Here is a 57,365-nt window from a genome sequence, read left to right as displayed (position 1 = left end):
TGACCGGCTTTTCAACAACTCGCCGGGCCAGGCCGACAACGAGGAAGCCACGCGAACCGTCGACCACGCGACCCTTGCTGCCGCCGCGCAGATGTCTGCCTCCGCGGCCGCTGCCTCGGCTGCAGGGGCCGAATCGCCGTCGGGCCCGCCCGTTGCCGGCCAGCCACAGCAGCCGCCGGGCATGGTCCCGCCGCCGCGGCCGTCCGAAGTGACGACTCAAATGCCGCCTACGCCACCGCAATTCATGCAGAACGGCCTCATGCGCTCGCCGCAGGGCGCGCCGATGGCAGGCGCGCAGTACGAGCAGCCGCAGCACGCGCCGATGATGATGCCTCCCCCACCGCGGCACATGCAGCCGCCGCCGCAGCACTACGCCATGGATCCCCAGGCCGATATGCAGTGGACCGAGCAGCACATGCCGGATCAGACGTCGGCCGCCACCATCGGCGACCACCGCGCCATCGACGCGCTGTCGCACGTGGGTGTGCGGGCCGGGGTGAAGATGCCGTCGCAGCGTGGTTGGCGCCACGTGCTCTACCTGCTGACGCGGATCAACTTGGGCCTGTCGCCCGACGAGCTGTACGAGTTGGACCTCTACACCCGGATCCGACGTAATGCCCGCGACTCGTACCAGATCGGTGTGCTGGGGCTGAAGGGCGGCGTCGGCAAGACGGCTGTCACGGTCACTCTGGGTTCTGTCATGGCGAAAGTCCGCGGTGACCGAATCCTGGCTGTCGACGCCGATCCGGACGGCGGCAACCTGGCCGACCGGGCCGGCCGGCAGTCGGCTGCGACCATATCGGATCTGTTGTCCGACAAGGAACTTGCGCGCTACAACGACATCCGCGCGTACACCAGCATGAACGCCTCCAACCTCGAGGTGCTGTCATCGGCCGAGTACAGCGTCGCGCGCCGCGACTTCAACGAAGAGGACTGGTCGGCTGCGGTCAAGATCGTCTCGCAGTACTACAACCTGGTGCTCGCCGACTGCGGCGCCGGGTTGTTCCACCAGGCATCGCGAGCCGTGTTGTCGACCGTGTCCGGCTTGGTGATCGTCGCCAGTGCCTCGATCGACGGTGCCCGCCAGGCTGCGGTGACCATGGACTGGTTGCGCCAGAACGGATATCAGGATCTGCTGGGCCGGGCGTGTGTGGTCATCAACCACGTGACGCCGGGCAAGACCAACATCGACGTCGACGACCTGGTGCAGCAGTTCGAACGCCACGTGCCCGCCGGCCGCGTCGTCGTACTGCCGTGGGACAAACACATCGCCGCCGGTTCCGACATCCAGTTCGACCTGCTGGGCAAGACCTACCAGCGGCGCATCACCGAACTCGCCGCGGCGCTGTCCGACGACTTCGACAGGCTCGAGCGCCGGTGACCGCATCGGCCGGCCCCGCAACCGCTGCGCCCGCCGCGGCAGCTGACAATCCGACAAGGCAGTCGACCACCCGGGTCACCATCCTGACGGGTCGACGCATGACCGATCTGGTCCTGCCGGCATCGACGCCGATCGAGACCTACATCGACGAGACGGTCAACGTCCTCGCTGATCTGCTCGACGACACCCCGGCCGATGTGCTGGCCGGGTTCGACTTCAAGGCTCAGGGCGTCTGGGCGTTCGCGCGTCCGGGGTCGCCGCCGTTGAAGTCCACCGAGTCGCTCGACGACGCCGGGGTCGTCGACGGTGCCCTGCTGACCTTGGTGTCGGTGAGTCGGACCGAACGCTACCGGCCGCTGGTCGAGGACGTCATCGACGCCATGGCGGTGCTCGAAGAGTCCCCGGAGTTCGATGGCGCCGCGCTGAAACGGCTTGTCGGACTGGCCATCCCAGTCGCGACGCTCGCAGTCGCTGGTGCGTCGTTGTGGTCGTGGTCGCAGTCCGGCCACGGCTGGTGGTGGCCGGTCGCGCTCGGCCTGTTGGGCGCGCTGGTGTTGGGCGGCAGCTTCGTTGCCAAGAGCCGCTACGACAACGTCGATCTGTCCGAGAGTCTTCTCGTGGCGTCGTTGCCGCTGTTGGGTGGCGCGGCCGCTTTGGCGGTTCCGCTCCCTCGGGGCATCAACGACATGGGTGCGCCGCAGCTCGCCGGTGCGGCGGCGGTGATTCTGATCGTCGTGCTTGCGACCCGCGGCGGACCGCGAAAGCGTGCCGCGGTGGCAGCCTTCCTGGCAGTCATCGCGGCCGCGGTGACGGGCGCCGCCATCGCTTACGGATATGGCGGGGCGTCGTGGGTTCCCGCCGGTGCCATCGCGCTCGGCCTCATCGTCGTGACCAACGCGGCGAAGCTCACTGTCGCGGTGGCGCGGATCGCGCTGCCGCCGATCCCCGCGCCGGGTGAGGTGATCGCGAACGAGGAACTGCTGGATCCCGTTGCCGCGCACAGCGATGTCATCGATGAGGAGTCGGCGACATGGCGCGCGATCATCGATTCGGTGCCCGATTCCGCGGCCCGGCTGACCGAACGCAGCACGCTGGCACGACAGCTGTTGATCGGTTTCCTGAGCGCCGGTGTCACGGTGCTGACCTACGGTGCCATCGCGATCGTCGTGCAGGGACACTTCTTCGTGCATTCGCTGATCGTCGCGGGACTGGTGACGGTCGTCTGCGGCTTCCGGTCGCGGCTGTATGCCGAACGCTGGTGCGGCTGGGCACTGTTGGCGGCGACGGTGGCCATCCCGACCGGGGTGATGATCAAGTTGGTCTCGTGGGATGCCGACGGCGCCTGGCTGGTGATCGTGCTGTACGTGGCCCTTGCGCTGGTGGCGCTGATCACCGTCGGCGCGACGGACGGCGTTGGCCGCGTGTCGCCGGTGACCAAGCGGATCTTGGAGCTGACCGACGGTGCGGCGATTGCCGCGGTGATTCCGTTGCTGCTGTGGATCGCCGGTGTTTACGACAGCATCAGAAACATCCGGTTCTGACAGGGTTTGTTCGGTCGCGCGGCGGGTGACACCGCCGCGCTGTCGCCATGTTGGCGCCCGTACCGTGTCTTGAGTAGTCAATATTTAGGGAGACCACGATATGTCCGAAAATCACGAGGCCGGCCCGGCGAGTGAGCAGCCGCCGACGGCCGGTGATCTCGAGGAGAAGACCCAGTTCGTCGATCGGTCGGCGTTCCAGTCGCCGAGCGCAGCCGTTGCGGGGACGGGCGACCAGACCCAGGTCGTTCCCTCGACCGCAGCCGCCCCCGAGACGGGTGACCAGACTCAGGTCGTTCCGCCGACCGTCGCGACCCCCCAGTGGCAGCCGCCGCAGCCTCCCGTCGCGCCGAACCCTTACGGCCAGCAGGTGCCGCCCGCGGCCCCGCAGTGGCAGCCGCCGCAGCCGAGCTATCAGCCGCCGCAGCCGCAGTTCGGCCAGCCCGGAGCACCGGTGCCACCGCAGCCTGAGCAGCCGTGGAACCCCGCGGGTTCATCTATGCCGCCGCCCCCGCCCGGGTTCGGCGCTCCGACCTACGGTGCCCCCGGGTTCGGCGCTCCGGGTTTCGGTGCTCCGGTTCCGCCACCCGGATTCGGCCCGGGCGGTACCCAGCCTGGTTTCGGCGCACCCCAGCCCGGTGGATACCCCGGCCCGGGTGGACCGCAGTTCGGCGGACCGCCGGGTCCGCAGCAGACGCCCGTCGACATGGCCAAGTCGCTGCTCACCAAGGGTGATTCGTTCATCTTCCGGTTGATGACGCGCGGTGTCCGCGGTGAGCTGATCCAGCAGCCGTGGTTCCAGAACATGCGGAACAACCCGCAGGGTTCCAACCAGTTCGTGTATCTCGGCTACGGCGGAGCGGTGCTGATCGGGTTGTTCCTGAGCCTGTTCGGTGGCATCGGATCGCTCATCGCCAGTGTGGTCTGGCTCGGGTTGGCCTACTGCTTCCTGGCCCTCGGCACGAAGCTGGCAGCGCAGTTCGTGGCCTACGGGATTTGCGGTGTGGGTGCGGTGGCAAGCCTGCTGGGTCTGTTGTTCGGCATCATCGGCCTGGCGGGAGTGAGCGGCAGCCCCTACATCAGCGGTACCCTCACGGCAATGCTGATATTGGCTGTGGTGATCAACGGTGTCATCGCAGTTGTGCTGGGCTACATCGGAATTCAGGTCCACAAGGGCATTCAGAAGATCGCTACCGGTCAGTTCTGACGGCCCGACGATGAACGGTGCACCCTGACATCGGGGTGCACCGTTCGCTGTTCTGGAGCTGCCGGCAGGCCATAGTCTGGACCGAACGTCAGGGGGCACGATGACAGGCGATTTCGGATTGCGGGTGATGCGCGGAACGGCGCTGCGCCGCTCGGTGGCGGTATGCGCGGTGACGCTGCTCGCCGGCTGTGCGCCGACCGTCGCCGGCACCGCGGTGTCGCCCGTCAACGACCCCTTCCACGTCGCCGACCTCCCGGCCAAGGATGGTCCGAGTGGGTTGCGCGACAACGCGCCCGCAGCGGTCGGCAAGGTACAGAACACCAACAACAGCGACGTCGACCGACTGGCGTTGCAGGCGATCAACGACATCGCCGAGTACTGGCAACACGACTACAGCGCATCGGGTTTGAAGGGCTCGTTCAAGCCCATCGAGAAGTTCCTGTCGTACGACGCTCGCGATCGGAACAGTCCGGAGGCGTGCGAAGAGGACACCGCCGGGCTGGTGAATGCCTTCTACTGCCCCAGTGAGAAGCTGATGGCCTGGGACCGCGGCATCATGGTGCCGACCGGGCGAAAGTACTTCGGCGACGTCTCAGTCGCCGGTCTGATCGGGCATGAGTACGGCCACGCGATCCAGTACATGGCGAAGCTGGTGACCCGCAGTACGCCCGTCATCGTCCGTGAACAACAGGCCGACTGCTTTGCCGGCGCGTATCTGCACTATGTCGCGGCCGGTGATTCCAAGCGGTTCATGATGAGCACCGGCGACGGCCTCAACCATGTGCTCGCCGGACTGATCACCGTCCGGGACCCAACGCTGGGACCGCACGACGACGACATGCTCACCGACGGCCACGGCACCGCGCTGGACCGGGTCAGCGCGTTCCAGCAGGGCTTCACCGTCGGACCGCAAGCCTGCGCGGCCATCGATCTGAACGACATCAAACAGCGCCGCAAGGGCCTGCCGATGGAGCTCGAAGATGAGCCGACGGACGACGATCACCGGTCCGCCGACCTGCCCATCGACAAGGACACGATCGGCACCCTGGTCGAGTTGCTCGGGGTGATCTATTCCCCGAAGCAGCCCCCGAAGCTGACATACGGTCCGGCGAAATGCGATACCTCGCAAGGTGATTCGCCTGCTTCATACTGTCCGTCGACGAACACGATCTCGGTGAACCTGCCCGCCCTCCAACAGATCGGCACACCGGCTGACATGGCCGAGAAGACTCTGATCCAGGGTGACAACACGGCGTTCTCGATCGTCGTGTCGCGGTACATGATGGCGCTGGAGAACCAGCGTGGAGTCAAGCTGGACGACCCGACGGCCGCGTTGCGCACAGCCTGCCTGACCGCGCAGGCCCAGCGTCAGATGGCCAAGCCGCATGACCTGCCCAGTGGTGCCAGCCTGCAGTTGACCGCCGGTGACCTGGACAAGGCCGTCGCCGGGCTGCTGACCAACGGATACGTCGCCACGGCGGTCGATGGGCAGGGTGTGCCGGCCGCGTTCACCCGGATCGCGGCGTTCCGGGCCGGGCTGGCCACCGACGACGAGGGCTGCTACAAGCGCTACCAGTGAGGAGAGTGCATTCGTGAGCTCCGTCCCGCCGCTCATCGTGACGCTCGGCGGCGCCATGTTCACCTTCCCGCCCGGCAAGGAGGTCACCGTCGGCCGTGGCGAGGCCTCGGATGTCAGGATCCCGGACGCCGGCCCCGGCGCCAAGCACGTGGTGTCCCGGTTGCATCTGATCATCCGGGTGGACCCCGGTGTCGGTCAGTGGGTGGCAATCGACAAGTCTCGCAACGGGATCTTCGCCAACCGGACGCGTGTGCCGTCGGCGGTCATCAGTGACGACCTCGTGCTGGCCGTCGGAGCTCCCGACGGGCCGCAGCTCCACTTCCGTACGGCGACCCAGGTCATTCCGGTCGCCAAGTACCGGCAGCCACCGGCGCAGACGGCGCCACCGCGCCCGACGCAGCCGATTCCTCAACCGCCACGGCCGGTTCCGCAGCCGCCGCCTGCACCGCCGCGCCCGCCGGCACCCGCCCCACAACGCTCGTCGGGGCCGCCTGCGGGCGCCGTCACCATCGGGCGGCATTCGACAGCGACCATCAGGGTCGACGATTCGTTGGCCTCCCGGATCCACGCCTACCTGATGCCCGCCCCGACCGGAACCCAGTTGTACGACAACGGTTCGGGCAACGGCACTTTCGTCAACGGTCACCGCGTCGAGGCGGTCACGCTGCGTCCCGGGGACGTCATCACCGTCGGCAACACCGACCTGGTGTTCACCGGCGGTACCGCGGTCCAGTCGCGGCAGGCGGTTGCGACCGGTGGCATCGAGGTACGCCAGGTCGGCCTCGCCATCGAGGGCCACCAGCTGCTGACCAACGTGGCGTTCGACGCTCGGCCCGGCACTCTTACGGCGGTGATCGGCCCGTCGGGCGCAGGCAAGTCGACGTTGATCAGGCTGCTCGGCGGCGTCACCAAACCCACGTCCGGGCAGGTCACCTTCGACGGACACGACGTGCACGCACACTATGCGTCGTTGCGGTCTCGGATCGGGATGGTGCCGCAGGACGACGTCGTCCATCGGCAATTGACTGTCAGCCAGGCGTTGAACTATGCCGCCGAACTCCGGTTACCGCCCGACACGAGCAAGGATGATCGCCACGCGGTGGTGGAGCGGGTGCTCGCTGAGCTCGAGCTCACTGCACATCGCGACAAGAGAGTGGACAAGCTTTCGGGCGGGCAGCGCAAGCGCGCTTCGGTGGCGCTCGAATTGCTCACCGGCCCATCCCTTTTGATCCTCGACGAACCCACGTCAGGTTTGGACCCGGCGCTGGACCGACAGGTCATGCAGATGCTGCGCCGATTGGCCGATGCCGGGCGCACGGTGCTGGTGGTGACGCACTCGCTCACCTACCTGAACATGTGCGACCAGGTGCTGCTGCTGGCACCCGGCGGCAAGACGGTCTACGCGGGGCCCCCGCAAGCGGTTGGATCAGCGATGGGTACCCAGGACTGGGCGGACATCTTCGCCTGGGTCTCGGCCAATCCCGACGCGGCGCATGCGGTGTTCCTGCAGAACAATCCGGCCGCCAACCGACCGGCCGCGCCGCCGGAGCCCGCCGGCCCGCTCGGCGCCCCGGCCCGCACCAGTACCGGCCGTCAAATGCTCACCGTTGCGCGCCGGCAGTTGCAACTGATCTTCGCCGACCGGATCTACACCAGCTTCTTGCTGCTGCTGCCGTTCATCCTGGGCGCGATGTCGCTGATTGTGCCGGGGGACACCGGATTCGGGATGGCTACGGTGGGCCACTCCCCCAATGAACCGAACCAGTTGCTCATCGTCGCCAACATCGCGGCAGTGTTCATGGGGACCGCGCTGACGATCCGTGATCTGGTCGGCGAGCGCACCATCTTCCGCAGGGAGCAGGCGGTCGGGTTGTCGGCCGCCGCGTACCTCTCTGCCAAAATCGTTGTCTACAGCGCATTTACCGCCATTCAGACAGCGATCGTGGTCGCGATCGTGGTGATCGGCAAGGGTGCGCCCACCCAAGGGGCATTGCTGTTGGGCAGCCCGACCCTGGACTTCTATGTGAGTCTGACTGTCGCAGCCATCGTTTCGGCAATTCTGGGTCTGCTGCTGTCCTCTCTGGCGCGGTCCAGCGAGCAGATTCTTCCGATGCTCGTCGTCGTCATCATGTTGTCGATCGTGTTCTCCGGCGGCATGATTCCTGTCACCGGACGTGTCGGCCTGGATCAGGCGTCGTGGTTCCTGCCGGGGCGGTGGGGTTTCGCCGCGTCTGCGAGCGTGGTCGACCTGCTGAAGATCGCCCCACTCATGTCGGTCGACGATCAGCTGTGGCACCACGAATTGCGTTGGTGGGCGCTCGATATCGGTGTGCTGGTGCTGCTGGGCGCAGTTGCCGGGTTCGTGGTGTACCGCCGGCTTCGGCTGCCGGGTGGCGGCGCTGAATCGAGTGCGCCGAAAGCAGCGATGATCGTGGGCGCAGTGGTCCTGGCGGTGGGGTTTGTGGCCGGTATGACGTACCTGACCCGCGACTCCGGAAACCGGCCGACGCAACCGACGGCACCCGCTGCGCCGCCCAAAGCTGCTCCCCCGGGGCACCGCATCGATCTGGCGAACCTGCTCCCAGACGGCAAGGCGGTGAGCGCCGTCATGCAGTCGCCGCCGATGGCGACGGCGACCATCGTCACTGCGGAAACTCCGCGAGCAGGGACAGCCAATCCCCCGCCGTGCGCCGGTGTGGCGGACGCGGGCAGCGCCACGACCTTCGCCCCGGGCTTCACCGGGATGTCGGGTATGGAACTGCACAACCCGGCGGACCCGAACACATGGGTCGTCGCATATGCGACTGGCTACCCGGGGCCCCAAGCGGCAGAACGGATTCCGGCCACGGCGACGTGGTCGGGCTGTGCGAATATCCCGGTCACGTTCACGGCCGACGGCCAGCCGCCGCGCCCACTGGCCGTCGGTGCCGTCGCCGCTGACAAGGGCACTCTCACTGCGATGTTCACCGAGCCGGGGCGCAGCTGCCAGCACGTGCTGACCACCAAGGCTGATGTGGTGATCGACGTCTTGGCGTGTAGCCCGGGCGGCGGCACGCAGGCGGCCGAGCTGGCCAAGCAGATCGCGGACAAAGTCAGCTGACGGGAAGGATCAGATGAATCCCTGGCGTACTGGAATGCTCATCGGAGCGGTGGTGGTTGTCGCGGCGGGTTGTTCGGTCACTGACCGGAAAGTATCGGGCTCTCCCACGACGGCCACGGGTGCTGCTTCCCCAACGACGTTGACATCAGCTGTAGTCAAACCGATCGATGATGCCGGCCTGCCGAGGCTGTTGGGCTCGCCCTCGGAGATCAGCGACTTGGTGGGCGTCGCGATGACGCCGGAGGCGATCTTCAGAAAACCGGATACGAAGCTGCGGGTGGAACCGATTCGCTGCCTCGAAGCGGTCATGCCGGCTCTCGACACCATTGGGTACTACGGCCGAACAGGTTTCGCTGGGCAGCTTCTTCACGGGGATCAGCATGCTCAAGTGGTGCAGGTGGTGGCCGCATTCTCGACGGACGCGGAGGCGGCGGACTTTCGTGAGGCGACTACCGGACATTGGAGGTCGTGCCAGAACCAGCAGGCGACTGTCACGGGCGGTCGGGTTCCCCTGACGTATGCGTTGGAAAGAGTTGAATCGGTCGATTCCGTCGCGAGCGTTCCGGTGTCGGGGACAGCCAGCGATGGGACCCGGGTTCCATGTCAGCACGCATTGGGTTCGCGCAGGAACGTGATCATTGACGTGCGGGTCTGTGCTCCGAACGTGGGAAACAAGGGGCGCGACCTAGTCGCGAAGATCGCCGCCGGCCTGTGAATCAGCGGATGACACTCATTAGCGGAACGAAGTTGGCGTTGAGATACTCGGTAGCCAGGTAACCGCCGGGATCGGCAAGTGCTGCAACGCTATTAGGGTCATCCACGATGATCATCGATCCGCGGTAGGCGGCCAATTGGTAGGGAAGTCCCGCTGCCCCACCGTTGCCGGCGGCTTTGTCGGTGCGCACGACCACCAACACTTCACTGTGAATCAGGAACAATTTGCCGAGGTCTGGCATCGACCGGGTTGAACTACTATCACCTGGCTTGCGACGCAAGTCGGGGTCGTAGTTCAAACCGAGCGAATTGAGATAATCCGCCGCATTGGATGGCGTCAAGGTCTGAGTGACGCCGTCGTCCGACACGTGGATCACCTGGACGCTTTTCCCTGCGGCTCGCGGATTCTGGTTCTTCAGATCGGTCTGCTGGGACGACACCTGGTCGATCAGGGTGTCGGCGTCCTTGTCACGGCCGACGATCTTGCCGATCCATTTGAGCTGGGTCTGCCAGTTCCATGCCCGGCTGGTGTCTTTCGGCTGCGTCACCGTCGGCGCGATGGCCGCGAGGCGTTGGTAGGTCGCGTCGTCGATGTCGCCGGTCGCAATGATGACGTCGGGTTTGGCGGCCTGGATGGCGCTGGTGTCGATGAAGCCGACGGTGTCCTTGACCGACGGGTTTCCGGTGATCTTGGACTGCAACCACGAGGGTAGGGACGTACCTGCGCCGGCGATCGCCACTGGTTGCAGACCGAGCGACAGCACGGCATCGGCGTCGCCGGGGCCGAGGGCGGCGACAGCTGTTGGCGCCTTGGTGATTTCGGTGGTGCCGTGGGCGTGAATGAATGACTGCGCGGTGTACGCCGGGGCGCCGGGCTTGCCGGTCAGCATGATGGAGGCGACGACCGCGATGACGGTGATCACGGCAGCGACCGCGGCACCGATGACCAGTCGACGCTTGCGTGAACTCTTCTGTGGAGCCGCCGGGGGATGGGGTGCCGCCATCTGGCCAGGCAGCGGGCCACGTGGCGGGCCGGGCGGGTAAGGACCGCTGAACTGTCCGCTCGGGTAAGTCAGCACGCCGCTGGGTGGCGTTGGCTGACGGGGCGACCATGATTGCGGCCCCGGCCCCGGCCCCGGCCCCGGCCCCGGCCCCGGCAGTGGCAGCTGGCCGGGTGGCTGTGGCGCCGGGCCGGTGTTCGTGACGGCGGCCGTGGCCGCGGCCGCGAATTCCCGCGCAGTCTGGTAGCGGGCGTTGGGGTCCTTGGCCATGCCGCGGGCGATGACTTCGTTCAGCGCCCACGGCAGGTGGGGCACGCGGTCAGTGACGCGGGGGATTTCTCCTGTCACGTGTGCCGCGGCGATCGCGGCTATACCGCCGGGGAGTCCCCCGTACGGCGTCCGGCCGGTGAGCAGTACGAAGAAGCTGCAGGCCAGAGAGTAGACATCGGCACGCGAATCGACGCGCTGCCCGCTCAGTGCCTCGGGCGGGGCGTAGGCGATGGACGCCATCACCGAGCCGTCTGTGGTCAGGTGCGCGGCGTCGTCGAAGGCGCGAGCAATTCCGAAGTCCGCCAGGAAGACTCGTTCTTCATCGCCGGGATCTTCGGCGTTGGCCAGCAGAAAGTTGGCGGGCTTGACGTCGCGGTGCATGATGCCGCGCCGGTGCGCGTAATCGAGGGCCTTGGCGACTTCGGTGATGATGCGGGCTGCCCGCGCGGGTGACATCCGCCCGGACCGGACTTCCTGGTCGGCGTCGGTACCCGCGACGTACTGCATGGCGATCCACAGCTGACCCGCCTCGGTTTCGCCGCGGGAGTAGACGGCGACGATGTTCGGGTGGTCGAGCGTGGCGGCGACGTTGGCTTCGCGGAGGAAGCGCTCCCTGAACTGGCCGTCGCCCTGGATGGAAGTGGTGAGGACCTTCAGGGCGTCGCTGCGGGGCAGCTGGGGGTTCTTGGCCTTGTAGACCACACCCATGCCGCCAACACCGAGGACGGATTCGATGGTGTAGCCGGCCACGATGTCGCCGGGATTGAAGGTCGAGGTCATTGTGGTCCGATTATTTCGCAGTCAGCAGCAGATACTGGGACGCCATGCGTTGTGTGACGTCGAATGGCTGTAGCGACGACGCTGCGTATACCCATCGGTCCAGCGATGCAGAGCAGGAGTAGACCCGAGCCTTCACCTCAGCGACATCGGTTACCTGGCACTTCGCTGAGGGGAGGCCGGGCACGGCGGGACCCGGCTCAGTGTGGTTCTTGGCGTCTGGCTCGGCGAACTTTGGCGCCAGTTGCGTCGCGGCGGCGGCGTCTTTGGCCCGGTACAGGTGGGTGCCGCGCACCGAAACGATGTCAACGCCGGCTGCTGACAGGTCCACGCCCGTTTGCAGTGGGTCATCGCTGAAATGAAGAATGCCGCGGGGCCCCCATAGGCCCTGATTGCTCTTATGCTCCTTCGTGGGAACCGTCCGACTCAGCAGCCCTTCGGGATCGGTTTGCATAGTGGCGAACTGCGCTGGGTCGGTCGGCTGGAACTCATCGATTCGAGCAGACTGCAGATCCAGCGACTTAGCAACGAACTGTGTTGCGGTGTCGCGGTTTACGTCACTCGAAGCGTATTGATACAGCACGTATGGCCCGTGCGGAGTATAGGAGCTGACTGTGAAACTTCGCTCTGACGTGGTGGCCGCGTGCGCGAGTGCCTCGGGATGTCCTGGAATTGATATCGGTTGATTGGGCGAGGCTGGATCTATTGTCGGGGCCTGCGCCGCGAATTGGCGGGCAGCGTCGTTGGCCAGGTCGGCTGTTGGGAATCGCAGTACCAGAATCACCAACTGGTTGTCGTGATCTGCGCCGCGAATGGTTCCACGACCTGAGCCGAACCCGTTGATCAGCTGATGATCTTTGGCGATCTGCTTCATGGGACCGGGTTCGACGCTGTTCAGACGGTCGGCGTCGAGAAACAGGCCTGTTACATTTACCCCGATATTGACCAGAGTGGGATTGACTTCCCATGGTCCGACGACGAATTCACCCAGACGCTCCGCGTCGATGAGCCGTCCGGATTCTGCGCCCGGCTTCAGCGCCGGCCCCGGCTTGGGTGCCGTCGGGTAGTTCCCGGGGTTCAAGAGGCTGACGATGGCGTCACCAGGCTTGAACGAGGGGTCTTTCGTCGCGTCGCCGTTCGTCACCGTTGTGCAGCCGGCCAGCAGTGCCACTGCGACCGTCGCTACGGCCCACTTGGCGGTCTTCATGACGTTCCCCATCGTCTCCCGACTGCGCCGGCTCCCCGAGACGTTACGCAGTGACTCTCCGCGAACTGTACGCACTCGAGCGGCTGAGTGCCTCAGCCGCCGCGGCAACGGCCGGACGGCCTGAAGGCGGCCGAACGCGAGTTGAACCAGGTGTCGCTATTTCGCGGTCAGCAGCAGGTATTGGGATGCCATTCGTTGTGTGGCGTCGAACGGCTGCAATGAGGAGGCCACGTACACCCACCTATCGAACGACGCGGTGCAGTCGTAGACAAGCGCTTTCACTTCCGCATAATTGATCGCCCGGCACTTGGCCGTGGGCAGTCCGGGTACGGTCGGGCCAGGTTCGCTGGGGCTGCTACCGCCAGGCTCGGCGAGCTTCTGCGCGAGCTGCGCCGCCGCGGCGGCGTCTTTGGCTCGGTAGAGGTAGGTACCGCGTACCGAAACGACGTCGACGCCGGCTGCCGCCAATGCCGCGGCGGTTTGGACTGGGTCGTCTTCGAAATGAAGGAGGCCGCGTGGCCCCCACAAGCCCTGGTTTGCCTTGTGTTCCTTGGTGGGGACCGTCCTGCTCAACAGTCCTTCAGGATCGGTCTGCATGGTGGCGAACTGACTGGGATCGGTAGGCTTGAAATCGTCGATTCGACGCGCCTGCAGGTCTAACGCCTTGGTCGCCAGTTGCAATGACGCGTCGGGGCTTTCCTGTGCAGTGCCGCCTTGAATCAAGACATATGGGCCATGCGGCGAGATGATCGAGGTGGCGAAAGTTCCATCGGGCATGGTGGATTGGAGCGCCTGCGATTCCGGATGTCCGGGTATCGGGATATTGAGTTTCGTCGAGGGATCGTGGATGCGCGGGTGCTGCGTGTAGAAACCAGATGCTGCCGCAGCCGCTTCTTCGGGACTTGGAAAGCGCAAGACAGTGTTCTGCAGCCTGCGAAGGTGGTCTGCGTTTGCCGCCGTGTGGCGGCCGGAGCCGAACGCGTAGATCAAGTGCTGTTGTTGCGCCAGTTGGTCGAGCTCTGGTGACAGGAGCGAGCCGACGCTGAACAACAGCCCGGTCGAAATGAAGCCGACGTTCAGCAACTGCGGGTCAACTTCCCACGGCCCGACCACGTACTCGCCCATGCGTTCGCCGTCGATGATCCGGCCGCTCTCGGCCTCCTGCTTGAGTGCCGGTCCGGGCTTCGGCGTCGTCGGGTAGTTGCCTGGGTTCAGCAGGCTGACGATGGCGTCACCCGGCTTGAACGACGGGTCTTTCGTCGCGTCGCCGGTCGTCACCGTGGTGCAGCCGGCCAGCAGTGCCACGGCCGCTGTCGCCGCGGCCAGCTTGGCGATCTTCATCCAGGGACCGCTACGGCTGAGCGGGCGGATTACTGGCCGTGATCTCGGCGACCAGCTCGTTGAGGCGGGCCCGGTCGGCGTCGATGGACTCGGTGGCCTTCGCCGTCGCGTTGCCCAACGCCTCGTTGATGCGGGCTTCGACGGTGTCCGCGCCGAGGCGCAGGAGGCCGTCTTCGATGAACAGATCCGTCAGCCAGTGGTGGCCGTTGAGGGTGACCTCGACGGTCTTGGCTTCGTCGGTCGCGGTGAACGATTCGGTGTTCATCTTGGCGAGCTGCTCGTCCATGACCGACTGCAGGCGCTGGGCCTGCTGGAGAACCGCAGCGACCTCGGGGTGCATCTCGATCATTTGGTGTCCTTCTTGTCATCGATCTTGGTGCGACGCCGGTGTCCGATGACGCCGTCGGTGAAGGCACGGTCCTCCGTGTACAGGACCTCATCGGGCGACAGATTCGCGTTGCGCTTCTTTTCCTTGCCGCCTTCGCGGCCACCGCCGTGGCCGCCCATGCCGCCACCCATGCCGCCGCCCATACCGCCGCCGCCGACCGGTGGGCGGCCCGCGGCCTGGCTGGCGCCGCCGGCTGCCGCGCCGCCAGCGCCCACCGCAGGTGCGACGGCTGCCGGCTGCATGGGCTGGCCGCCCAGCCCGCCGCCACCGCCACCGGACCCGCCGCCCGCACCGCCGCCGGCGGATGCCGGGCTCACGCTGGGACCGTCGGGCAGGCTCGGCATCTCCGGCTTGTCGCCGCCCAATCCGCCGGGCATCCCGCCGCCCGGTGAACCCTGTCCGGATCCGCCCGACGGTGAGCCGCCACCGGAAGGTGAACCGCCAGAAGGTGATCCACCGCCCGCGGGCTTCTGCTCACCAGCAGAAGCCGGGCTGACGCTCGGCGATTCCGGCATCGACGGCGTCGCACCGCTCGGCGCCCCGCCGCCCGGGGTCCCGCCGCCACCGGACGGCCCACCCCCGCCAGGTCCTTGGGGCGCACCCGTGCCCTGGCCGTCTTTCTTCGCCACATCCCCCGGTTTGACGGCAGGCCAGGCGTTCGACCCAAAGTTGGGTGGTGGCGGCGTCACGAGGGAACGGATCGTCGCCTGTTGTGCGTACTTGGCCCGCACGGTGTCGGATTCCTGCTGCTTCGTGGCGTGGCCGGTGAAGAAGTCGTATGCCGCTTGCCCGACTGTCGCGAGCACGCTGGCATTCTCGTAGTCCGCCACGTCCTGCATGCTGGGGTGCTCGGGTCGTCTGCCGCCATGGATCGCGGACAGGTCCATGGCCTGGATGGCCAGGTTGTTCGCCGCCTGGGCCATCGCCGTCAGCCACGTCGAGTAGTCCTTCAGCGCATTCTCTGCCGCTTCGGCAGCATCGCCTTCCCATTCGACGCCGGCCATATTGAACTTGCTGTTCAGTTCGGCCAGCTTCGTCACCACTCCGACCATTTGTGTGCCGAACTCGATCATCGAGGTGCCCTGGTCACCGCTGTTGATCTGCTTAGCGGCTACTTCCCAATCCATGCCGGGGTTACTGGGGTGCGATTCGGCCCCGCCGAGCGATTCGAGCATCCAGGGCAAGCTGCCGACCGGGTCTGCGGGCGCCGGTGCCGGGGGCAGATTGGGGGTGATGGGTGCACCTCCGCCAGCGCCGAGCTTGGTGGCATCGATGCCCGACTTCCCGGCCGCGTCGGCGGCGTCGTAGGCCGCGGCGGCCGCCCGCAGGCAGGCGGCCAGTCGTCGATTTTGAGCGCGCCCGGCCTTGAATGCGGCGTCGAGCTGCTGCAGGTTGTTCTTGAGGAAATTGGTGGCGTCCTGCGCGATTGCCAACTCGCATGGCGCTGTGGGTGCCGGCGGCAAGGTCGGCAGATCTACGTCAACTTCAGCTGCCTTGGCGTTCAGCGTCTCCGAGGAGACTTTCAGTTTTCCAGCCATCTACTTGCTCCCCCTTACTTCTCCAGCGCCATCTGGAACCGGCTCTCCTCGCGCGGGTTGATCAGCTGGATCGGCAGCTGACGGTGGCGCGGGGTGTCGATAAAGTTGTGGCGCAACAGAATTCGTGAAATACCCGGGTGTGGACCGAGGTAGGTGGTGGCATTGGGCCATGCCACCTTCGGGACATTCCCGATCCGGGCATTGATGAATCCCGCGAATTCCTTGAACTGCGGTGCCAGGGTGACGACAGCGCCGGCGGCCGCCGAGCGCACCACGAACTGGGTGAACACGTGCGCGTCGCCGAGGTTGATCGTGGAGTCGACGTTGTCGAACGGCATGTACACCGGGTAGCGGTCGGCCGTCTCCCCCACCAGCACGCCGGCCGAGCCGATCGGCAGTTCGTAGTGCCGGTCGGTGATCGGGCTGAGCCCCTCCAGCGCGGCGCGCTGTCCACCGAACAGACACGAGAAGCCGCGCGGTGTCGTCGGCGTGGCCAGCGTCGTCAGCAGCACGGTCGCCGTCGGCGCTTGACCCGGCTTCACCCGGACCCGGGTGATCGTGTGGTCGGCACGGGCCGACCACCACATGTTGGGCCCGCCGGGTGCCGAGTAGGCCGCGGTAAATGTGCTGCGGCCCTTGATGGTTGACCACGTCTCGCGCTCGAAGCTGATCGCGGTTGCCCGGTCGTACTCCTCGAAACTGCGGGCGGGGCGGGCGTCGATGCCGTGGCTGGCCAACTGGTCGGCGATGCGGGTGGTGGTCGCCACCAGGTAGCCGGCCAGGCCGGCGACCCCGGTGCCGCGGCGCAGGGCCGACCGGCGGGTCTCGTCGGGGTTGGCGCGCAACACGATCCAGGTCCGGCGGTTGGCGGGCGCGGCGTAGGGGCCGACCACCTGCTCGTACAGCGCGACGACACTCGACGGGGCGGTCTTGCCGACGCGGTAGCCCGCCGAGACGATGTCCGCCTCGAGATCCGGTCCGTGCGCCGCGAGCAACCGCTCCACCAGTCGGGTGTCGAGGTTGTCGTCGGTGAAGGCCTCGCCGTTGACGATCACTGTCGGGGTGAACGAGCGCGGCACCAGTTCGACAACCGAGACCAGGTGGTCACCCAGCCAGCGCACCGCGACGTGGTCGCCGGGCATGACCGTCGCGCCGACGGCCGGCTCCGAGGGAGCCGGCGGGGCCACCTTGCGCCGGCGCTGCCAGGCGAACATCGCGGCGATCCAGCCCGTCAGCCGCCGTCCGCGGATGGCGAGGACCGAGAACAGCGCGATCAGGACACCCAGGGTTATCCCGAGCCACAGCAGGTCGAAATGCATGCACAGCAGTACGACCGCGGGCACCAGCGTCGCGGCCCACAGCAGGTGCCCCGTGGTGAAGCGGAACCCGAAGTGCCTCATCGGCGCCTCAGCGCACGGCGAGTCACCGCACCGAGGCCGAGCAGAATGATCAGCGCGGCACCGGCCACGACGACCATGGTGATGGGTCCACGGTCTGGCGGCGGGATGTACACCGGCGGCGGGATGCTCTTGACCTGGTAGGGCGCCTGCTTGGGGCCGGCGGGAACGTCCCACGTCAGCGCCGCCACCGGATCGATGACACCGGCACCGACGTAGTTGTCCACTCCCCCACCGGGGTGCCGCGCCGTCGCCGTGATGCGGGTGACGATCTGTGCGGCGGTCAGGTCGGGGAAACGCTGCCGCAGCAGGGCCGCCAGACCCGAGACGTAGGCCGCGGCGAACGACGTGCCGTTGATGGGGATGGGGCCGTCCTGCCCGTTGAGCCCATTGACCGGATTGCCGTCGTAGCCCAGCGCGGTGGCGCCTTCGGCGGGTGCGGCGGCGCCCACCCAGGGGCCGGACATCGAGAAGTTGCTCGGCTGGCCCTGCGGCCCGATGCCGCCGACGGTCAGCACCAGCGGCGAGTACCAGGCCGGCGAGACGATCGTCTGCACCTGCTTCCAGCCCCGCGGATCCGACGGCACGCTGACGTCCGGCGGCGGGTTCTGGTTGCAGTCCTGGCCGGTGTTGCCGGCGGCCACGATGACCACGGCGTTCTTGACGTTCACCGCGTAGGCGATGGCCGAGCCGACGCCCGTCTCGTTGATGGCCCGGGTCACCTTGTAGCAGGCGGCTTCCGAAATGTTGATGACCTGCGCGCCCAGGTTCGCCGCGTGCACGATGGCGCGGGCCAGGCTGCGCAGCGAGCCGGCGGTCTGGGTGGTGTTCGGATCGTTGGGATCGCTGCGAGAGTCCTTCGGCTGGAATGCCTCCGAGGTCTGGCGCAGCGACAGGATGCGGGCTTCGGGGGCGACGCCGATGAACGCGTCCGTCGGCGCCGGACGGCCGGCGATGATCGACGCGGTCAGCGTGCCGTGGGCATCGCAGTCCGACAGGCCGTTGCCGCCCTTGTCGACGAAGTCGCCGCCGGGCTCGGCGGGGACCCGCGGCGAGGCGTTCACACCGGTGTCGATGACGGCGACGGTGATGCCGGCGCCCGTCGCGAACTTCTGCGCCTCGGCGAGGTGCAGATAGTCGGCCGCCCACGGCTTGTCGGCGAAGTTGGTGTTCGGCAGCACGGTCGGTGCGGAGCAGATCTTGCGCTGCTCCATCGGCTGATCGGGGCCGGTGTCGTCGGGCGGGACGGCGCCGGGGTCGATGGCCGGCGGTTCGATGGCGAGTGCGGGCGGGGCGCTGGCGACAGCCAGCAGCAACGCAGCAGCTACGGCGGCTAGACGACGCACGAGCAACCGCCCCCACCATGGGGACGACCGCTCGTGATGTTCCGAGTCCCCCGTGACATTTTTCCCGCTACGACACCGCCGCGAACCGCGATGCCCTCCCCATACGCATGTAGCACGAATTCATACTAGTGGTGCGTAGTGGGGGCTCTGTGCGCTTTCTGTGGCTGCTGGGAGTGACCCCGAGCCGGGCGCGTCAGGCGTCGAGGTCCTGTGCCACCAGGTCAGCGACGGTTGCCAGGGCGGTTTCGTCGTCGGAGGCCACCGTCACCTGCGCTCCGTTGCCCGCCCCGAGCGTCATGATCATCAGTGCCGAGCCGGCATCCACGGGTTCTCCACCGTCGACGGCCAGGGTGACCTGGGCACCGGAATTGATGACGGCCTCGGAGATGACGGCTGCCGGACGGGCGTGCAGGCCGATGGCGGATCCGACGGTGACGGTCTTGCTGGGCATTGCTTCTCCTAGTGATTGTTGGGTTATTGCTTGTTCGGGACGTTTCAGCTGCCGGCCGGCTGCAGAGCCGCGGTGGTGTCGACCGGCGGAAGCGACCGGCCCGCGCTCTTGGCGGCGATCACCGCGAGCGCACTGCAGACAGCGCCGACGACGACGGCCACCACGAACCAGATGAGGTTGCCGATGGCGAAGAAGACGAAGATGCCGCCGTGGGGCGCCTTGGAGGTCACGTCGAATGTCATGACCAGGGCGCCGGTCACCGCGCCGCCGAACATCATCGACGGGATGACTCGCAGCGGATCGGCGGCGGCGAATGGGATGGCGCCTTCGCTGATGAAGCACGCGCCGAGAAGCCATGCGGCCCGGCCGTTTTCGCGTTCGGGCTCGGTGAACAACCGGGGCCGGACGGCCGAGGCCAACGCCATGGCCAGCGGCGGAACCATTCCGGCGGCCATGACGGCGGCCATGATCCGCAGCGATGCGACGTCGGTGATGTTCAGCCCGGCGGCGGCGAAGGAGTAGGCGGCCTTGTTGACCGGTCCGCCCAGGTCGAAGCACATCATCAGGCCGAGGATGACGCCCAGCAGGATCAGTGAGCTGCCGGACATGCTGCCGAGCCAGTGGGTCAGCCCGGAGGTGACGGCCGCCAGCGGACGGCCCAGCAGCAGGAACATCGACAGGCCGACGATCAGTGAGGCGCCGAGCGGGATCACCACCACCGGCATGAGGCCGCGGAACCACTGGGGCACCTTGAACGAGCTGATCCACAGGGCGGCGAACCCGGCGATGAGACCGCCGACGATACCGCCGATGAATCCGCCGCCCACGGTGACGGCCACCGCGCCCGCGGTGAAACCCGGTGCGATGCCGGGACGGTCGGCGATGGCGAAGGAGATGTACCCGGCGAGCGCGGGAACCAGGAAGCCGAAGGCCAGCCCGCCCAAGGTGAAGAGCACCGCGCCGAGGTACTGCATCAGCCCGCCCGCCGGCAGGTTGGTCAGCGAGTTGGTGGTCGCGATGATGTGTGCGAGCGAATCCGATTGTCCGGCCGGCTTGTTGGCGATCTCATATCCCGCGAACAGGAAGCCCAGCGCGATCAGCAGGCCGCCGGCCGCTACGAACGGGATCATGTAGCTGACGCCGGTCAGCAGGATCTGGCGCAGGCGCGTGCCCCAGCCCAGCCCGCCGCGAGTATCGGTGGCGGCGGCCGCGGCGGTCTCGCCCTGGACCCGGGGGGCCTGCGGATCCTTGGCCGCGGCAACGGCTTCGGCGATCATGGTGTCGGGTTCGTTGATCGCCCGCTTCACGCCCGATGCGACGACGGGCTTGCCTGCGAAGCGCTGCTTGTCCTTGACGCCGACATCCGTGGCGAAAATGACGGCATCGGCGGCGGCGATGGTTTCGGCCGACAGTGGGGTGGACCCGGACGAGCCCTGGGTTTCGACGCTGAAGTCCACCCCGGCGCGGTCGGCGGCCAGTTTCAGGGCGTCAGCGGCCATGTAGGTGTGGGCAATTCCGGTGGGACAGGCCGTGATCGCGATGATCGAGGCCGCGGGCGCCGCTTCGGCAGCAGGTGCGGCGGGAGCCGGCGCCGCGGGTGCGGCGGCCGGTACCGGGGTGACCACGCTTTCGACGAGTTCGACCACTTCATCGGCGGTGCCCGCGGCACGCAGTTGTTCGACGAAGTCCTTGCGCACCAGCGCGCGGGCCAGGCTCGACAGTAGCTTCATGTGTTCGGCGCCACCGGAATCCGGTGCGGCGATGAGGAACGCGAGGTCGGCGGGGCCGTCAGGCGCGCCGAACGGGACCGCGGGCGCCAGGCGGGCGAAACCGATCGTCGGTTCGTCGACATGGGGCGACCGGCAATGCGGGATCGCGATGCCGCCGGGAAGCCCGGTGGCCGACTGGGCTTCGCGCGCCAGGGCGGCCTCGACGAGTCCGTCTCCGTTGGTGGCGCGTCCGGTCGCGGCCATCCGGGCGGCCAGCAGTTCGATCACATTCTGCTTGTCGGGGCCGGCGTCGACATCGAGTGCGACGAGGTCCGAGGTGATGATCGGCATGGGTGTTCCTTTTGAATAGAACGGATCAGAGGTGGGCGGAGGCGGACGTGACCGCCTGGACCTGAACGGCTTTCACGTCGAGCTGGTCGGGGCCGGGCAGTGCGGAACCCGGCAGGGCGGCAGCGGCGCTGCCGTACGCGACGGCCGTCTGCAGCCGCTGCGCCGGCGCGGCGCCGGCGATGGTGGCGGCGAGGTAGCCCGCGAGCGACGCGTCTCCCGCGCCGACGGTACTGCGCGGCACGATCGCCGGGGCCGTGGCTGCCCAGGTCCCGTCACGGTCGACCAGGACCGCACCCGCGCCGCCGAGCGTGACGAGCACGGTGCCGGCGCCGCGGTCGACGAGTTGCCGCGCGGCGGACACCACGGGCAGTGGATCACCTTGCGCGGCAGCTTCTTCCAGTTCCGGTGCGGAGCGGCCGGTCAGCCAGGCCAGTTCCTCGGAGTTGGGCTTGATGAGGTCGGGTGCCGCGGTGCCGAAGGCTTCGGCCAGGGCGGTGAGCGGACGTTCGGAGGTGTCCACCGCGACGCGGCACGGCAGGGCCGCCAGTCGGGCCACGATGTCGGCGTACCAGTCGTCGGGCACCCCGGGTGGCAGCGATCCGGACAGCACCATCCAGGTTGCCCCCGCCGCGTGATCGCAGACGGCGGCGGTCAGGGTCGCCAGGGCGGCGGCATCCAGGTGGGCCCCCGGTTCGTTGAGTTTGGTTGTGGTGCCGTCTTTTTCGGTGATGGTGAGGTTGCTGCGCACGGTGCCCGGGATAGCGATGTTGTGGAATGGCACGCCGCGCGTCGTCAGCCCCGTCAGGATCGGATCGTGGTCGGCGGCCGGCAGCAGCGCGAGGGTGTCGACACCGTTCTGGGTCAGCGCGCGAGATACGTTGACCCCCTTGCCTCCTGGCTCGGTGGAGACGGGGGTGAGGCGGTGCACCGCTCCCCTGGTCAGCGGCTCGTCGAGCGTGACGGTGCGGTCGAGGCTCGGGTTCAGGGTGACGGTGACGATCATGATTCGCTCTCCGCGCAGATGACGTCGACGCCGGCGTCGATGAGCTCCTGGCGCTCGTGGGGGCGGATGTCGGTGTCGGTGACGACGGTTCGAACGGCCGACAGCGGCGCGAAACTGACCAGGTCTTCCCGGCCGAATTTGCTCGAATCCGCTGTCACCACAACGTGGTTGGCGCAGTGGACCATGGCACGCTTGATGGCGGCCTCGTCGCTGTCCGGGGTGGAGAAGCCGTGCCGGACGCTGATGCCGTTGGTACCGAGGAAGGCGACGTCGACGCGCAGGGAGTCGAGTGTCCGCAGGGCCTGCTCCCCCACCACGGCCTGGGTGAGGCTGCGCACGCGGCCGCCCAGCAACTGCAGGGACACCGTTGGGTTGGACGTCAGCTTCGCGGCGGCGGGAATGGAGTTCGTGATGACGACGAGGTCGCGGTCGGTGGGGATGAGCTCGGCGATGCGGGCGGTGGTGGTGCCGGCGTCGATCAGCACCGTCCCGCCGGTGGCGGGCAGCAGGGCGACGGCTGCGGCCGCGATGGCGGCCTTCTGCTGTGTCTGGGTGGAATCGCGCTGGACGACGCCCTGCTCGACGAGGTGCAGCGTGCGGGCCGGTACCGCTCCCCCGTGCACCCGCCGGATGACACCGGCCTTGTCGAGGACGTCGAGATCGCGGCGGACGGTTTCAGTGGTGACGTCGTAGGCCTCGGCCAGGTCGTTGACCGAGGCGCGGCCGTCGGCGAGGACTCGCGCGGCGATGGCTTGCTGCCGCTCTTCCGCGTACATGACCCTCCAATTGTGTGGGAATCCATCCGGTTCGATCTTTGTATTGTTTGTTTTACGCTTGGATGTGTTGACTTGTCAACGGTTCGGAGTAATCTACATCACATGAGCCAGACATTTGTGAGCCCGTCGCCAAGGGTCGTCGACGTGGAAACCAGCAGTGCCCCTGTAGTCCTTCGCGGAGTGCCCGCCGTCGGCGGAGTGCGGTACGCGCCGGTGCTGTGGCCGGGTGCCCGCCCCGCGCCGGAGGCCGACGACAGCGCCGCTGAGCTGGAAGAGCCGGAACGGGCGGGGGAGCGGGAACGCTTCGCCGCGGCCTCGTCGGCGGTCGCGGACCGGCTGCGGTCCCGGGCGGCCAAGGCGACCGGGGCCGCGGCGGAAGTGTTGACCACGACGGCGACGCTCGCGCAGGACCGGGCCTGGGCGGCGGCGACGGAGAAGCGCATCGCCGACGGCATGTCCGCAGTGCGCGCGGTCGTCGCGACGGCGGACCAGTTCGTCGAGATGTTCACCCGCATGGGCGGACTGATGGCCGAGCGCGTCGCCGACCTCAGGGATATCCGGGACCGGGTGATCGCGGATCTGCGTGGCCTTCCCGAGCCGGGAGTGCCGGTGCCCGACGTGCCGTCGGTGCTGTGTGCCGAGGATCTGGCACCCGCCGATACCGCCGGGCTGGACCCCAACCTGGTGGTCGCGTTGGTGACCAGCCTGGGTGGGCCGACCAGCCACACCGCGATCATCGCCCGTCAGCTGGGCATCCCGTGTGTTGTGGCCGTTTCCGGGTTGGAGAAGGTGCAGCCGGGGACGATGGTGCTGGTGGACGGCACCAACGGCACCGTGGAGATCGAACCCGACGCGACCGTGGCCGCCGCGGCCGTGGCCCAGGCGCGCCGCGAGGCCGATCTCGCCGACAGCTGGCGTGGTCCGGGCGCCACCGCTGACGGACATCAGGTGGCGGTGCTCGCCAACGTGCAGGACGGTGCCGCGGCACAGGCGGCGGCCGAGACGCCGGCGGAGGGCATCGGTCTGTTCCGGACCGAATTGTGCTTTCTGAATCGGGATCTCGAACCGACCGTCGACGAGCAGGCGCAGATCTACGGGGACGTGCTGGCCGCGTTCCCGGGGCGGAAAGTGGTGGTGCGCACCCTGGACGCCGGTTCGGACAAGCCGCTGCGCTTCGCCGGGCATGCCGATGAGGCCAATCCGGCGCTGGGCGTCCGCGGCATCCGTATCGCGCAGGGCAATCCGGAGCTGCTGACCCGCCAACTGGAGGCCATCGCGGCTGCGGCTGCGGCGACCGGCCAGAGCCCGTGGGTGATGGCGCCGATGATCGCGACGCCTGCGGAGGCGGAAGCCTTTGCGGCGCAGGTGCGGTCCTTCGGTCTGACGCCCGGCGTGATGATCGAGGTGCCCGCCGCGGCGTTGTTGGCCGACCGGATTCTGCGGCATGTCGACTTCCTGTCGATCGGTACCAACGATCTGACGCAGTACACGATGGCGGCGGACCGGATGTCGGCCGACCTGGCGACGCTCAGTGATCCCTGGCAGCCGGCGGTGCTGGCGTTGGTGCACGCGGCGGCCAAAGCGGGTGCCGAGCAGGGCAAGCCGGTCGGCGTGTGCGGCGAGGCTGCGGCCGACCCGGCGCTGGCGTGTGTGCTCGTCGGGCTGGGTGTGACGTCGCTGTCGTCGGCGGCTGCCGCGGTGCGCGCGGTCGGCGCCGCGCTGGCCGGGGTGACGCTGGCGCAGTGCCGGGCGGCCGCGGAAGCGGCACTGGCCGCCGAGTCCTCGGAGGAGGCCCGTAGCGCGGCGCTCGCTGCGCTGGCAACGCATTGATCAGCGGCGCGTAGCATCCGGAATTAATCGGACCGTAGTCCGGTTATAGGTGACATGCCTGCTATCACCGCTGACACGATCAGCTTGCCGCGTATTGCTTCCGCTGCGCCGAGTGACACTGAACGCCCGGTGCGGTCCATCACCACCGGCCCCCGTGGCTATGAGGGCGAGGGTTTCCCGGTGGTCCGAGCTTTCGCCGGGGTCAGCCCGGCCGACCTCGACCCGTTCGTCCACCTGGACCAGATGGGTGAGGTCGAGTACGAACCCGGTGAACCGAGGGGCACCGACTGGCACCCGCACCGCGGGTTCGAGACGGTGACCTACATGATCGACGGCCGCTTCGCACACCAGGACTCCCATGGTGGCGGCGGTCTGATCACCGACGGCGCCACGCAGTGGATGACCGCCGGGTCGGGCATCCTGCACATCGAGACGCCGCCTGCCGAACTGGTCGAGAGCGGTGGCCTGTTCCACGGCCTGCAGCTGTGGGTGAACCTGCCCAAGAAGGACAAGTTCGCCGCCCCCAGGTACCAGGCCATCGAGGGCACCGATGTCACGCTGTTGTCCTCGGACGACGGCGGCGCGCTGGTTCGCGTCATCGCCGGCGAGATCGGCGACGCCAAGGGCCCGGGCGGCACGCACACGCCAATCACCATGGCGCACGCGACAATTGCACCCGGCGCGCGCCTCGACCTGCCGTGGAACCGCAAGTTCAACGCGCTCGTCTACATCCTGTCCGGACGCGGCACCGTCGGGCCCGTCGGCCACCCCATCCACCAGGGCCAGCTCGCGGTGCTGGGGCCGGGGGACCGGATCACCGTCGCTGCCGACGAAGGCCAGGACTCCAACCGGCCCGCGCTCGAGGTGCTGTTGCTCGGCGGTCAGCCGATCCGGGAACCGGTCTTCCACTACGGGCCGTTCGTGATGAACTCCAAGTCGGAGCTCATCGAGGCCTTCGAGGACTTCCAGTCCGGCAAGTTCGGCACCATTCCGCCGAACGCGTTGAAGCCGCACCGCCCCGGGAAGTGATCACGCCGGCGCGGCGTCCGGATAAAGCAGCTCCAGCTCGCCGAGGCTGGCGGCGACGGTCACCAGAGGCAGCGCGGCCTCGACCGACAGGTTTCCGCCACCGGCCTCGGCGCGCAGCGCGAGCACGAAGTCGTCACTGATGGGTGTGAGCGCTGCGGCATCGGCGTCTTCGGAGCCCATGATCCGGGCGCAGATCGACGCGGTGTGCGCTTCGAGGACCTCCCGGGCGGCCCGATACGGGGTCAGGGGCGGCGGGACGACGTCAGCGATCAGGTCGGCCGCCGCCCGCAACCGGACCGTCTGATTGGCGGCCCGGACCACCGGCGCCCGCAGCTCCGTGGCCCCGCTGCTCTCCGAAAGAAAGTGGCGCACGGCATCATCCACGGTCCGGGAGGCCGTCAACGCGTCGAAGCTCAGGGCGTGCACGCGGTCGGTGGCGGCCTCGGAGGCGCCGCGGGTCACGCGCCGCACGGCCGCGGTCAGATACCGGGTGCCGGCGAGGCGCGCCGCTTCCAGCGTGCGCTGGACGACTGCCGCCGACCCGCGCGGCCACAGCAGCAGCGACACCACGATGCCCACCGCGGCGCCCACCAACACGTTCTCGAGTCTGATCAGCCCGACGCGCCAGCCGGCCGGGCTGATCAGGTTGTAGATGGTGAGCACCAGCATGGTGAACATCGCCTGGCCCGCCACGAACGAAAACACATCGGGCACATAGGCAGAACCGAACGCCACGATGGGGAGGACGAACCACAGCAGGACAGGGTTCGCGCCGATCAGGTGGATCACCACGGTGCCGAGGAGGAAGCCGATCGCGGTGCCGCCGACGGCGCGCAACACGCGGGTCCCGGTGGTCAGCGCGCTGCTGCGCAGTACCGACAGTGATGCCATGGCGATCCAGAAACCGTGCTGCAGGGGAAACAGGTGGACGACGGCCACCGCCACGGCCAGCCCGATGCCGGTGCGAAGGCTGTTCTGCACCACCACCGCTCGCGTCGCGACGAACCCCGAAGGGATGGCCGACACGGCCTGGGATTCGGACAGCACCCGGTCGAAGTTCCCGGCCACCGGCAGACGTCGCCCGAGGACGCGGGCCCACACTGGCCGGGCGTCGGCGTCGGCCGCGAGTCCGATGACGCGGCCGGTCGCCCCGATACACGCCGAGAAGGTGCGCAGCCGCAACAGTTTTCGGCCCGTCGCGACGGCCAGCAGGTCGTCGGGTTCGGCCCGGATCAGCTCGATGTCCTCGCGGTAGCGCCCGCGGGTGGCGGCCCGGTGCACGGTCAGGGCGTCGGCCAGGTCGGCGCGGTAGCGATCGCGGCCCTCGGCGCGCGGGGTGCTCAGCACCCGGGCGCAGTCGTTCAGTACCCGGATGGCCGGCTCACGCGTCTCGGCGAGCAGGGAGCCGGTGGCGTCGGTGGCGCGGTCGCACAGCCAGCGCAGGTCGTCGACGACCCGTACCAGGGCGCGGCTGCCGGCGGTCAGACCGACCGGGCGGAAGTCGGCGCCGAGGAAGTTGTCGCCCAGCACCTCCATCGCATCGGACAGCTCTTGTGCCGTCGCGGACCCCTCGAGCCGGGCCGCCAGGAGGCGGCACACCTGCGCGGCGTGCTTGCGCAGGTCGTCGTGATGCGTGGGCGGCAGCAGGAACAGCGCGGCCGGGACGGCAATGGCCCAGGCGACGGCCCAGCCGAGCAGCCGGTCGGGGACGGGCCCGGCGGGCGTGCACACCGGCAGGACGAACGTCATCAAGGTGGAGCGCTGGCCGGCGGCGATGATCTCGCTGAGGACGCCCGAGAACGTCACCAACAGCCCGATGGCGAACATCGCCGGCACCGCGAGCCACGGATGCGGCGACAGCAGCGTGCCCAGGGTGATCAGGACCGCGCCGTTGAAGCCGAGCCCGGCATAGGCCAGCGCCCGTGCCGGCCGGTTACCGGGGAAATCCACCACGACAAGCAGCGCGACCGCACCGAAGATGGCGAACATGGTCGTCTGCGACCTGCTGCCGACTGCGGTACCGACTGCCAGTCCGGCGATCGCGACGACCGGGAGCACCACACCTGCGCGCGTCGCGCGCCGGAGGGCGTCGTACTCGGGGTCCTTGTCGCGCAGCCGGGTGACGAGCTGCTCCCGGCGCAACGCCGGCGACTCTCGCGACACCACGCCCGCCATGGCGCCCAACATTAATTTGGCTGACGTCGCAATGCCCCGGCAACAACACGCCTGTGGCCGCGGTGTTTCGCAGAGGCCGGCACACCGGCGGTCGTTCCTGGCCGGGCTACCGAACGGCGCCGGCCCGCGGCCGGGAACCGCACGCCGTGCAGCTTTCGGTTGTTGACAGATCTGCAAGTTTGCTGGGAGAAGCAATTTCGACGGCTGTCCCGCGCATACGAGCAGGGTCGGGCCGAGATCTATGGCACAATTTGACGATGCCGTACATCGCCACCCGTGGCCCGGGTCGCCCTCCCGCGGCGAAGGCGGCCGAAACTCGTGAGCGCATCCTGCGCGCCGCACGCGAGGTTTTCAGTGAACTTGGTTACGACGCAGCAACATTCCAAGCCATTGCGATCCGCGCGGATCTGACGCGCCCAGCGATCAATCACTACTTCGCGAACAAGCGCGTGCTCTACGGCGAGGTCCTCGATCAGACCAACGCCATGGTCGTCGCTGCGGGCCGTCGCCGGGCCGAGGAGGAGACCACCTTCATCCGGCGCCTGTCGTCGTTTTTCGTCGCCGCCATCCAGGCCGACTCCGAGGACCGGTCCGCTGCGGCGTTCCTGGTGACCTCGATCCTCGAGGCGCAGCGACATCCCGAACTGCGCCAGGAGGAGCACGACGCGCTCGTGGCCTCCCGTGACTTCGTGGCCTGGGCCGTCACCGACGCCATCGAACGCGGTGAACTGGCCGTCGACACCGAGGTGTCCACGGTGGTGGAGATGCTCATCGCCGTGATGTGGGGCATGGGGTTCTACGCCGGGTATGTCGGCAGCCACCAGGAGCTGACCGCCGTCATCGAGCGGCTCGAACTATTGCTGGCCAACAAGCTGTGGCAGGTCACCGAATAGACCGGCATCAGCTGGTAGACCTGGTACATGGGCAGCGAGCGCTCCGACGACGACACCTGGGACATCGCAAGCAGTGTGGGTGCGACGGCGGTGATGGTGGCCGCCGCGCGGGCCGGGGAAACCGAGCGCGATGACGCGCTGATCCGCGACCCGTTCGCGAAAATCCTGGTGGCCGGCGCCGGTACGGGTGTGTGGGAGACGATCCTCGACGCCGATTTCAACAACCGGATGGCGGGTGCCGATCCCGAGGTGGCCGCGGTCCTCGAGCACATGGGCAACTACCAGGCGGTGCGTACGCACTTCTTCGATGCCTACTTCACCGACGCCGCGGCGGCCGGCATCCGGCAGGTGGTGATCCTGGCGTCCGGGCTCGATTCGCGGGCCTACCGATTGGACTGGCCGGCCGGCACGACCGTCTTCGAGATCGACCAGCCGAAGGTGCTCGAGTACAAGGACGAGACCCTGAAGGCGCATGGCGCGACGCCGGCGGCGACACTGCATCAGCTGCCGATCGACCTGCGCAATGACTGGCCGAAAGCGTTGCGGGAAGCCGGTTTTGACGATTCGGCACCGACCGCGTGGCTGGCGGAAGGTCTGCTGATGTACCTGCCGGCCGACGCGCAGGACCGGCTCTTCGAGAACATCACCGCGCTGAGCGCGCCGGGTAGCCGCATCTCGGTCGAGACGGTCGGCGAGCATGCCGCCGAACGGCGCCAGCGGATGCGGGACCGATTCGACAAGCTCGCCGGTCAGTTCGGCATGGGGCAGGTCATGAACGTGCAGGATCTGATGTACGAGGACCCCGACCGCGCCGACGTGGCCGAGTGGCTGGACGCGCACGGCTGGTCGTCGACGTCGGTCACCTCGCAGGAGGAGATGCGCCGGCTGAATCGTTGGGTGCAGGTCGATACTGCCGATGACAAGGCGTTTTCCACCTTCGTGACGGCGCGCAAAGGCTGATCGAGGCCGGTTGACTCTTCAAACCAACCGGCTGGTTGGTTAGGATTCCGGTGTTGCCTGGCTCACGTAAGGACGTTCGTCATGACCCTTGATTCAGCGGTATCCGTCGGCCACACGGCTGCCGACATCCCGGCGGTCGTCGCCGGTCTTCGCAAGACCTTCGCCACCGGGCGCACCCGTGACCTGCAGTGGCGCAAACGTCAGCTGCTGGCGCTGGCCCAGGCGATGGAGGAGAACGAAACGGCCATCGCCAAGGCGCTGGAGGCCGATCTCGGCCGCAAGCCTTTCGAGGCCTGGCTCGCGGACAGCGTCGGCACCATCGCCGAGGCGAAGGACGCCGCCAAGAACTTGCACAAGTGGGCGAAACGTCGCTACCGCCTGCTGGAGCGCTCGCAGCTGCCCGGCCGCGGCTGGGTCGAGTACGAGCCCTACGGCACGGTGCTGATCATCGGCGCCTGGAACTTCCCGTTCTACCTCACGCTGGGCCCGCTCGTCGGTGCCATCGCCGCGGGAAACACGGTGGTGCTCAAGCCCTCTGAGTTCGCCCCGGCCTCGTCGCGGCTGATGGTGGAGCTGGTCGAGAAGTACCTGGACACCTCGGCCATCGCCGTGATCGAGGGCGACGGCATGGTCAGCCAGGAGCTGATCGCGCAGGGCCTGGACCGCATCATGTTCACCGGTGGCACCGAGATCGGCAAGAAGATCATGGCGGCCGCAGCCGAGCACCTGACGCCGGTCACGCTGGAGCTCGGTGGCAAGAGCCCGGTGATCGTCGCGGCCGACGCCGACATCGACGTCGCCGCCAAGCGCATCGCCTTCGCCAAGGTGATCAACTCGGGCCAGATCTGCGTCGCGCCGGACTACGTGGTGGCCGAGAAGCCCATCCGCGACGAGTTGGTCGCCAAGATCCGGGACGCTGTCGTGGCGTTCACCGCCGACGACGCCGACGGCCTGCCGATCGTCACCGAGCGGCAGTTCAACCGGCTCAGCAGTTACCTCGGCACCGGCGGCGACGTCGTGACCGGGGGCGGCACGAACCCGGCGCGGCTCACCATGCAGCCGACCGTCGTGGTCGACCCGCCGCTCGACGCACCGGTCATGACCGAGGAGATCTTCGGGCCCATCCTGCCGGTGATCACCGTCGACTCGCTCGATGACGCCATCGCGTTCGTCAACGCCCGGCCCAAGCCGCTGGCCGCGTACCTGTTCACGAAGGCCAAGGCCGTCCGCGAACGGTTCATCCGTGAGGTCCCGGCCGGCGGCATGCTGGTCAACCACCTGATCTTCCAGGTGTCGACCGCGCGCCTGCCGTTCGGCGGCGTCGGACCGTCCGGCATGGGCGCCTACCACGGCCGCTACGGCTTCCTGGAGTTCAGCCACGCGAAGTCGGTGATGACCAAGCCGACGCGGCCGGACCTGGGCAAGCTCATCTACCCGCCGTACACCGACAAGGCGTGGAAGATCGCGCGCAAGTTCTTCTAGAGATAGCAGACCCGGCGGCACGGCGGTCAGCCGGTCGCCGTATACACAAGGGGTGGCCCCACCCGAAAATAGATTGGGCGGGCTGTTCCATTTCTGTTCCATGAGAGGAAACCCATGCCCGGAGTGCAGGATCGCGTCATTGCCGTCACCGGAGCCGGAGGCGGCCTGGGTCGTGAATACGCGCTGACGCTGGCCCGCGAAGGCGCCTGTGTCGTGGTCAACGACCTCGGCGGCGCCCGCGACGGCACCGGCGCCGGCCACAACATGGCCGACCAGGTCGTCGACGAGATCAAGGCCGCCGGCGGCCGCGCCGTCGCCAACTACGACTCGGTGGCCGAGGCCGAGGGCGCCGAGAACATCGTCAAGACCGCGATCGAGGCGTTCGGCAAGATCGACGGTGTGGTGTCCAACGCGGGCATCCTGCGCGACGGCACCTTCCACAAGATGACCGCCGAGCAGTGGGACATCGTGCTCAAGGTGCACCTGTACGGCGGCTACAACGTCATCCGTGCCGCCTGGCCGCACTTCCGCGAGAACGCCTACGGCCGCGTCGTGGTCGCCACCTCGACCAGTGGTCTGTTCGGCAACTTCGGTCAGGCCAACTACAGCGCCGCCAAGCTGGGGCTGGTCGGCCTGATCAACACGCTGGCCCAGGAAGGCGCCAAGTACAACATCAAGCTCAACGCCGTCGCACCGATCGCCGCGACCCGCATGACCGAGGACATCGTGCCGCCGGAGGTCTTCGCGAAGCTGTCCCCGGAGTACGTGGCACCGGTCGTGGCGCAGCTGTGCAGCGAAGAGCTGCCCGAGACGGGGTCGATCTTCATCGTCGGCGGCGGCAAGGTGCAGCGCACCGCGCTGTTCCAGAACGACGGCGTCACCTTCGACCATGTGCCCACCGTCGACGAGGTGGCCGCCAAGTGGGGCGAGATCACCGACCTGTCGGCCGCCAAGGCCGCTTCGTTCGCGCTCGGCTGATAGGTGAAAGCGCTTGTCGCACAGTCGCTGACCGGCCCATCGGGCCTCGCCTACACCGATGTCGATGACGCCGCAGACCCTTCGGGCAACGCGGTCGTCATCGATGTCGGTGCGGCCGGCGTCTGCTTTCCCGACCTGCTGCTGATCCGCGGCGAATACCAGCTCAAGCTTCCACCCGGGTTCACCCCGGGTATGGAGGTGGCCGGTACCGTCCGGTCGGCGCCCGAAAGCTCCGGTTTCGTTGCCGGTCAGCGGGTTTCGGCGTTCACCATGATGGGCGGCTACGCCGAACGCGCGCTGGCGCTGCCGGACTCGGTGATCCCGACGCCCGACGGCTTGGACGACGCCTCGGCGGTCTGCCTGCTCGGGAACTACTACACCATGTACTTCGCGCTGGCCCGTCGCGGCCGACTGCTTGCGGGGGAGACGGTGCTGGTGCTGGGCTCCGCCGGTGGTATCGGCGTCGCGGCCATCCAGATCGCAAAGGCCATGGGCGCCAAGGTGGTTGCCATGGTGCACCGGGTCGAGGCGCAGGACTTCGTGGCCTCTGTCGGTGCCGACGTGGTGCTGCCGCTGGCCGACGGGTGGCGCGAGGCCGCGCTGGCGGCGACCGACGGTCGGGGAGTGGACCTGGTGGTCGACCCGGTCGGCGGCGAGGCGTTCGATGACGCGATCCGGGTGCTGGCCCCCGGGGGCCGGCTGCTGGTACTGGGTTTCGCTGCCCGACAGGGCATCCCGTCGGTGAAGGTGAACCGGCTGCTGTTGCGCAACATCAGCGTGGTGGGTGTCGGGTACGGCGAGTTCATCCGTCAGGTACCCGGTTCCGCCGCGGAGACCGGGGCGGGCCTGGCCAAGCTGGTCGACGGCGGACTGCGGCCACCGGAGCCGATGCGCTTCGCGTTGTCGGACGGTGCCGCCGCGCTTCAGGCGTTGGCGGACGGGAAGATTCACGGCAAGGCTGTCCTGGAGCCGTAAGTGAACACCTTGGGAACAGTGCTGGTGGCCCTGGTCATCGCGATCGGCCTGGTCGGCATCGTGGTGCCGGTGCTTCCCGGTGGATTGCTCGTGTTCCTGGCGATCGCGGTGTGGGCGGTGGCCGTCCACACCGCGACGTCATGGGTGGTGCTCGGTGTCGCGGCGGCGTTGTTCGTGGCCGGCGAGGTCATCAAATATCTCTGGCCGGTGCGCCGGATGCGCCGGGCCGACGTATCCACCCGCAGCCTCATCATCGGCGGAATCCTCGGCATCATCGGGTTTTTCGTGATCCCGGTGCTGGGCCTGGCCCTGGGCTTCGTGCTGGGCGTCTACCTTTCCGAGTACTCGGCCTTGCGGGATCCGGGCCGGGCCTGGACGTCGACCAAACACGCCATCAAGGGCGTCGCCCTGGCCATGGGGGTCGAGTTGACGGCCGCGCTGTTGGCCGCGGCGGCGTGGGTGACGGGATTGGTGGTCGGTAGTTGACCGCAGCGGGAAGGACTTTCGACGCGTCGGCCGGTGAGCTGCTTCTGCACACCGGCGTCACCGGTACCGCGGCTCGGATGGGACACCGGTTGACCATCGCGATGAGATCGTGGCGCGCGACCGTCGACGTGGACGGGGACGTACCCACGTCGGTCGAGGTGACCGTCGACCTGAACTCGCTGGAAGTCCTGACGGGGGAGGGCGGCATGACGCCGCTGTCCGGCTCGGAGAGGACGATGGTGCGCAACAACGCGCTGAAAACGCTGCAGGCCAAGCGCTTTCCGCAGGCGACATTCCGCTCGTCGGCAATCGAACGGAGCGGCGACGCGTGGCGGCTCACCGGGACTCTGGACCTCAGCGGCCAGAGCCACGAGCAGACCGTCGTCGTCCACGTGGTGCAGGACGGCGCGGACGTGCAGGTCACCGGCGAGGCGCTGGTGCGGCACAGCGACCATCGCATCAAACAGTTCTCGATGCTGATGGGCGCGATGAAAGTGGCCGACGAGGTCCGGGTGACACTCGCCGCGCCACCGACGGACCGGACCTAGCTCCTCAGCACCGCGCGCAACCGCGTCACCTGTTCGTCGGTGACGCCAATGGCGGCAAGGTAATTCGATAGCGAACCGTATTCGGCGTCGACGACGGCCAGGGCCGCGTCCAGGTACTCCTCGCGGACGCCGAGCACCTCTTCGGTGAGCCGGGCCTCGGCGAACGTCACGACCTCAGCAGTCTCACCGGCCCGGGTCCGGATGGTCTCGAGGATGCCGTCCCGCAGCTGCGGCACGGCGTCGTTGCTCCGCAGGAAGTCGGTGAGGATCGCGTCGCGATCGATGCCGACGGCCCCCAGCACCGTCGCCACCGTGAAGCCGGTGCGATCCTTGCCGGCGAAACAGTGCGCGATCACCGGCCGTGCGTCGGCGAGCATCGAAATGACCTGGCGTATCGCAAGATGCGCACCGGGCAGGGTGGGGAAGCGGCGGTACTCCTCGACCATGAAGCGACCGGCGGCGACGGCGACGTCCTCGTCGTCGGGCTTGGCGGTCATCATCTTCTCGAAGGCGTTCTCGTGCGGCGCCTCGGCCGTATCGGTGCCTGCCGCGGCGAGCTCGTGGAACGGCAGCAGGTGGACCGCGACGCCGTCGGGCACCTGGCCGGGGCCCCGGCGCTCGACCTCACGCAGCGACCGGAGGTCCGCGACGTCGGTGATGCCATAGTGCTGCAACGCCTTACGGCCGTCTTCGGCGAGCGCGCTGAGCTCGCTGGAGCGGAACAGCCGGCCGGGGGCAATGCCCGTCTCCTCGGCAACATCGCGGAAGTTCCAGGCGCCGGCGAGTTCCAGACCAGTGGACCGCATCAGTGACCCAGCGCCGCGGCCGCCAGCGCGGACTTCTCGCGGCCGAGTTCGGCACGCGCGATGGTGCGCATGTGCACCTCGTCCGGACCGTCGAACAGCCGCATCGCCCGGTGCCAGGCGTAGAGCCGCGCCAGCGGGACGTCGTCGCAGATACCGGCGGCACCGTGTACCTGGATGGCGCGGTCGATCACGTCGCACGCGACCTGCGGGGCCACCGACTTGATCTGCGACACCAGCACATGGGCGGCCTTGTTGCCCTGCTGGTCGATGGTCCAGGCGGCCTTCTCACACAGCAGCCGGGCCTGGTCGATCTCGTTGCGGGACTTGGCAATCGAATCACGCACCACGCCCTGCTCGGCCAGCGGCTTGCCGAACGCGACGCGCTTTTGCACCCGGTCGATCATCAGGGCCAGGGCACGCTCGGCGGCGCCGAGGGCGCGCATGCAGTGGTGAATGCGGCCCGGCCCCAACCGGGCCTGCGCGATGGCGAAACCGGAGCCCTCTTCGTGCAACAGGTTCTCCGCCGGCACCCGGACGTTGTCGAAGACGATCTCGCAGTGGCCGTGCTGGTCCTGCCACCCGAACACCGGCAGCGACCGCTGGATGTCCACACCCGGGGTATCGGCCGGCACCAGGATCATCGACTGCTGGGCGTGCGAGGCGGCGTCAGGGTTGGTGCGGCCCATGACGATCAGGATCTTGCAGCGCGGGTCGGCGGCGCCGGTGATCCACCACTTGCGGCCATTGATGACGTAGTCGCCACCATCGCGCAGCATCGTCGTCTCGATGTTGCGGGCGTCCGACGACGCCACCGCGGGCTCGGTCATGGCGAAGGCGCTGCGGATCTCACCATTGAGTAGCGGATCGAGCCACTGCTTGCGCTGCTGCTCGTTGGCGAACAGGTGCAGGGTCTCCATGTTGCCGGTGTCCGGCGCCGCGCAGTTGATCGCCTCGGGTGCGATCTCCATGCTCCAGCCGGAAATCTCGGCCAGCGGGGCGTACTCCAGGTTGGTCAGCCCGGACTCCGACGGCAGGAACAGATTCCACAGGCCACGCTTGCGGGCCTCGATCTTGAGTTCCTCGACCACTGGCGGGACCGTGTGGTCCTTCGGGCCCTTCTCCTCGCGATAGGCGTGGTAGGAGGCCTCGGCCGGCAGCACGAGCTCGGTCATGAACTCGGTGAGCCTGTGCTGGTAATCCTGCGCTTTTGCCGACAACGCGAAGTCCATGACCGCCACGATAAGCCACTTGGTTAGACATGTGGAAGCGCGGCCCACTCCTCGGGAACAACGCGGACGCCACTGAGGTCGATGGCCACCATGAGCTCGTCGGCGAGCGGACGGCCGGCGGAGTCACACCGGTAGGCCCGGCGCCGCGTCGGCACCATGATGCCGTCGGCCTCGACGATCTCACTGACATAGTGCTGGGCGGCGAACCCGCCGGCGATCTCGACGCGATAGTCATGCCGGCGGATGAGGAAATCGCTGCCGAAGAAGAACTCCTCCTCGCGGCTGTGACTGGCGAAGCCATCGGGATAGCGCACCCGTAGACCGCGCCACCGCTCACCGTGATCGAGGACGGGTTCGATTTCGGTGACGTCCATGCCGGGCAGCGCCATGAAGAACGGCGTGGTCAGGTACATCCACAACGCGTAGCCGTTGAAGTACGCCCGCTGCAACGGATTCCACGGTGTACTCAGCTCGTGGTCGGCGAAAGACGTTCGCGGATCCGTCTGCTCGGCCACCACCCGGCCGTCGAGCTTCTGGATGGCGACGCGCTCGGGGGTGAAGTCGGAGCGTTGATCCGGCGCGCCGAACGGCTGTACCGACGCCCACTGGCGGTGCGTCGCAACGGACATCCGTCGCGGCACGGGGTCCTGCGGCATTCCTTTGATGCCGAAGAGCTTGCCGCCGGTGACGATCGTCGCCTCCACGGAGTTCACGCTGCGCCACCGGTCCAGCCCGCCATGCGCTTCCAATACCGAGCTCAGCAGTTCCGTTGTCATCATGGGCCTTTCGCCGCCGTTGCCTACCCTGCAACACGACCCGTGGCGGCATAGCGTCCGCCGAAGGTGGTCCTGTCGCTACCAGGATTCGCGGGGACGGACTGGCGGGCCGCGCGCCGGAATGGCGTCGGAGGCTCTGGCGCTGTCTGAGGCGACATCTCCCACTACGGAGCCAGTAGCTCCGGCAACCGAGAGGACCGACCAGTGTCCAACATTCGCTTCCAAGCCACCACGTCGGCCACGCCGGAGCAATTCGTCGAAGGCCTCACCGACTTCGGGCCGGGCCGTGAGCAGGTCTTTCCGAACAGCGCCGACTCCTACCTCGAGGTGCACTACCTCGTACCCGGCCGTGCCGACGTCACCGAGGGTTCGGGCGGGATCTGGGAACGGCTGACCTATAACTGGACCGACCCCACCCGGGTGCTGCTGACGACGACCGACTCGAACGTGTTCGGTGGTGCGTCCGGCTATGTCTACACGCTGACGCGGCAGGGCGACGGTACGACGCACGTCGACCTCGAGATCGTGCGTGAGGGCAAGAACGTCAGGGGCAAGGCGCTGGCGTGGGTGCTGGGCTCTGTCGGCAAGGGCTCGTTACGAAAAGCGTTCAACCGCAGTGTCCGTGGCATCGAAGCGCGTAGCGGATCTGCCGTACCGCCGAGTGCCAACTGAATTCGATCAAAGGAATATCAATGTCTACTTATCGCGCCTTTCAGGTCACCGGCCAGGCCCACTTCGAGCTGGTGGAGCGGCCCTTGCTCGAGCCACTCCCGGGTCAGGTGCGCTTCCGCGTACAGAGTTGCGGGGTGTGCCACAGCGACGTCCTCGCCGTCGAGGGGCAGCGGCCCGACCCGCACCTGCCTGTCGTACCCGGTCATGAAGCCGTCGGCGTGATCGACGCCATCGGTGCCGGCGTCACCGGTTGGCAGGTCGGTGACCGCGTCGGCGTCGGCTTCCTCGGTGGCCACTGCGGCGTCTGTGCATCCTGCCGCCGTGGTGATTTCGTCAACTGCAGCGATCAGCCCTGGTTCGGCACCAACACCGACGGAGGCTATGCCGAGGTCGCGTATGCCCGGGCCAGCGGATTGGTCCGGATCCCCGATGGGATCGACTCCGTGGCCGCCTCGCCGTTGCTGTGCGCCGGCATCACGACGTACAACGCTGTGCAGCTGGTCCATGCGGCGCCGGATTCGCTTGTGGCCGTGCAGGGTATCGGCGGCCTGGGACATCTGGGCGTGCAGTACGCGCACAAGCTCGGCTACCGGGTTGCGGCCATCGCCCGGGGCACCGACAAGGCTGCGCTGGCCACCGAGCTCGGCGCGGATCACTACATCGACAGTGCCGCAACCGATCCCGCGGAGGCGTTGCAGGAACTCGGCGGCGCTGAAGCCGTCGTGGCCACGGCGTCGAGCGGCTCGTCGATGGCGCCGCTGCTGGCCGGACTGAAGCCGCGTGGCCAACTGATCGTCGTCGGTGTCGCGGGAGACCCGATTCCGGTGAACACCGTGGACTTGGTCACCGCCAGCCGGTCGATCGTCGGTAGCCTCACCGGCACCCCCATCGAAAACGAGGACGGCATGAACTTCAGTGCCGCGCACGGGGTTGCCGCGATGACCGAGGTGCTGCCGTTCGACGAGGCGCCGAAGGCCTACGCGCGCATGATGTCCGGGGACGCGCGTTTCCGCGTCGTGCTCGATATGCAGGACCGGTAGCCGCGGCGCGATCAGGCAGCGGCAGCGCGGTCGAGATACGGCGTGATGTTCCGCAGTGCGCGGGCGACGTAATCGTCCTTCTCGCCAACGGGTGCCACGTAGCGCAGGGCTTCGACAGCGGCGTCGACGCCCTCGCTACGGGCGATGAGCCACCCCGCCAGATACGCCGACGACAGGCACCCACCGGCCGTCGCGACATTGCCCTTGGCGAACAGCGGTTGGTCGAGGACGTCGACTCCGGCCGCCTGCACCCAGGGCTTGGTTGTTGAATCGGTGCACGCCGGAACTCCGTCCAGGAGGCCGAGTTTGGCGAGCACCAACGTGCCCGAGCACTGCGCAGCCAACAGTTGCCGAGACGGGTCCAGCTTCAGGAGTGCCATCAACCTCTGGTCGGCGACCACCTCGCGCGTCCGGATACCACTGCCGACGATGACCGCATCGGCGGAACACGCCTGCTCCAGGTCGATGTGGGATTCGATGACGACGCCGTTCATCGAGCGGACGCGGGGGCTCGGGCTGGCGATGGACACGCGCCAATCCGCCTTGCGGACCCGGTTGAGCACGCCCAGTGCGATCAGCGAATCGAGTTCGTTGTAGCCGTCGAAGGTGAGGATGGCGATGTGCATGCTCCGAGCCTAGGATCGCCAATTCAATACGATCAACAAATTGTCATGCATACAATGCGGGTGTGGGTCGGGCTCGCTACAAGGCCGTCGTGGATGCGTTGGCGGCAGACATCCGCGCCGGCGTGATCCCTCCTGGCACCCGACTGCCGACCCACCGGGAGCTCGCCGCGCGCGAAGGACTGGCGCTGGTCACGGCCACCCGCGTCTACGCCGAACTCGCCGAGATGGGACTGGTCAGCGGCGAAGCCGGCCGGGGCACTTTCGTCCGGGAATCGTCGCTGCCGCTCCGCGACAACGTCTCGGAGCGGGCATTCGCCGACGATGTCGTGGATTTGAACTTCAACTATCCGTCGGTTCCGGGACAGGCCGATCAGTTGCGAAATGCATTGCGGGGCTTGGCCTCATCGGGTGATCTCGACGCCCTGTTGCGCTACCAGCCCCACGGTGGGCGGCTGCACGAACGAGCTTCGGCCGCACTGCATCTGGAGCGACGCGGCCTGAGCGTCCCGGCTGAACGCGTGCTCATCGTCAGCGGCGCGCAGCACGGATTGGCGGTCACCGCGCTGGCGATGCTGCAACCCGGTGACGTGGTGGCCGTCGATGCCCTCAGTTACCCCGGCTTCAAGGTGCTGGCGCAGGTGCTCCGGCTCGAGATGGCGCCACTTCCGGCCGGGAACGAGGGACCCGACCTGGATGCGTTCGAGGAGTTGTGCCGTACGCGGCCGGTCCGGGCGATCTACACCATGCCGACGCTGCACAACCCGCTGGGATGGGTGACGCCGGCGCCCTGCCGCGAGACCCTCGTCGAGATCGCGCGCCGGCACGGTGTGACGATCATAGAGGACGCGTCGTACGCATATCTGGTCGAGCGACCGCCCGCGCCGCTGGCGGTGCTTGCCCCGGAACTGACCGTCTACGTGTCGGGGCTGTCGAAGAGCGTGGCCACCGGTCTCCGGGTCGGATTCGTCGTTCCGCCAGCACAATTCATCGGTGCCTTCGAACGGGCCATCCGGGGGACGACGTGGAACACGCCACCGTTGATCACCGCCATCGCCGCCGGGTGGCTCAACGACGGCACCGTCACCCGGCTGGAAGCGGACAAGCGAGCCGACGCCCGGCGTCGGCAGGCGGTCGCCCGCGAAGTGCTGTCCGGACTGGACGTCGTGGGCAATCCGTCGTCGTACTTCCTGTGGCTTCCGCTGCCCGGTGAGGCGCGCGCCGATCAAGTGGCGACGGATCTGCTGCGCGAGACGGTGTCGGTGTCCACCGCAGAGCCCTTTGCCATGACCAAGAACCCGCCGCACGCGATCCGGGTGGCACTGGGGTCGGTGGAGATCGACGTGCTGGCCCAGTCACTCGAAACCGTCAAGCGGGTGATCGACGCTCACACTTGGTGACTTGGACAGAGTCGGCGAAGTCCAGGATCATCGCCGCGACGGCGTCCGGGAATTCGACATGCAGCCAATGGCCACCGGACTCGATGGTGCGGACGTCTGGCTCACCAAAACGCGAGGCGATGGCGTCGGCAAGCTCGCCGGTGACGAAACCGTCTGCGCCGCCGCGGATCACGAGCGCCGGTCCCGGGAATGCGCTGGTGGCGGGTGCGTCGGCCGCGCCGCCGTTCCACACGTCGACGTAATGGGCGGCGACGCCCGGCACCAGGTGCCTGCCGATGTCGGTGAGGCGGTCGAGCTGGTCGTCGCTGAGGTGGGGGGATATCGCGGTCCGCGCCGCGCGCTGTGCGATGCTGTCGCCGTCGAGGGCGTGGAACTGCGCAACCACGTCGCCGGGTAAGTGTCTGCCGCCCAACGGAACTGGAGTGAGTAGCACCAAGCCCGTGACCCGGTCGGGATGCGCGGCCGCGGCCAGCTCGGCAACCTGCGAACCGAGGCTCTGGCCGACCACGATCACCGGTCCGGTGATGCTGTCGATCAGGGCGCCCGCCTCGGCGGCGAGCGCAGCCAGCGTGATAGCGCTTGTGTCCCTGGCGGTCCCGGCGCGACGACCGAATTCCGGCAGGTCGTACCGCACCGTCGCAACGTTGTCGCCCAGGCCGTCGATCACGCCATCCCACACGGTCAGGTCATCGAGGAAACCGTGAATCAGAAGCACGGTCGGCGCATTCGGGGCGTGAGCCAACGTCCGGACGACGGGAACTCGATAGGGCACCTGGTCTGCATGTGCGGCGCTCCTTTCGTCTCGCTGCCGGCACAACATCCACGATGTCGGCACCCGCCGGAGGTATGGGTCACCGCGGTGATCCTGGTACCGGCAGGGTCAGCCAATCTGGGCCGAATTCGGCAGCGCCAGTCGTTATGGGTTCTAGAACCGAGTGGAGGGATGCCGAGATGCCAACAATGCGGGCCGTCGTGGCGACCAGAATGGGCGAACCGGCCGAGGTCCTGCAGCTGCAGACGCGGCCGATTCCGGAACCCGGCCCCGGCCAGGTGCGGATTCGGGTGACCATGGTGCCGGTCCACGCCAGTGACCTACACACCGTGCGTGGTCGCTACGGCTTCGTCCCGGAGTTCCCCACCACGCCGGGCATCGAGTCCGTCGGCATCATCGACGAAATCGGTAGCGGCGTCGATGGTTTGGCGGTTGGGCAACGCGTCATCACCGCCGGAATCCGGGGCACCTGGCAGGAATACCTCGTCGCCGACGCCGAGCGCGTGCTGCCGGTGCCTGCCGGCATGAGCGACTCCACCGCCGCCCAGCTGCTCAGCAATCCGCTCACGGCCGTCATCCTGACCGGTGACGTCCTGGACGTCCAGCCCGGCGAATGGCTCCTGCAGACAGCGGCAGGTTCCACCGTCGGGCAGTCGGTCATCCAACTCGGCACGCACTTCGGCTTCAAGACCCTCAACGTGGTTCGGCGCCGCGCCGCGGTCGACGACATCGTCGCCCTGGGCGGGACGGCGGTGATCAGTACCGAGGACGAGGACATCCGCGAGCGGGTGGCCGAAATCGTCGGCGACGAAGGCGTATTCAAGGCCATCGACAGTGTGAGCGGCCAGGTGGGCGCGGACGTGTCACGGGCGCTGGCGCCGGGTGGCGAACTCGTCGTCTACGGCGCGCTGTCGACGCACCGCCAAACGGAGGCCGACAAACTGACCATTCCGGTCTTCGCCCGTTCCCTGATCTACGAGGCCAAGACCGTACGCGGCTTCTGGCTGTTCCGCTGGTTCAACCAGACGCCGAAAGACCGCATGACCGCCACCATCAACCGAACGATCGAACTCGTCGACAGTGGCGCCGTGCACGTCCCCGAGGGGCAGCTGATCCCCGTCGAAAACTTCAGCGAGGCAGTCTATTTGGCTGAAGCGCCAGCACACGGCGGTAAACCGCTGCTGGTGTTCGAATCATAGAACCGGGAGAAACACCATGACCGCACCAGACGAGCACAAGCTCGAGAACCAAGCCACGCATCTGACCTACTACCCGCACTGGCTGGACAACCTCGCCGACGACGTCATCCTGCAGGGTGCCGTGTTCAACGGCGAAGTCCGTGGCGCAGAGCAAGTGGGGAAGATGCTGAGCTTCGCGCGGAGCCTGTACGCCTACCAGGACTTCCGCTTCTACGGCCGGCGTGGCGATCTCTTCCTGGAGGATTACCAGTCCCGCATCCGAGGCACCGAGGCCTACCGTGCCGGCGGGGTGGAGATCTACAACTTCGTCGTCGTGTACTTCAACGAGGACGGCGAGACCAGCCATCTCGTGATGAACCACCGGCCGCAGGCGGCGGCCCTGCTGTTCTCGTCGCTGCTGCGAGACCATTTCGGCGATGCCTTCGATTCGGCCATCTTCTACAGCGGCGACCCCGGGCCCGATGCGCTCGACCACGACCTGTCGCGAGGCGCGTGGCCGAAGTCGGACGGCTGACCAACAGCGGATTCCCTCCCCGCGACGACTTCGGGGAGGGAATCCGGGCTCGGGGTGGTCAGCGGCCCTGCAGGGCAGCCACGCGGTAGATGCCGTGGTGCCAGAGCACGCCGGGCAGCGGCATCCCGGCGGGCGGAGCCGTGATCGACGGGGTGGCGACGATGGCCGGCGGACGGACGTCGGGTCCGAGGGTCGTGGCGCCGGCGGCGCCGGCCAGGCCGAGTGCCGAGCCGCCGAGAACGCCGGCGGCGATGATCGAGAAGCCGAAGGTGCGGGCCGTGATGTTCATGTGAATTCCCCTGTGTCAGTGGACTTTTGGTGTCTTGCTCCGGTGTGTTCCGGTGATGACTCAAGAGTGCCTGGCCGCGGAGCCCGCGGGTATCGGGTAATCGGCCGAGTTGTCGGAGGATTCCCGTGTCCACCGATCGGGGGACACGCAGCCGTCAATTTGCGATCGGAGTTACTTTTCGCTGGTCGCCGTGCGACGCTGACGGCATGAACGACGAACGGGTTCGCGTGGTGGTGGGTGACGACCACCCGATGTTTCGCGACGGCGTCGTCCGCGCGCTGACGGCGAGTGGCGCCATCGAGGTACTGGCCGAAGCCGACGACGGCACGTCGGCGTTGGAGGCGATCCGCACCCACAAGCCTCAGGTCGCTCTGCTGGATTACCGCATGCCCGGCATGGACGGCGCCGAGGTGGCCGCGGCGGTCGTGCGCGACGGCCTGCCGACCCGGGTCCTGTTGCTCTCTGCGCATGACGAGGCCGAGATCGTGTACCGGGCGTTGCAGGAAGGCGCGGCCGGCTTCCTGCCGAAGGAGTCGACGCGCAGCGAGCTCGTCAACGCGATCCTCGAATGTGCGAAGGGCCGCGACGTCGTCGCACCGAGCCTGGCCGCGGGGCTCGCCGGTGAGATCCGGCGTCGCGCCGAGCCGGACGCCCCGGTGCTCAGCCCGCGCGAACGCGAGGTGCTGCAGCTGATCGCCAAGGGCGCGACCATCCCAACCATGGCCAAGGAGCTGTTCCTGGCGCCATCGACGGTCAAGACCCACGTGCAGCGGCTCTACGAGAAGCTCGGGGTCGGGGACCGCGCGGCGGCCGTGGCCGAGGCGATGCGTCGGAAGCTGCTGGACTGACGTGAGCCCGACACTCAGCCGGATCGGGGAGTACCTGGCCGCCGAACCGGTGCGGATTTCCGCCGGACTACGGCTCCCGCTGATCGCGCTGATCGGTGTCCTGGTGTGGATCTGGGAGGTCGACCACTGGCTGCCCGAGCTGTACGCCGTGATCCTGGGCCTGTATGCCGTCGCCGCGGTGATCTGGCTGGTGGCGGTGCTGCGCGGGCCCGTACCGCGCTGGGCGGACTGGGCGTCGACCGGCATCGACCTGGTGGTGATCCTGGCACTGTGCCTGGTGTCCGGCGGCGCGACCGCGGCCCTGCTGCCCGTCTTCTTCCTGCTGCCCATCTCGGTGGCATTCCAGGACCGGCCGCTGATGACCGCGGCGATCGGGACCCTGACGGCGACGGGCTATCTGGCGGTGTGGATCTTCTACTCCAAACACGACGACCGCATGGGCCTGCCGAACATGGTCTACACGCACTTCGGATTCCTCGTGTGGCTGGCGGTGGCCACCACCGTGCTGTGCTTCGTGTTGGTGCGTCGTCAGGAGCGCGTGCAGGCTCTGCAGGAGGTGCGCCGCCAGCTGGTGTCCGAAGCCATGCAGTCCGACGAGCGGCACAACCGGGAGGTCGCCGAAGGGCTGCACGACGGCCCGTTGCAGACGCTGCTGGCGGCCAGGCTGCAGCTCGACGAGGTCCGGGAGCGGACCCCGGGGCCCGAACTCGACGCGGTCTACGCCGCGCTGGAAGACACGGCGACGGCACTGCGCTCGACGGTCACCGAGCTGCATCCGCAGGTGCTCGCCCAGCTCGGCCTGACGCCGGCGGTGCGGGAACTGCTGCGGCAGTTCGAGTCTCGCGGCCGGATCGCGGTACGCGCCGACCTCGAGGAAGTGGGCAAGCCGGATTCGCAGCAGCTGCTCTACCGCGCGGCCCGTGAGCTGCTGACCAACATCGGCAAGCATGCCCAGGCCACGACGGTGTCGGTGCGGTTGGGCCGCATCGGCAATCGCGTCGTCCTGACCGTCGCCGATGACGGCGTCGGGTTCGACCCCGCGGTGGTGTCACGGTACGTGGCCGACGGACACATCGGGCTGGGCTCGCTGCTGGCGCGGTTCGACGCGATGGGTGGGTCGATGCTCGTCGACTCCGCCGGCGGTGGCGGAACCCGGGTGACGGTGACTTCGCCACCCGAGCGCGAGCTGGGGGGCAACAGATAATTCGTCGCTGGGAGTGGGCCCGCGGCGGTAGCGTCGCGCCATGAAACTGCGCATTCTGGTGGGCCTGCTGGTGGCTGCGGTGGTGGCCTTGGTCGTCAACGCCGTGGTGGTGGCGCACACCAGCCGCGCGGCAGAACCGTTCGCCGGCGGCCACGTGCTCACACTCGACGGCCCAGACCTGAACGTCCGCGAGTACGGGCCGCCCGGTGACCGGGCAATCGTTCTGCTGCACGGGTATTCGGCGTCCATCGAGTGGTGGGAGAAGGTCGCCCCGGCACTGGCCGCACATCAGCGGGTGATCGCCGTCGACCTTGTCGGGCATGGTGGCTCGGAGGCGCCGACCGATGCGGCGCCGTATCACGCCGACGGTCAGGCCGAGGCCGTCCACCGCGCGCTCGAGGCGCTGGGTGTCCGGCATGCCGAACTGGTGGGGCATTCGATGGGCGGTGAGGTCTCTGCCGCGTTCGCCACCAAGTACCCGGAAATGGTTGAGCGCGTGGCGGTTTCCGATACCCCGGCCGGCGAGGATCTGGTCGCGATGCCGCTGCTCGGCAGGATGCTGTGCTGGCCCGTCATCGGGCCCGCGCTGGACCGCTTCCGCGGCGTCGACGCGATCAGTGAAAGCTCGCTGCAGACCGGGTTTGCCGCCGACTACCCCGTTCCGGCGTTGGCATTTCGGTCCCTGAAACAGCTCAATTACGCGGGCGTGTGTGACTCCAAGGAGCCCGGCCGTCCGGTGGTGGAGACGTTGAAGGGGCTGGGCAAGCCGGTGCTGGTGTTGTGGGGCGACAAGGACGTCCTGACGCCGACGGCGTCGAACGTCGCGCGCTACACCGCCGCGGGCCTGCCGCCGCACCTCATCGCAGGCTCCGGGCACAGCCCGATGGTCGAGAAGCCGGACCAGTTCCTCGCAGCGATAGGCGATTTCGTGCGCTGATGGGTGCCCGGCGGCCCGGGATGGCGGGAGACGCGAACACAACGTCAGGCTGGGAGCGCAGATAACCGTATATGGCTTCAGCGACGCTCTCAGACTGACGTTGTGTCGGGCACCGACACGAAAGGCCTCCAATCCTGATGGATTGGAGGCCTTTTCGTGTACTGCTACAGCGCGGCGAGGATGTCGTTGACGCGGTCGCGGGCGTCGCCGAACAGCATCTGGGTGTTGTCGCGGAAGAACAGCGGGTTCTGCACGCCGGCGTAGCCCGAGGCCATGGAGCGCTTGAACACGATGACGTTGTCGGCGTTCCAGACGGTGAGCACCGGCATGCCGGCGATCGGGCTGCCCGGATCTTCGGAGGCGGCCGGGTTCACGGTGTCATTGGCACCGATCACCAAAACGACTGCGGTGTCGTCGAAGTCGTCGTTGATCTCGTCCATCTCGAGCACGATGTCGTAAGGCACCTTGGCCTCGGCGAGCAGCACGTTCATGTGGCCGGGCAGGCGGCCGGCGACGGGGTGGATACCGAAGCGGACGTTGACGCCCTTCTCGCGCAGCTTGCGGGTCAGGTCCGCGACGCCGTACTGGGCCTGGGCCACGGCCATGCCGTAGCCGGGGGTGATGATCACGGAGTCGGCCGAGCCGAGCAGCTCGGCGGCGCCCTCGGCGGTGATCTCGCGGTGCTCGCCGTAGTCCTTGTCTTCGGCGGGGCCGGCTTCGATGCCGAAGCCGCCGGCGATGACGGAGATGAACGACCGGTTCATGGCCTTGCACATGATGTAGGACAGGTAGGCACCGGAGGAGCCGACGAGCGCGCCGGTGATGATCAGCAGGTCATTCGACAGCAGGAAGCCCGAGGCGGCCGCGGCCCAACCGGAGTAGCTGTTGAGCATCGAGACGACGACGGGCATGTCGCCACCGCCGATGGAGGCGACCAGGTGCCAGCCCAGCAGCAGGGCCAGGACGGTGACGCCGACCAGCAGCCACAGGTTCGGGGAGATGACGAACCACACCGTCAGCGCCACGAACAGCACCAGCGAGCCGACGTTGAGGAAGTTCTTGCCGGGCAGCATCAGCGGCGAGGAGCTGATCTTGGCCGAGAGCTTCAGGTTGGCCACGATCGAACCGGTGAAGGTCACCGCACCGATGAACACGCCGATGAAGACCTCGGCGGAGTGGATGCCGAGCATGCCTTCCTTGGCCAGCTCGAGGGCGCCCTGGCCGTCGAGCTCGTGCTCGACGTGCAGGTAGCCGGACCAGCCGACGAGCACGGCGGCCAGACCCACGAAGCTGTGCAGCAGCGCGATCAGCTCGGGCATGCCGGTCATCTCGACGATGCGGGCACGCCACAGGCCGATGGCGGCACCGATGGCCATGGCACCGACCAGCAGCGCCAGGCCGAGCGGCTCGATCTTGTTGTTGACGGCCAGCACGATAGTCGCGATCAGGGCGACGCCCATGCCGGCCATACCGAAGGCGTTACCGGCCTTGGAGGTCTCGTGCTTGGACAGCCCGGCCAGAGCGAGGATGAACAACAGGGCGGCGACGACGTAGGCCGCGTTCGCCACGTTGGTGATGGTTTCTGCGTTGAACATGAATCCGTTCCAAAGGTTCTTTAGGTCAGCAGGCTCTAGCTGCGGGAGAACATGGCCAGCATGCGGCGGGTCACCGCGAAGCCACCGAAGACGTTGATGCTGGCGAGCAGAATCGCCACGGCCGCCAGGGCGGTGATCGGGGTGTTGTGGTGCCCGATCTGCAGCAGTGCGCCGACCACGATGATTCCGGAGATCGCGTTGGTCACCGACATCAGCGGGGTGTGCAGGGCGTGGTGCACGTGCCCGATCACGTAGTAGCCGATCACGATCGCCAGGGCGAACACCGTCAGGTGGACCTGCAGGGCGGCCGGGGAGGCGGCGATCAGCACGAACAGGACTGCGGCCGCGGCGAAGGTGATGCCCAGACGACGCTGCGTCGACATCGGCTCCTTGGCCTGCGAGACCACCGGGGTCGCGTCGGCCTTGGCGGCCGGGGCTGCGGAGACCTGCACCGGCGGCGGGGGCCAGGTGATCTCGCCGTCGCGGACCACGGTCACGCCGCGCTGCACCACGTCGTCGAAGTCCAAGACGACCTGGCCGTCCTTCTCCGGGGTGAGCAGCTTGAGCAGGTTGACCAGGTTGGTGCCGTACAGCTGCGAGGCCTGCGCGGGCAGGCGGCCGGCCAGGTCGGTGTAGCCGATGATCGTCACGCCGTTGTCGGTGACGATGGCCTGGTCCTTGACGGTGCCTTCGACGTTGCCGCCGTTGGCCGCGGCCATGTCGACGATCACCGAACCGGGCTTCATCGAGGCCACCATGTCGGCGGTGATGATCCGCGGCGCGGGGCGGCCCGGGATCAGCGCGGTGGTGATGATGATGTCGACGTCTTTGGCCAGTTCGGCGTAGAGCTCGGCTTCGCGGGCCTTGTAGTCGTCGCCCATTTCCTTGGCGTAGCCCGTCGCGGACACTTCGCCGGCGTTGGGGTCGACCGACACGTACTCACCGCCGAGGGAGGCGACCTGGTCGGCGACCTCGGGGCGGGGGTCGGTGGCCCGCACGACGGCGCCGAGCGATCCGGCGGCACCGATCGCGGCCAGACCGGCGACACCGGCACCGACGACGAGGACCTTGGCCGGGGGGACCTTGCCGGCTGCGGTGACCTGGCCGGTGAAGAACCGGCCGAAGGCGTGGGCGGCCTCGACGACGGCGCGGTAGCCGGCGATGTTGGCCATCGAGGACAGCACGTCCAGGGACTGTGCGCGCGAGATGCGCGGCACCGCGTCCATGGCCAGCACCGTGATCGGGCGGGTCGCGAGCTTTTCGACCAGTTCCGGCTTCAGCGCGGGGGAGATGAGCGAGACCAGGGTGGCGCCGTCCTTGAGGGACGCGATCTCGGCGTCGTCAGGTGCGTTGACCTTCAGCACGATGTCGGCGGCCCAGGGGGAGCCGATGTCGGCGCCGGCCTCTACATAGGCGGCGTCGGAGAAACTGGACAAGTCGCCCGCGCCGGACTCAACCACTACCGAATAGCCGAGCTTGATCAGCTGCCCGACAGTTGCAGGAGTGGCGGCAACCCGCGTCTCACCAGCCAGAGACTCGCGGGGAATCCCGATGATCATCGAATCCGATCCGATCTGTGTTGGTTTGCTTGCAAGAGTCTCCCCCATCCACGTCGGGACGGTGCTCTTGCCCCCCTATACCAGTTAGCAATCGCTTATAAATTAGCAGTCGCTCATAATGCGACCAAAAGTCCGGTGCCGGGGCGTTGCCTGGATATGTCTACGTCATCCGCACGGATTTGGGTACACGCAATTCCGACCGGTGGGACGCCGCGCGCCAACACACCGGTCGGTGAGGTGGAATTCTCGGGTGGTTACACCGGTGGGTACGCCGGGGGCGGGTACACGCCGCGCAGGCCCCACGGGACCCAGTTGAAGAAGTACTCGACCTCGTCGCTCGCGTCGTAGTCCGGGCTCGGATCCATCAGGTGCCTCCAACCGACAAGCTTGTTACTCGCGAGCTTAGCTGCTGGGTCCCGGTTGCGAGTGGCGGATCGGTCGTCGATATGCCACGGCATAGACTGGCCAACCAGTTGATTGGGTCCCGGGCCGTGCGCCCGGCTGCATAGAGTGAGCTGACATGTCCTCAGAGTCGTCGACAAAAGGTTCTGCCACGGGATCGCCCGCGGGCGCCTCGGCTGCGTCGAACGGGTCGAACGGCTCGTCGCGGCGCGAGGAGTTGCTGGCGGTGGCCGCCAAATTGTTCGCGGCCCGTGGCTACCACGGGACGCGGATGGACGACGTCGCCGACGCCGTCGGACTCAACAAGGCGACCGTCTACCACTACTACGCCAGCAAGTCGCTGATCCTCTGGGACATCTACAAGTCGACCGCCGACTTCACCGTCGACGCGCTGCACGACGACCCGACGGCCTCGGCGCGCGAGACCATCTTCAACTTCACCCGGCGGCTGCTCACGGGCATCGCCAGCGACCTGGAATCCGCGGCGGTGTACTTCCAGGAGGGGCCGTACATCACCGAATGGTTCACCGAGGAGCAGGTCGCCTACATCCGCAAGGCGGAGACGACCGTCTATGAGCACGTCCGCGACGTCATCGACCGCGGTATCGCCAGCGGCGAGTTCAACGACTGCGACTCGCATGTCCTCGCGCTGGGCTACATCGGGATGACGCTGGGCGCCTACCGGTGGCTGCGGCCGCACGGCCGGCGCACGGCTTCCGAGATCGCCGTCGAATTCAGCACAGCACTGCTGCGCGGCCTGATCCGCGACGAAACGATCCGCACCGAGGACCCCCTCGGCGGCGGCGCATAGAACCCGCGATCGAGAGGTGACCGAGGTCCGATGAAATCCCAGCTGCTATCCCGCCGCGACCTCGACTTCCTCCTGTATGAGTGGCTGAAGGTCGACCAACTCACCGGCCGCAAGCGGTTCGCCGATCACTCGCGCGAGACCTTCGACGGGGTCCTGGACCTCAGTGAGCAACTGGCCGAACGCTACTTCGCGCCGCACAACAAGAAGAGCGACGCCAACGAGCCGACCTTCGACGGGCAGACCGTCACGATGGTCCCGGAGGTCAAAGAGGCGTGGGACGCGTTCGTCGGCGCCGATCTGATCGGCATGTCGATGGACGAATCGGTGGGTGGCGCGCAGTTGCCCGCCGTCGTCGCGCAGGCGGCGTTCGCCTGGATCGCCGCGGCCAACGTGTCGACGTCGGGCTACCTGATGCTGACCATCGCCAACGCGAACCTGCTGACCAAGTTCGGCACGCCCGAGCAGATCGAGACCTACGTCAAACCCATGCTGGCAGGCCGTTTTTCGGGCACCATGGCGCTCTCGGAGACGCAGGCCGGATCGTCGCTCGCCGACGTGGCCACCCGCGCCGAACCCCGCGACGACGGCACCTACCGGCTGTTCGGGTCGAAGATGTGGATCTCGGGCGCCGAACACGAGATCACCGACAACATCGTCAACCTCGTGCTGGCCAAGCTCCCCGGCGGACCGCCCGGCACCAAGGGCATCTCGCTGTTCATCGTGCCCAAGTACCTGGTGAACCCCGACGGGTCGATCGGCGAGCGCAACGACGTGGCCATTGCCGGCCTCAATCACAAGATGGGGCAACGCGGCGTCACCAACACGGTGCTGAATTTCGGTGATACGCAATTCAATCCGGGTGGCGAGAACGGCGCGGTCGGCTATCTGGTCGGCGAGCCGCACCGCGGCATCGTCTACATGTTCCAGATGATGAACGAGGCCCGGATGGCCGTGGGCATGGGCGCGGTGGCGCTCGGCTACACCGGCTACCTCAAGTCGGTGCAGTACGCGCGGGAGCGGCCGCAGGGCCGCCCGCTGGACGTCAAGGATCCGACGACGCCGCAGGTGCCTATCGTCGAACACCCCGATGTACGACGAATGCTGTTGGCGCAGAAAGCCTATGTCGAAGGTGGCATGGCGCTCGGCCTGTACTGCGCGCGGTTGGTGGACGTGCAGCACAGCGCGGAGTCCGATGCCGAGGCCGACGCGGCCGGCCTGCTGATCGACATCCTGACCCCGATCGTCAAGAGCTGGCCGTCGCAGTGGTGTCTGGAAGCCAACAACCTGGCGATCCAGGTGCACGGCGGGTACGGCTACACGCGCGAATACGACGTCGAGCAGCATTACCGTGACAACCGGCTGAACCCGATCCACGAGGGCACCAACGGCATCCAGAGCCTGGACCTGTTGGGCCGCAAGGTGACTCAGCGAGGCGGTGCGAGCCTGGCGGCGCTGGGGCAGGTCATCGCAGAGACGGTGCGCGCAGCCGACGAGTTGGGCGGCGAGGGCGCCGAATTGGCGAGCGCGCTGGATGCGTCGTGGCAGCGACTGGTCGCGGTGACCGGCGGCATGTTCGGCTCGGGCGACATTCCCGCGGTGATGGCCAACAGCCACGTCTACCTGGAAGCGTTCGGGCACATCGTGGTGGCGTGGCTGTGGCTGGAACAGTTCGTGGCGTCGGCAGGCAAGGACGGCGACTTCTATGACGGCAAGCGGCAGGCGACCCGGTACTTCTTCCGATTCGAATTGCCCAAGACCGCACCGCAATTGGACCTGCTCGAGTCGCTGGACCGCACGACGCTCGAGATGCGGGACGCCTGGTTCTAGGCGGGCGCGCCGGTGTTCGTTATCAGCCGAGTCAGGCCGTAGGCAAACTGCCTGTCGCGCGGGGTGTTTCGCAGTGTTGCCAACCCGGCGGACACGTTCGGGTACGACGTGGCGTCAATGGGTTCCCGACCGTTGTCTCGGGATTCGTCCCGCGCGAGCTTGTAGGCTGCTTGCTCCTCTATGACGAAGCCCATGACGTAGTACTGCACGGAAAAAGCGACCAAGACGGCTTCGGCCTCGGGCAGGCCGGCGGCGAGGGCGGCGCTGATTGCCGCTTCGCCGAAAGTCAACGTGTTGGGCTGGCGGACGAACGTGCCGGCCAGGACGCGTGCGCCGTCTCGATGTGACAACAATGCCGATCGCAGCCGGTGTGCGAGCTCGATCAACCGGTCGCTGCCCTGTGCGCCCGAGCCGGTTTCGTCGGCTACCCCGTGGAGCAGGTCGTCGGCGAGCGCGTCGGTCAGTCCCTGCTTGTTCTCGACGTGCCAATACAGCGTTCCGTGGTTGACGCCCAGCGACGTTGCGAGTTTGCGCATCGTCAGGGCGTCGATGCCGTGCTCCTCGATGAATGCCCAGGCACCTGCGAGGACAGCTGCTCGGTCAAGACGCGCCATCGCCTCCCTTTCCGGTCTCGAGCACGATAACAAGTCGATACTTGACCATTGGTCAAGTATCGCTCTAGCCTGGGCTGGGTCGGACCGGGCGATGGGCTCGGCCGCGGCCGAAAGGACCATGAAATGTCTTTGGCTGACCATCATTCGGCCGGTGTCGCCGGCCGCGAAGTGCTGATCTGTGGTGCGGGAATCGCCGGCATCGTCTTGGCGTACCGGCTCACCCGCGGTGGCTTCCGGGTGACCGTCGTCGAACGGGCACCGGCGTTGCGCCGTGGTGGTAACGCCGTGGACCTGCGCGGACCGGCGGTCGACATCGTCTCCGATATGGGGGTGTACGACGAGCTGCGCACGCGCGCGACCGAGCTCGCCGACTTCTATCGCATCGATCCCGCAGGCAATCGCGTCGTCACCATGGCGCCAGAAGTGATCAGCGGCGACATCGAGCTACTTCGGACCGACCTCAGCGCCGTGTTGTTCGCCGCGGCGCAGGGCGGAATCGCCTACCGCTTCAATGATTCCGTGACGTCGCTCGACGATGCCGGCGGCCACGTGGCGGTCACGTTTCAGAGCGGCACGAGCCACGGCTTCGACCTGGTCATCGGCGCCGATGGACTGCACTCGCAGACCCGAGCCCTGGCCTTCGGGCCCGAATCGGAATTCGTGCGGCATCTGGGTTGCTACCAAGCGCACTTCACCACCGACAACGTGCTGAATCTCGATCGGTCCGGGTTGTTGCTCAATCGACCCGGCCGCACCCTCGGTTGCTATAGCGTCGAGCGCAACCGCAAGATCGTCGTCGGCTTGTTCTTCGACTCGCCGGCGGTCCCCTACGACCGAACTGACGCTGCGGCTCAACAACTTTGGCTCAATGAGGCCTTCGCCGGCATGGGGTGGCGGACCGCGGAACTACTGGACGGCATGGATCACGCCGACGACTTCTATTTCGATTCCGTCGCCCAGGTCGTCGTCGGGCAGCCGCATCGGGGCCGTGTCGCGCTTGTCGGCGATGCGGCCCACAGCCCGTCGCTGTTGTCGGGAATGGGTGCGACATTGGCGATCATCGGCGCCGCGGTGCTTGCCGACGAGCTGACCACCACACCCGATGATCACCTGCGCGCCTTCAACAGGTATCACGAGCGGACGGCCGAGATGGTCACCCTGAGTCATCAACTCGCACGGGTCTCGCGGGGATGGTTCATTCAGCCCGCGGCCGGAAGTCCTTCCGCCGGAGGGGTATCCGCCGATGAACAGTCGGATGCCCTGCGGCAACGTGTTCTCGACGCGGCGAGGGCGGCCGCGCCGGCCCCGGTCTAGAACTGCACGATCTGCCGCACCGCGCGGCCGTCGGCGAGGGCGTCCATGCCGGTGTTGATGTCGTCCAGCGAGATGGTGTCGGACACCAGCTTCTCGACCGGCAGCCGACCCGAGCGCCACAGCTCGACGAAGCGCGGGATGTCCCGAGCCGGCACGGCCGACCCGAGATAGCTGCCGATCAGCGACCGTCCGTCGGCGACCAATGCCAAGGGCGACACAGAGATTCGCGCGTCGGGATGCGGTAGCCCGACCGTGATGGTCTTGCCGCCCGGGGCCGTCATGCCGATGGCGGTCTCGAGGGCCGCGGGGTGACCGGCGGCCTCGATCACCACATCGGCCTTGATGTCTCCCGGATCGGTGACGGCGTCGTGCGCGCCGAGCGCGCGAGCCTGCTCGAGCTTGTCCGGCAACCGGTCGACGGCGACCACCCGCACATCGTCGTGTGCCAGCGCCGTGAGCATCGCAGCCATCCCGACTCCGCCCATGCCGACGATCGCCACCGTCTGGCCGGGCTTCGGCTGTCCGGCGTTGAGCACCGCGCCGCCGCCGGTCAGCACCGCACAGCCGAGCAGTGAGGCGACGACGGGTGGCACGTCGGCGTCGACGGGCACCACAGAACGGCGGTCCACCACCGCGTGCGTCGCGAAGGCCGACACCCCAAGGTGATGGAGAACCGTTGCACCGCTTCGAGATAGCCGCGTGTCGCCGCCGAGCAGCGTGCCCGCGCCGTTGGCGGCGCTGCCGGGAATGCAGGGCGCAAGGCCGTCCGTCGCGCAGGACCGGCACTGGCCGCAGCGCGGCAGGAACGTCATGACGACGCGCTGCCCGACCGCCAAATCCGAAGTGCCGCCGACCTGTTCGACGATCCCGGCCGCTTCGTGACCGAGCAGCATCGGCACCGGGCGAACCCGGTTGCCGTCGACCACCGAAAGATCGGAATGACACAGCCCGGCCGCTTCGATACGGACCAGCAGCTCGCCGTCGCCCGGGGCGTCCAGGTCCAGCTCGCTGATGGTCAGCGGCTTCGATTCAGCGTACGGGCGGGCGCGCCCGATCTCTTCGAGTACGGCACCGCGAATCAACATGGCACCAGCCTGACAGACTGGCCGACATGGAGCAGGCACTGACCACCGCGGAATTCCCGGTGCACTGGCCCGTGCAGACCCGGTGGACCGACAACGACATGTTCGGCCACCTCAACAACGCGGTCTATTACGAGCTCTTCGACACCGCGATCAACGCGTGGATCAACACCACGCGCGACGTCGACCCGGTGGCCGCGCCGTGGCTCGGGGTCGTCGCAGAATCGGGCTGCCGGTACTTCGCGGAACTGAAGTTCCCGTCGCAGCTGGTCGTCGGGCTCGCGGTGACCCGGCTGGGCAACAGCAGCGTCACCTACCGCACCGGGCTGTGGGCCGACGGTGACAGCACGCCCGCGGCTGTTGGCAGCTGGGTGCACGTCTACGTCGACCGCGACACCCGTCGTCCCGTCCCCATCCCGGCGCCGATCCGGGAACTGCTGGAGACCGCCGTCGTCAGTTGACTCTGCGCTGATGGCTGAGAAGCTCGAGTAGCGGAGTGCGTCAGCTCAGGGTCAACGGCCGGACCAGCCGCCGGATGCGTTGAGCCTGTATCCAGGGCGGGAAATGTCGAGAGACATCCGCCGCCAGTTCAGGATCAACGGACGCACGCGCAAGAGGGGCGGAGCAGCGGCCTCGATATGCTCTGGGCCATGCCGATCGTGAGCAAGACCGTCGAGGTTGCCGCACCTGCAGCGCAGATCCTGGGGATCGTCGCCGACTTCGAGGCCTACCCGCAGTGGAACGAAGAGGTCACCGGCTGCTGGATCCTGCACCGCTACGACGACGGCCGGCCCAGCCAGCTGCGGCTGGACACCAAGATCCAGGGCATGGACGGCTCGTACATCCAGGCCGTCTACTACCCGGGCGACGGCCAGATTCAGACCGTCATGCAGCAGGGCAACCTGTTCTCGAAGCAGGAGCAGCTGTTCTCCGTGGTCGACCTCGGGGCCAGCGCCCTGCTGACCGTCGACATGGACGTCGAAGTCGACATGCCGGGTATCCCGTCGATGATGATCAAGAAGGTCGTGGGCGACGCGCTCGACCACCTGGCCGGCAACCTCAAGACGCGCGCCGAGCAGCTCGCCGCCGGCTAGCTGTACTGACCACGGACGTTAGGTACGGCGTGGCGTGGTGACATGAAGAAGACCTCCGAGTGAAGTGCGAGCTGTCGAGGAACGCACCAACTCATCTCGGAGGTCTTCATGTCCCACCGTAATGCTCCTTTGTCCGATACCGGGCGTCTGCGCCTGGCTCGCTGCGTCGTGGAGGATGGTTGGCCGCTGCGGCGAGCTGCCGAGCGATTCCAGGTCGCGGTGAGCACGGCGGCTCGCTGGGCCGGCCGCTACCGCGAACTCGGCGCTGCCGGCATGAGCGATCGCAGCTCACGACCGCACCACAGCCCCAACAGAACACCCACACGAA

Annotated in this window: 52 protein-coding genes (1 of these 52 running past the window's edge); 29 read left to right on the top strand and 23 right to left on the bottom strand. The window is 67.6% G+C overall.

Going from position 1 to position 57,365, the window contains the following annotated elements:
• From BR47_RS0115105 to BR47_RS0115080, 6 genes are all read left to right on the top strand, one after another.
• Nucleotides 1-1,381, top strand: the 3' portion of a protein-coding gene (locus BR47_RS0115105; protein WP_020099962.1) for a MinD/ParA family ATP-binding protein. The gene continues 14 nt to the left of window position 1, outside the view; 1,381 of the gene's 1,395 nt are visible here — the last part of the coding sequence; its start codon lies beyond the left edge, outside the window; the stop codon is at nt 1,379-1,381.
• Nucleotides 1,378-2,922, top strand: a complete 1,545-nt coding sequence (eccD, locus tag BR47_RS0115100) for a type VII secretion integral membrane protein EccD (protein ID WP_020099963.1) — start codon at nt 1,378-1,380, stop codon at nt 2,920-2,922. The genes BR47_RS0115105 and eccD overlap by 4 nt, the downstream gene beginning before the upstream one ends.
• A 100-nt stretch (nt 2,923-3,022) precedes the next feature.
• Nucleotides 3,023-4,126, top strand: a complete 1,104-nt coding sequence (locus BR47_RS33525; RefSeq protein WP_029104863.1) for a hypothetical protein — start codon at nt 3,023-3,025, stop codon at nt 4,124-4,126.
• Between the two features lie 127 nt (nt 4,127-4,253).
• Complete coding sequence (locus BR47_RS0115090) at nt 4,254-5,705, top strand: neutral zinc metallopeptidase (protein WP_029104864.1); 1,452 nt, start codon at nt 4,254-4,256, stop codon at nt 5,703-5,705.
• Nucleotides 5,706-5,760: 55 nt separating this feature from the next.
• The gene (locus tag BR47_RS0115085) at nt 5,761-8,805 is read left to right on the top strand and encodes an ATP-binding cassette domain-containing protein (RefSeq protein WP_197035061.1); all 3,045 of its coding nucleotides are present in this window, start codon (nt 5,761-5,763) and stop codon (nt 8,803-8,805) included.
• A 34-nt stretch (nt 8,806-8,839) separates the two neighbouring features.
• On the top strand, nt 8,840-9,520 hold the full coding sequence (locus BR47_RS0115080; protein WP_081633322.1) for a sensor domain-containing protein: 681 nt from the start codon (nt 8,840-8,842) through the stop codon (nt 9,518-9,520).
• A gap of 1 nt (nt 9,521) precedes the next feature.
• Here the strand turns inward: BR47_RS0115080 and BR47_RS0115075 are convergent, their stop codons facing one another.
• The 11 genes from BR47_RS0115075 to BR47_RS0115025 all read right to left on the bottom strand — a co-directional run bounded on the left by BR47_RS0115075 (nt 9,522) and on the right by BR47_RS0115025 (nt 23,074).
• Nucleotides 9,522-11,570 carry a serine/threonine-protein kinase gene (locus tag BR47_RS0115075; RefSeq protein WP_029120029.1) on the bottom strand — a complete coding sequence of 683 codons (2,049 nt, stop codon included), beginning with the start codon at nt 11,568-11,570 and terminating at the stop codon, nt 9,522-9,524.
• 10 nt (nt 11,571-11,580) lie between these two features.
• On the bottom strand, nt 11,581-12,774 hold the full coding sequence (locus tag BR47_RS0115070; RefSeq protein WP_029120028.1) for a DUF7373 family lipoprotein: 1,194 nt from the start codon (nt 12,772-12,774) through the stop codon (nt 11,581-11,583).
• A 156-nt stretch (nt 12,775-12,930) separates the two neighbouring features.
• Entirely contained in the window at nt 12,931-14,115 is a 1,185-nt protein-coding gene (locus tag BR47_RS0115065; RefSeq protein WP_029120027.1) for a DUF7373 family lipoprotein, read from the bottom strand.
• Nucleotides 14,116-14,125: 10 nt separating this feature from the next.
• The gene (locus tag BR47_RS0115060; RefSeq protein ID WP_020099970.1) at nt 14,126-14,464 is read right to left on the bottom strand and encodes a YbaB/EbfC family nucleoid-associated protein; all 339 of its coding nucleotides are present in this window, start codon (nt 14,462-14,464) and stop codon (nt 14,126-14,128) included.
• Nucleotides 14,461-16,041 carry a PPE domain-containing protein gene (locus BR47_RS33520; protein WP_177127390.1) on the bottom strand — a complete coding sequence of 527 codons (1,581 nt, stop codon included), beginning with the start codon at nt 16,039-16,041 and terminating at the stop codon, nt 14,461-14,463. Before BR47_RS33520 ends, BR47_RS0115060 begins: the two co-directional genes overlap by 4 nt.
• Nucleotides 16,042-16,055: 14 nt before the next feature.
• A complete protein-coding gene (gene eccE, locus BR47_RS0115050) occupies nt 16,056-17,441 on the bottom strand; it encodes a type VII secretion protein EccE (RefSeq protein ID WP_029120026.1) in 1,386 nt (461 codons plus the stop codon).
• The gene (mycP, locus tag BR47_RS0115045) at nt 17,438-18,784 is read right to left on the bottom strand and encodes a type VII secretion-associated serine protease mycosin (RefSeq protein WP_029120025.1); all 1,347 of its coding nucleotides are present in this window, start codon (nt 18,782-18,784) and stop codon (nt 17,438-17,440) included. Before mycP ends, eccE begins: the two co-directional genes overlap by 4 nt.
• Before the next feature lie 193 nt (nt 18,785-18,977).
• Entirely contained in the window at nt 18,978-19,235 is a 258-nt protein-coding gene (locus tag BR47_RS0115040) for an HPr family phosphocarrier protein (protein WP_020099974.1), read from the bottom strand.
• A 44-nt stretch (nt 19,236-19,279) separates the two neighbouring features.
• Nucleotides 19,280-21,295 carry a PTS fructose transporter subunit IIABC gene (locus BR47_RS0115035; RefSeq protein ID WP_029120024.1) on the bottom strand — a complete coding sequence of 672 codons (2,016 nt, stop codon included), beginning with the start codon at nt 21,293-21,295 and terminating at the stop codon, nt 19,280-19,282.
• A 25-nt stretch (nt 21,296-21,320) separates the two neighbouring features.
• A complete protein-coding gene (gene pfkB, locus BR47_RS0115030; protein WP_029120023.1) occupies nt 21,321-22,298 on the bottom strand; it encodes a 1-phosphofructokinase in 978 nt (325 codons plus the stop codon).
• Complete coding sequence (locus tag BR47_RS0115025) at nt 22,295-23,074, bottom strand: DeoR/GlpR family DNA-binding transcription regulator (RefSeq protein ID WP_029120022.1); 780 nt, start codon at nt 23,072-23,074, stop codon at nt 22,295-22,297. The genes pfkB and BR47_RS0115025 overlap by 4 nt, the downstream gene beginning before the upstream one ends.
• Nucleotides 23,075-23,176: 102 nt before the next feature.
• Between BR47_RS0115025 and ptsP the strand changes: the two genes are divergently transcribed.
• A complete protein-coding gene (gene ptsP / locus BR47_RS0115020; protein WP_051634812.1) occupies nt 23,177-24,904 on the top strand; it encodes a phosphoenolpyruvate--protein phosphotransferase in 1,728 nt (575 codons plus the stop codon).
• A gap of 54 nt (nt 24,905-24,958) precedes the next feature.
• Entirely contained in the window at nt 24,959-25,933 is a 975-nt protein-coding gene (locus BR47_RS0115015; RefSeq protein WP_029120020.1) for a pirin family protein, read from the top strand.
• On the opposite strand, the gene BR47_RS0115010 is transcribed toward BR47_RS0115015, so the two are convergent.
• Complete coding sequence (locus tag BR47_RS0115010) at nt 25,934-28,108, bottom strand: FUSC family protein (protein ID WP_051634838.1); 2,175 nt, start codon at nt 28,106-28,108, stop codon at nt 25,934-25,936. It abuts the gene before it with no gap.
• A gap of 257 nt (nt 28,109-28,365) precedes the next feature.
• On the opposite strand from BR47_RS0115010, the gene BR47_RS0115005 reads away from it, so the two are divergent.
• The 7 genes from BR47_RS0115005 to BR47_RS0114975 all read left to right on the top strand — a co-directional run bounded on the left by BR47_RS0115005 (nt 28,366) and on the right by BR47_RS0114975 (nt 34,430).
• Nucleotides 28,366-29,001 carry a TetR/AcrR family transcriptional regulator gene (locus tag BR47_RS0115005; protein ID WP_029120018.1) on the top strand — a complete coding sequence of 212 codons (636 nt, stop codon included), beginning with the start codon at nt 28,366-28,368 and terminating at the stop codon, nt 28,999-29,001.
• Between the two features lie 27 nt (nt 29,002-29,028).
• Nucleotides 29,029-29,961 (top strand): class I SAM-dependent methyltransferase, encoded by a 933-nt coding sequence (locus BR47_RS0115000; RefSeq protein WP_020099982.1) that lies wholly within the window; start codon nt 29,029-29,031, stop codon nt 29,959-29,961.
• A gap of 81 nt (nt 29,962-30,042) precedes the next feature.
• The gene (locus BR47_RS0114995; protein ID WP_020099983.1) at nt 30,043-31,443 is read left to right on the top strand and encodes an aldehyde dehydrogenase family protein; all 1,401 of its coding nucleotides are present in this window, start codon (nt 30,043-30,045) and stop codon (nt 31,441-31,443) included.
• Between the two features lie 114 nt (nt 31,444-31,557).
• On the top strand, nt 31,558-32,421 hold the full coding sequence (locus tag BR47_RS0114990) for an SDR family oxidoreductase (protein WP_020099984.1): 864 nt from the start codon (nt 31,558-31,560) through the stop codon (nt 32,419-32,421).
• Nucleotides 32,422-32,424: 3 nt separating this feature from the next.
• Entirely contained in the window at nt 32,425-33,396 is a 972-nt protein-coding gene (locus BR47_RS0114985) for an NADPH:quinone oxidoreductase family protein (protein WP_029120017.1), read from the top strand.
• A complete protein-coding gene (locus tag BR47_RS0114980; RefSeq protein ID WP_029120016.1) occupies nt 33,397-33,882 on the top strand; it encodes a DUF456 domain-containing protein in 486 nt (161 codons plus the stop codon).
• Complete coding sequence (locus BR47_RS0114975) at nt 33,879-34,430, top strand: YceI family protein (protein WP_020099987.1); 552 nt, start codon at nt 33,879-33,881, stop codon at nt 34,428-34,430. Before BR47_RS0114980 ends, BR47_RS0114975 begins: the two co-directional genes overlap by 4 nt.
• Here the strand turns inward: BR47_RS0114975 and BR47_RS0114970 are convergent.
• Genes BR47_RS0114970 through BR47_RS0114960 form a run of 3 tightly spaced genes read right to left on the bottom strand, consistent with a single transcriptional unit; the run spans nt 34,427 to nt 37,244 of the window.
• Nucleotides 34,427-35,236 (bottom strand): tyrosine-protein phosphatase, encoded by an 810-nt coding sequence (locus BR47_RS0114970; RefSeq protein ID WP_029120015.1) that lies wholly within the window; start codon nt 35,234-35,236, stop codon nt 34,427-34,429. The genes BR47_RS0114975 and BR47_RS0114970 overlap by 4 nt on opposite strands.
• Nucleotides 35,236-36,453 (bottom strand): acyl-CoA dehydrogenase family protein, encoded by a 1,218-nt coding sequence (locus BR47_RS0114965; RefSeq protein ID WP_177127395.1) that lies wholly within the window; start codon nt 36,451-36,453, stop codon nt 35,236-35,238. The genes BR47_RS0114970 and BR47_RS0114965 overlap by 1 nt, the downstream gene beginning before the upstream one ends.
• A 35-nt stretch (nt 36,454-36,488) precedes the next feature.
• On the bottom strand, nt 36,489-37,244 hold the full coding sequence (locus tag BR47_RS0114960; protein ID WP_020099990.1) for a hypothetical protein: 756 nt from the start codon (nt 37,242-37,244) through the stop codon (nt 36,489-36,491).
• A gap of 201 nt (nt 37,245-37,445) precedes the next feature.
• Between BR47_RS0114960 and BR47_RS0114955 the strand changes: the two genes are divergently transcribed.
• Complete coding sequence (locus BR47_RS0114955; RefSeq protein WP_020099991.1) at nt 37,446-37,913, top strand: hypothetical protein; 468 nt, start codon at nt 37,446-37,448, stop codon at nt 37,911-37,913.
• Between the two features lie 20 nt (nt 37,914-37,933).
• Nucleotides 37,934-38,953, top strand: coding sequence for an alcohol dehydrogenase (locus BR47_RS0114950; protein WP_029120013.1), 1,020 nt, complete (start codon nt 37,934-37,936; stop codon nt 38,951-38,953).
• A gap of 11 nt (nt 38,954-38,964) precedes the next feature.
• Here the strand turns inward: BR47_RS0114950 and BR47_RS0114945 are convergent, their stop codons facing one another.
• Nucleotides 38,965-39,579, bottom strand: a complete 615-nt coding sequence (locus BR47_RS0114945) for a DJ-1/PfpI family protein (RefSeq protein WP_029120012.1) — start codon at nt 39,577-39,579, stop codon at nt 38,965-38,967.
• 62 nt (nt 39,580-39,641) lie between these two features.
• Here BR47_RS0114945 and BR47_RS0114940 point away from each other — a divergent pair, with 62 nt between their 5' ends.
• The gene (locus tag BR47_RS0114940) at nt 39,642-40,976 is read left to right on the top strand and encodes an aminotransferase-like domain-containing protein (protein WP_029120011.1); all 1,335 of its coding nucleotides are present in this window, start codon (nt 39,642-39,644) and stop codon (nt 40,974-40,976) included.
• Here the strand turns inward: BR47_RS0114940 and BR47_RS0114935 are convergent.
• Entirely contained in the window at nt 40,945-41,748 is an 804-nt protein-coding gene (locus BR47_RS0114935) for an alpha/beta fold hydrolase (RefSeq protein ID WP_231506711.1), read from the bottom strand. The genes BR47_RS0114940 and BR47_RS0114935 overlap by 32 nt on opposite strands.
• Nucleotides 41,749-41,927: 179 nt before the next feature.
• On the opposite strand from BR47_RS0114935, the gene BR47_RS0114930 reads away from it, so the two are divergent.
• Entirely contained in the window at nt 41,928-42,947 is a 1,020-nt protein-coding gene (locus tag BR47_RS0114930) for a zinc-dependent alcohol dehydrogenase family protein (protein WP_029120009.1), read from the top strand.
• Nucleotides 42,948-42,963: 16 nt separating this feature from the next.
• Complete coding sequence (locus BR47_RS30580; RefSeq protein WP_051634811.1) at nt 42,964-43,461, top strand: hypothetical protein; 498 nt, start codon at nt 42,964-42,966, stop codon at nt 43,459-43,461.
• 58 nt (nt 43,462-43,519) lie between these two features.
• Here the strand turns inward: BR47_RS30580 and BR47_RS0114920 are convergent, their stop codons facing one another.
• Nucleotides 43,520-43,750 (bottom strand): hypothetical protein, encoded by a 231-nt coding sequence (locus tag BR47_RS0114920; RefSeq protein WP_020099999.1) that lies wholly within the window; start codon nt 43,748-43,750, stop codon nt 43,520-43,522.
• A 206-nt stretch (nt 43,751-43,956) separates the two neighbouring features.
• Between BR47_RS0114920 and BR47_RS0114915 the strand changes: the two genes are divergently transcribed.
• From BR47_RS0114915 to BR47_RS0114905, 3 genes are read left to right on the top strand one after another with little or no spacing between them, the layout of a single operon-like run.
• Nucleotides 43,957-44,598 carry a response regulator gene (locus tag BR47_RS0114915; RefSeq protein ID WP_020100000.1) on the top strand — a complete coding sequence of 214 codons (642 nt, stop codon included), beginning with the start codon at nt 43,957-43,959 and terminating at the stop codon, nt 44,596-44,598.
• Between the two features lies 1 nt (nt 44,599).
• A complete protein-coding gene (locus BR47_RS0114910; protein WP_029120007.1) occupies nt 44,600-45,802 on the top strand; it encodes a sensor histidine kinase in 1,203 nt (400 codons plus the stop codon).
• Between the two features lie 40 nt (nt 45,803-45,842).
• Nucleotides 45,843-46,739, top strand: coding sequence for an alpha/beta fold hydrolase (locus BR47_RS0114905; RefSeq protein WP_029120006.1), 897 nt, complete (start codon nt 45,843-45,845; stop codon nt 46,737-46,739).
• Between the two features lie 164 nt (nt 46,740-46,903).
• On the opposite strand, the gene pntB is transcribed toward BR47_RS0114905, so the two are convergent.
• The 3 genes from pntB to BR47_RS33110 form a co-directional block, all read right to left on the bottom strand.
• On the bottom strand, nt 46,904-48,334 hold the full coding sequence (gene pntB, locus BR47_RS0114900) for a Re/Si-specific NAD(P)(+) transhydrogenase subunit beta (protein WP_020100003.1): 1,431 nt from the start codon (nt 48,332-48,334) through the stop codon (nt 46,904-46,906).
• A 35-nt stretch (nt 48,335-48,369) separates the two neighbouring features.
• The gene (locus tag BR47_RS0114895; RefSeq protein WP_029120005.1) at nt 48,370-49,893 is read right to left on the bottom strand and encodes a Re/Si-specific NAD(P)(+) transhydrogenase subunit alpha; all 1,524 of its coding nucleotides are present in this window, start codon (nt 49,891-49,893) and stop codon (nt 48,370-48,372) included.
• 254 nt (nt 49,894-50,147) lie between these two features.
• Nucleotides 50,148-50,261, bottom strand: coding sequence for a hypothetical protein (locus BR47_RS33110; protein WP_177127396.1), 114 nt, complete (start codon nt 50,259-50,261; stop codon nt 50,148-50,150).
• Nucleotides 50,262-50,413: 152 nt separating this feature from the next.
• Here BR47_RS33110 and BR47_RS0114885 point away from each other — a divergent pair, with 152 nt between their 5' ends.
• A complete protein-coding gene (locus BR47_RS0114885; RefSeq protein ID WP_029104872.1) occupies nt 50,414-51,106 on the top strand; it encodes a TetR/AcrR family transcriptional regulator in 693 nt (230 codons plus the stop codon).
• A 30-nt stretch (nt 51,107-51,136) separates the two neighbouring features.
• The gene (locus tag BR47_RS0114880; protein WP_020100007.1) at nt 51,137-52,933 is read left to right on the top strand and encodes an acyl-CoA dehydrogenase; all 1,797 of its coding nucleotides are present in this window, start codon (nt 51,137-51,139) and stop codon (nt 52,931-52,933) included.
• Here BR47_RS0114880 and BR47_RS0114875 read toward each other — a convergent pair.
• A complete protein-coding gene (locus tag BR47_RS0114875) occupies nt 52,930-53,547 on the bottom strand; it encodes a TetR/AcrR family transcriptional regulator C-terminal domain-containing protein (protein ID WP_029120004.1) in 618 nt (205 codons plus the stop codon). The genes BR47_RS0114880 and BR47_RS0114875 overlap by 4 nt on opposite strands.
• 123 nt (nt 53,548-53,670) lie before the next feature.
• On the opposite strand from BR47_RS0114875, the gene BR47_RS0114870 reads away from it, so the two are divergent.
• A complete protein-coding gene (locus BR47_RS0114870; RefSeq protein WP_029120003.1) occupies nt 53,671-54,861 on the top strand; it encodes an FAD-dependent monooxygenase in 1,191 nt (396 codons plus the stop codon).
• Here BR47_RS0114870 and BR47_RS0114865 read toward each other — a convergent pair.
• Nucleotides 54,858-55,946, bottom strand: coding sequence for an alcohol dehydrogenase catalytic domain-containing protein (locus tag BR47_RS0114865; protein ID WP_029120002.1), 1,089 nt, complete (start codon nt 55,944-55,946; stop codon nt 54,858-54,860). The genes BR47_RS0114870 and BR47_RS0114865 overlap by 4 nt on opposite strands.
• Nucleotides 55,947-55,972: 26 nt before the next feature.
• On the opposite strand from BR47_RS0114865, the gene BR47_RS0114860 reads away from it, so the two are divergent.
• The 3 genes from BR47_RS0114860 to BR47_RS32615 all read left to right on the top strand — a co-directional run.
• Entirely contained in the window at nt 55,973-56,404 is a 432-nt protein-coding gene (locus BR47_RS0114860; protein ID WP_020100011.1) for an acyl-CoA thioesterase, read from the top strand.
• Nucleotides 56,405-56,593: 189 nt separating this feature from the next.
• Nucleotides 56,594-57,037: an SRPBCC family protein gene (locus BR47_RS0114855; protein WP_029120001.1), complete on the top strand. Its 444-nt coding sequence runs from the start codon at nt 56,594-56,596 to the stop codon at nt 57,035-57,037.
• Between the two features lie 108 nt (nt 57,038-57,145).
• Nucleotides 57,146-57,365, top strand: a 220-nt coding sequence (locus BR47_RS32615; protein WP_155987071.1) for a leucine zipper domain-containing protein, incomplete at its 3' end; no start/stop codon positions are given.

The sequence above is a fragment of the Mycobacterium sp. UNC410CL29Cvi84 genome (assembly GCF_000686745.1).
Taxonomy (GTDB): Bacteria; Actinomycetota; Actinomycetes; order Mycobacteriales; family Mycobacteriaceae; genus Mycobacterium; species Mycobacterium mucogenicum_B.
The sequence above is the reverse complement of the archived record's forward strand: the minus strand, read 5'-3'. Positions and strand labels throughout refer to the sequence as shown.

Excerpts from the sequence above, each read along its gene's own strand:
- BR47_RS33525 (WP_029104863.1), top strand. The coding sequence starts at position 3,023 with ATGTCCGAAAATCACGAGGCCGGCCCGGCGAGTGAGCAGCCGCCGACG.
- BR47_RS0115090 (WP_029104864.1), top strand. The coding sequence starts at position 4,254 with ATGCGCGGAACGGCGCTGCGCCGCTCGGTGGCGGTATGCGCGGTGACG.
- BR47_RS0115085 (WP_197035061.1), top strand. The coding sequence starts at position 5,761 with ATGTTCACCTTCCCGCCCGGCAAGGAGGTCACCGTCGGCCGTGGCGAG.
- BR47_RS0115080 (WP_081633322.1), top strand. The coding sequence starts at position 8,840 with ATGCTCATCGGAGCGGTGGTGGTTGTCGCGGCGGGTTGTTCGGTCACT.
- BR47_RS0115075 (WP_029120029.1), bottom strand. The coding sequence starts at position 11,570 with ATGACCTCGACCTTCAATCCCGGCGACATCGTGGCCGGCTACACCATC.
- BR47_RS0115070 (WP_029120028.1), bottom strand. The coding sequence starts at position 12,774 with ATGAAGACCGCCAAGTGGGCCGTAGCGACGGTCGCAGTGGCACTGCTG.
- BR47_RS0115065 (WP_029120027.1), bottom strand. The coding sequence starts at position 14,115 with ATGAAGATCGCCAAGCTGGCCGCGGCGACAGCGGCCGTGGCACTGCTG.
- BR47_RS0115060 (WP_020099970.1), bottom strand. The coding sequence starts at position 14,464 with ATGATCGAGATGCACCCCGAGGTCGCTGCGGTTCTCCAGCAGGCCCAG.
- BR47_RS33520 (WP_177127390.1), bottom strand. The coding sequence starts at position 16,041 with ATGGCTGGAAAACTGAAAGTCTCCTCGGAGACGCTGAACGCCAAGGCA.
- eccE (WP_029120026.1), bottom strand. The coding sequence starts at position 17,441 with ATGAGGCACTTCGGGTTCCGCTTCACCACGGGGCACCTGCTGTGGGCC.
- BR47_RS0115040 (WP_020099974.1), bottom strand. The coding sequence starts at position 19,235 with ATGCCCAGCAAGACCGTCACCGTCGGATCCGCCATCGGCCTGCACGCC.
- BR47_RS0115035 (WP_029120024.1), bottom strand. The coding sequence starts at position 21,295 with ATGCCGATCATCACCTCGGACCTCGTCGCACTCGATGTCGACGCCGGC.
- pfkB (WP_029120023.1), bottom strand. The coding sequence starts at position 22,298 with ATGATCGTCACCGTCACCCTGAACCCGAGCCTCGACCGCACCGTCACG.
- BR47_RS0115025 (WP_029120022.1), bottom strand. The coding sequence starts at position 23,074 with ATGTACGCGGAAGAGCGGCAGCAAGCCATCGCCGCGCGAGTCCTCGCC.
- ptsP (WP_051634812.1), top strand. The coding sequence starts at position 23,177 with ATGAGCCAGACATTTGTGAGCCCGTCGCCAAGGGTCGTCGACGTGGAA.
- BR47_RS0115015 (WP_029120020.1), top strand. The coding sequence starts at position 24,959 with ATGCCTGCTATCACCGCTGACACGATCAGCTTGCCGCGTATTGCTTCC.
- BR47_RS0115010 (WP_051634838.1), bottom strand. The coding sequence starts at position 28,108 with ATGGCGGGCGTGGTGTCGCGAGAGTCGCCGGCGTTGCGCCGGGAGCAG.
- BR47_RS0115005 (WP_029120018.1), top strand. The coding sequence starts at position 28,366 with ATGCCGTACATCGCCACCCGTGGCCCGGGTCGCCCTCCCGCGGCGAAG.
- BR47_RS0115000 (WP_020099982.1), top strand. The coding sequence starts at position 29,029 with ATGGGCAGCGAGCGCTCCGACGACGACACCTGGGACATCGCAAGCAGT.
- BR47_RS0114995 (WP_020099983.1), top strand. The coding sequence starts at position 30,043 with ATGACCCTTGATTCAGCGGTATCCGTCGGCCACACGGCTGCCGACATC.
- BR47_RS0114990 (WP_020099984.1), top strand. The coding sequence starts at position 31,558 with ATGCCCGGAGTGCAGGATCGCGTCATTGCCGTCACCGGAGCCGGAGGC.
- BR47_RS0114970 (WP_029120015.1), bottom strand. The coding sequence starts at position 35,236 with ATGCGGTCCACTGGTCTGGAACTCGCCGGCGCCTGGAACTTCCGCGAT.
- BR47_RS0114960 (WP_020099990.1), bottom strand. The coding sequence starts at position 37,244 with ATGATGACAACGGAACTGCTGAGCTCGGTATTGGAAGCGCATGGCGGG.
- BR47_RS0114950 (WP_029120013.1), top strand. The coding sequence starts at position 37,934 with ATGTCTACTTATCGCGCCTTTCAGGTCACCGGCCAGGCCCACTTCGAG.
- BR47_RS0114945 (WP_029120012.1), bottom strand. The coding sequence starts at position 39,579 with ATGCACATCGCCATCCTCACCTTCGACGGCTACAACGAACTCGATTCG.
- BR47_RS0114930 (WP_029120009.1), top strand. The coding sequence starts at position 41,928 with ATGCCAACAATGCGGGCCGTCGTGGCGACCAGAATGGGCGAACCGGCC.
- BR47_RS30580 (WP_051634811.1), top strand. The coding sequence starts at position 42,964 with ATGACCGCACCAGACGAGCACAAGCTCGAGAACCAAGCCACGCATCTG.
- BR47_RS0114920 (WP_020099999.1), bottom strand. The coding sequence starts at position 43,750 with ATGAACATCACGGCCCGCACCTTCGGCTTCTCGATCATCGCCGCCGGC.
- BR47_RS0114915 (WP_020100000.1), top strand. The coding sequence starts at position 43,957 with ATGAACGACGAACGGGTTCGCGTGGTGGTGGGTGACGACCACCCGATG.
- BR47_RS0114905 (WP_029120006.1), top strand. The coding sequence starts at position 45,843 with ATGAAACTGCGCATTCTGGTGGGCCTGCTGGTGGCTGCGGTGGTGGCC.
- pntB (WP_020100003.1), bottom strand. The coding sequence starts at position 48,334 with ATGTTCAACGCAGAAACCATCACCAACGTGGCGAACGCGGCCTACGTC.
- BR47_RS0114895 (WP_029120005.1), bottom strand. The coding sequence starts at position 49,893 with ATGATCATCGGGATTCCCCGCGAGTCTCTGGCTGGTGAGACGCGGGTT.
- BR47_RS0114885 (WP_029104872.1), top strand. The coding sequence starts at position 50,414 with ATGTCCTCAGAGTCGTCGACAAAAGGTTCTGCCACGGGATCGCCCGCG.
- BR47_RS0114880 (WP_020100007.1), top strand. The coding sequence starts at position 51,137 with ATGAAATCCCAGCTGCTATCCCGCCGCGACCTCGACTTCCTCCTGTAT.
- BR47_RS0114875 (WP_029120004.1), bottom strand. The coding sequence starts at position 53,547 with ATGGCGCGTCTTGACCGAGCAGCTGTCCTCGCAGGTGCCTGGGCATTC.
- BR47_RS0114870 (WP_029120003.1), top strand. The coding sequence starts at position 53,671 with ATGTCTTTGGCTGACCATCATTCGGCCGGTGTCGCCGGCCGCGAAGTG.
- BR47_RS0114865 (WP_029120002.1), bottom strand. The coding sequence starts at position 55,946 with ATGTTGATTCGCGGTGCCGTACTCGAAGAGATCGGGCGCGCCCGCCCG.
- BR47_RS0114860 (WP_020100011.1), top strand. The coding sequence starts at position 55,973 with ATGGAGCAGGCACTGACCACCGCGGAATTCCCGGTGCACTGGCCCGTG.
- BR47_RS0114855 (WP_029120001.1), top strand. The coding sequence starts at position 56,594 with ATGCCGATCGTGAGCAAGACCGTCGAGGTTGCCGCACCTGCAGCGCAG.